The organism is Zoogloea sp. (genome assembly GCF_041914405.1).
In the GTDB taxonomy this organism is placed as follows: Bacteria; Pseudomonadota; Gammaproteobacteria; order Burkholderiales; family Rhodocyclaceae; genus Zoogloea.
Genome location: NZ_JAYSDK010000012.1, coordinates 57,368 through 113,846 on the forward strand (window position 1 = coordinate 57,368; position 56,479 = coordinate 113,846).

The 56,479-nt window shown below is 64.9% G+C and carries 56 protein-coding genes and 1 other RNA gene (2 of these 57 cut by a window edge); 20 read left to right on the top strand and 37 right to left on the bottom strand.

Features of this window, described 5'->3' with window-relative positions; translation table 11 throughout:
• Nucleotides 1–416 carry the 3' portion of an ABC transporter permease gene (locus ACE3RX_RS09440; RefSeq protein ID WP_374482691.1) on the top strand. Its footprint begins 799 nt before the window's first position, so only the last 416 of its 1,215 coding nucleotides appear in the window; its start codon lies beyond the left edge, outside the window; it ends in the stop codon at nt 414–416.
• Between the two features lie 22 nt (nt 417–438).
• Here ACE3RX_RS09440 and argJ read toward each other — a convergent pair whose 3' ends face one another.
• The 3 genes from argJ to secA all read right to left on the bottom strand — a co-directional run bounded on the left by argJ (nt 439) and on the right by secA (nt 6,037).
• Nucleotides 439–1,677, bottom strand: coding sequence for a bifunctional glutamate N-acetyltransferase/amino-acid acetyltransferase ArgJ (argJ, locus tag ACE3RX_RS09445; RefSeq protein ID WP_374482693.1), 1,239 nt, complete (start codon nt 1,675–1,677; stop codon nt 439–441).
• 87 nt (nt 1,678–1,764) lie between these two features.
• Nucleotides 1,765–3,204: an HDOD domain-containing protein gene (locus ACE3RX_RS09450; protein ID WP_374482695.1), complete on the bottom strand. Its 1,440-nt coding sequence runs from the start codon at nt 3,202–3,204 to the stop codon at nt 1,765–1,767.
• 106 nt (nt 3,205–3,310) lie between these two features.
• A complete protein-coding gene (gene secA / locus ACE3RX_RS09455; protein WP_374482697.1) occupies nt 3,311–6,037 on the bottom strand; it encodes a preprotein translocase subunit SecA in 2,727 nt (908 codons plus the stop codon).
• A gap of 144 nt (nt 6,038–6,181) precedes the next feature.
• Here secA and ACE3RX_RS09460 point away from each other — a divergent pair, with 144 nt between their 5' ends.
• Entirely contained in the window at nt 6,182–6,613 is a 432-nt protein-coding gene (locus tag ACE3RX_RS09460) for a DciA family protein (protein WP_374482699.1), read from the top strand.
• Here the strand turns inward: ACE3RX_RS09460 and ACE3RX_RS09465 are convergent.
• The 19 genes from ACE3RX_RS09465 to ACE3RX_RS09555 all read right to left on the bottom strand — a co-directional run bounded on the left by ACE3RX_RS09465 (nt 6,610) and on the right by ACE3RX_RS09555 (nt 25,937).
• A complete protein-coding gene (locus ACE3RX_RS09465; protein ID WP_374482701.1) occupies nt 6,610–6,789 on the bottom strand; it encodes a hypothetical protein in 180 nt (59 codons plus the stop codon). The two genes, ACE3RX_RS09460 and ACE3RX_RS09465, sit on opposite strands and share 4 nt — an antisense overlap.
• An 18-nt stretch (nt 6,790–6,807) precedes the next feature.
• Nucleotides 6,808–7,725, bottom strand: a complete 918-nt coding sequence (lpxC, locus tag ACE3RX_RS09470; RefSeq protein ID WP_374482703.1) for a UDP-3-O-acyl-N-acetylglucosamine deacetylase — start codon at nt 7,723–7,725, stop codon at nt 6,808–6,810.
• Nucleotides 7,726–7,890: 165 nt separating this feature from the next.
• Entirely contained in the window at nt 7,891–9,030 is a 1,140-nt protein-coding gene (ftsZ, locus tag ACE3RX_RS09475) for a cell division protein FtsZ (RefSeq protein ID WP_374482705.1), read from the bottom strand.
• Nucleotides 9,031–9,179: 149 nt separating this feature from the next.
• A complete protein-coding gene (gene ftsA / locus ACE3RX_RS09480) occupies nt 9,180–10,409 on the bottom strand; it encodes a cell division protein FtsA (RefSeq protein WP_374482707.1) in 1,230 nt (409 codons plus the stop codon).
• Nucleotides 10,406–11,281, bottom strand: coding sequence for a cell division protein FtsQ/DivIB (locus ACE3RX_RS09485; protein ID WP_374482709.1), 876 nt, complete (start codon nt 11,279–11,281; stop codon nt 10,406–10,408). Before ACE3RX_RS09485 ends, ftsA begins: the two co-directional genes overlap by 4 nt.
• Nucleotides 11,274–12,188 carry a D-alanine--D-alanine ligase gene (locus tag ACE3RX_RS09490; RefSeq protein ID WP_374482711.1) on the bottom strand — a complete coding sequence of 305 codons (915 nt, stop codon included), beginning with the start codon at nt 12,186–12,188 and terminating at the stop codon, nt 11,274–11,276. The genes ACE3RX_RS09485 and ACE3RX_RS09490 overlap by 8 nt, the downstream gene beginning before the upstream one ends.
• A 16-nt stretch (nt 12,189–12,204) precedes the next feature.
• Nucleotides 12,205–13,599: a UDP-N-acetylmuramate--L-alanine ligase gene (gene murC / locus ACE3RX_RS09495; protein WP_374482713.1), complete on the bottom strand. Its 1,395-nt coding sequence runs from the start codon at nt 13,597–13,599 to the stop codon at nt 12,205–12,207.
• 9 nt (nt 13,600–13,608) lie between these two features.
• Nucleotides 13,609–14,667, bottom strand: coding sequence for an undecaprenyldiphospho-muramoylpentapeptide beta-N-acetylglucosaminyltransferase (gene murG, locus ACE3RX_RS09500; RefSeq protein ID WP_374482714.1), 1,059 nt, complete (start codon nt 14,665–14,667; stop codon nt 13,609–13,611).
• Entirely contained in the window at nt 14,667–15,902 is a 1,236-nt protein-coding gene (ftsW, locus tag ACE3RX_RS09505; protein WP_374482716.1) for a putative lipid II flippase FtsW, read from the bottom strand. The genes murG and ftsW overlap by 1 nt, the downstream gene beginning before the upstream one ends.
• The gene (gene murD / locus ACE3RX_RS09510; protein WP_374482718.1) at nt 15,899–17,290 is read right to left on the bottom strand and encodes a UDP-N-acetylmuramoyl-L-alanine--D-glutamate ligase; all 1,392 of its coding nucleotides are present in this window, start codon (nt 17,288–17,290) and stop codon (nt 15,899–15,901) included. Before murD ends, ftsW begins: the two co-directional genes overlap by 4 nt.
• Nucleotides 17,291–17,296: 6 nt before the next feature.
• Nucleotides 17,297–18,385 (bottom strand): phospho-N-acetylmuramoyl-pentapeptide-transferase, encoded by a 1,089-nt coding sequence (mraY, locus tag ACE3RX_RS09515; RefSeq protein WP_374482720.1) that lies wholly within the window; start codon nt 18,383–18,385, stop codon nt 17,297–17,299.
• A gap of 60 nt (nt 18,386–18,445) precedes the next feature.
• Nucleotides 18,446–19,822, bottom strand: coding sequence for a UDP-N-acetylmuramoyl-tripeptide--D-alanyl-D-alanine ligase (gene murF / locus ACE3RX_RS09520; protein ID WP_374482722.1), 1,377 nt, complete (start codon nt 19,820–19,822; stop codon nt 18,446–18,448).
• The gene (locus ACE3RX_RS09525) at nt 19,819–21,333 is read right to left on the bottom strand and encodes a UDP-N-acetylmuramoyl-L-alanyl-D-glutamate--2,6-diaminopimelate ligase (protein WP_374482724.1); all 1,515 of its coding nucleotides are present in this window, start codon (nt 21,331–21,333) and stop codon (nt 19,819–19,821) included. The genes murF and ACE3RX_RS09525 overlap by 4 nt, the downstream gene beginning before the upstream one ends.
• Entirely contained in the window at nt 21,334–23,091 is a 1,758-nt protein-coding gene (locus ACE3RX_RS09530) for a peptidoglycan D,D-transpeptidase FtsI family protein (RefSeq protein ID WP_374482726.1), read from the bottom strand.
• Entirely contained in the window at nt 23,088–23,354 is a 267-nt protein-coding gene (ftsL, locus tag ACE3RX_RS09535; RefSeq protein WP_374482728.1) for a cell division protein FtsL, read from the bottom strand. The genes ACE3RX_RS09530 and ftsL overlap by 4 nt, the downstream gene beginning before the upstream one ends.
• A 1-nt stretch (nt 23,355) precedes the next feature.
• Nucleotides 23,356–24,285, bottom strand: a complete 930-nt coding sequence (gene rsmH / locus ACE3RX_RS09540) for a 16S rRNA (cytosine(1402)-N(4))-methyltransferase RsmH (RefSeq protein ID WP_374482730.1) — start codon at nt 24,283–24,285, stop codon at nt 23,356–23,358.
• A complete protein-coding gene (gene mraZ / locus ACE3RX_RS09545) occupies nt 24,282–24,728 on the bottom strand; it encodes a division/cell wall cluster transcriptional repressor MraZ (protein ID WP_374482814.1) in 447 nt (148 codons plus the stop codon). Before mraZ ends, rsmH begins: the two co-directional genes overlap by 4 nt.
• Nucleotides 24,729–25,063: 335 nt before the next feature.
• Nucleotides 25,064–25,449, bottom strand: an RNA gene (gene rnpB / locus ACE3RX_RS09550) — RNase P RNA component class A.
• 44 nt (nt 25,450–25,493) lie between these two features.
• Nucleotides 25,494–25,937 carry a hypothetical protein gene (locus ACE3RX_RS09555; RefSeq protein WP_374482732.1) on the bottom strand — a complete coding sequence of 148 codons (444 nt, stop codon included), beginning with the start codon at nt 25,935–25,937 and terminating at the stop codon, nt 25,494–25,496.
• A gap of 209 nt (nt 25,938–26,146) precedes the next feature.
• On the opposite strand from ACE3RX_RS09555, the gene ACE3RX_RS09560 reads away from it, so the two are divergent.
• From ACE3RX_RS09560 to ACE3RX_RS09575, 4 genes are all read left to right on the top strand, one after another.
• On the top strand, nt 26,147–26,716 hold the full coding sequence (locus ACE3RX_RS09560; protein WP_374482734.1) for a hypothetical protein: 570 nt from the start codon (nt 26,147–26,149) through the stop codon (nt 26,714–26,716).
• Nucleotides 26,713–27,186: a YMGG-like glycine zipper-containing protein gene (locus tag ACE3RX_RS09565; protein WP_374482736.1), complete on the top strand. Its 474-nt coding sequence runs from the start codon at nt 26,713–26,715 to the stop codon at nt 27,184–27,186. Before ACE3RX_RS09560 ends, ACE3RX_RS09565 begins: the two co-directional genes overlap by 4 nt.
• 65 nt (nt 27,187–27,251) lie before the next feature.
• On the top strand, nt 27,252–28,415 hold the full coding sequence (locus ACE3RX_RS09570; RefSeq protein WP_374482738.1) for a UbiH/UbiF family hydroxylase: 1,164 nt from the start codon (nt 27,252–27,254) through the stop codon (nt 28,413–28,415).
• A gap of 40 nt (nt 28,416–28,455) precedes the next feature.
• On the top strand, nt 28,456–29,184 hold the full coding sequence (locus tag ACE3RX_RS09575) for a DsbC family protein (protein ID WP_374482740.1): 729 nt from the start codon (nt 28,456–28,458) through the stop codon (nt 29,182–29,184).
• Between the two features lie 25 nt (nt 29,185–29,209).
• Here the strand turns inward: ACE3RX_RS09575 and ACE3RX_RS09580 are convergent, their stop codons facing one another.
• Complete coding sequence (locus ACE3RX_RS09580) at nt 29,210–30,058, bottom strand: EAL domain-containing protein (RefSeq protein ID WP_374482742.1); 849 nt, start codon at nt 30,056–30,058, stop codon at nt 29,210–29,212.
• Between the two features lie 135 nt (nt 30,059–30,193).
• Nucleotides 30,194–31,210, bottom strand: a complete 1,017-nt coding sequence (locus tag ACE3RX_RS09585) for a murein transglycosylase A (protein WP_374482816.1) — start codon at nt 31,208–31,210, stop codon at nt 30,194–30,196.
• Between the two features lie 411 nt (nt 31,211–31,621).
• Here ACE3RX_RS09585 and ACE3RX_RS09590 point away from each other — a divergent pair, with 411 nt between their 5' ends.
• Both ACE3RX_RS09590 and ACE3RX_RS09595 read left to right on the top strand, forming a co-directional pair.
• A complete protein-coding gene (locus ACE3RX_RS09590) occupies nt 31,622–32,485 on the top strand; it encodes an ATP-binding protein (protein ID WP_374482744.1) in 864 nt (287 codons plus the stop codon).
• The gene (locus ACE3RX_RS09595) at nt 32,482–33,420 is read left to right on the top strand and encodes a Nudix family hydrolase (RefSeq protein WP_374482746.1); all 939 of its coding nucleotides are present in this window, start codon (nt 32,482–32,484) and stop codon (nt 33,418–33,420) included. Before ACE3RX_RS09590 ends, ACE3RX_RS09595 begins: the two co-directional genes overlap by 4 nt.
• Here ACE3RX_RS09595 and ACE3RX_RS09600 read toward each other — a convergent pair whose 3' ends face one another.
• From ACE3RX_RS09600 to ACE3RX_RS09650, 11 genes are all read right to left on the bottom strand, one after another.
• Nucleotides 33,421–33,627 carry a DNA gyrase inhibitor YacG gene (locus ACE3RX_RS09600; protein ID WP_374482748.1) on the bottom strand — a complete coding sequence of 69 codons (207 nt, stop codon included), beginning with the start codon at nt 33,625–33,627 and terminating at the stop codon, nt 33,421–33,423. It lies immediately after the preceding gene.
• Nucleotides 33,627–34,382, bottom strand: a complete 756-nt coding sequence (zapD, locus tag ACE3RX_RS09605; protein WP_374482750.1) for a cell division protein ZapD — start codon at nt 34,380–34,382, stop codon at nt 33,627–33,629. The genes ACE3RX_RS09600 and zapD overlap by 1 nt, the downstream gene beginning before the upstream one ends.
• A gap of 54 nt (nt 34,383–34,436) precedes the next feature.
• Nucleotides 34,437–35,060 (bottom strand): dephospho-CoA kinase, encoded by a 624-nt coding sequence (gene coaE / locus ACE3RX_RS09610; protein WP_374482752.1) that lies wholly within the window; start codon nt 35,058–35,060, stop codon nt 34,437–34,439.
• A complete protein-coding gene (locus tag ACE3RX_RS09615) occupies nt 35,057–35,764 on the bottom strand; it encodes an SPOR domain-containing protein (RefSeq protein WP_374482754.1) in 708 nt (235 codons plus the stop codon). The genes coaE and ACE3RX_RS09615 overlap by 4 nt, the downstream gene beginning before the upstream one ends.
• Nucleotides 35,765–35,834: 70 nt before the next feature.
• Nucleotides 35,835–36,554, bottom strand: a complete 720-nt coding sequence (locus tag ACE3RX_RS09620) for a type III pantothenate kinase (RefSeq protein ID WP_374482756.1) — start codon at nt 36,552–36,554, stop codon at nt 35,835–35,837.
• The gene (locus ACE3RX_RS09625; protein WP_374482758.1) at nt 36,554–37,357 is read right to left on the bottom strand and encodes a biotin--[acetyl-CoA-carboxylase] ligase; all 804 of its coding nucleotides are present in this window, start codon (nt 37,355–37,357) and stop codon (nt 36,554–36,556) included. Before ACE3RX_RS09625 ends, ACE3RX_RS09620 begins: the two co-directional genes overlap by 1 nt.
• 163 nt (nt 37,358–37,520) lie before the next feature.
• Nucleotides 37,521–38,927: a nitrogen regulation protein NR(I) gene (ntrC, locus tag ACE3RX_RS09630; RefSeq protein ID WP_374482760.1), complete on the bottom strand. Its 1,407-nt coding sequence runs from the start codon at nt 38,925–38,927 to the stop codon at nt 37,521–37,523.
• 84 nt (nt 38,928–39,011) lie between these two features.
• Nucleotides 39,012–40,085 (bottom strand): nitrogen regulation protein NR(II), encoded by a 1,074-nt coding sequence (gene glnL / locus ACE3RX_RS09635; RefSeq protein WP_374482818.1) that lies wholly within the window; start codon nt 40,083–40,085, stop codon nt 39,012–39,014.
• Between the two features lie 81 nt (nt 40,086–40,166).
• Nucleotides 40,167–40,631, bottom strand: a complete 465-nt coding sequence (locus ACE3RX_RS09640) for a DUF4124 domain-containing protein (protein WP_374482762.1) — start codon at nt 40,629–40,631, stop codon at nt 40,167–40,169.
• A 156-nt stretch (nt 40,632–40,787) separates the two neighbouring features.
• A complete protein-coding gene (gene glnA / locus ACE3RX_RS09645; RefSeq protein WP_374482764.1) occupies nt 40,788–42,197 on the bottom strand; it encodes a type I glutamate--ammonia ligase in 1,410 nt (469 codons plus the stop codon).
• Between the two features lie 197 nt (nt 42,198–42,394).
• Nucleotides 42,395–43,573: a cation diffusion facilitator family transporter gene (locus tag ACE3RX_RS09650; RefSeq protein ID WP_374482766.1), complete on the bottom strand. Its 1,179-nt coding sequence runs from the start codon at nt 43,571–43,573 to the stop codon at nt 42,395–42,397.
• A gap of 63 nt (nt 43,574–43,636) precedes the next feature.
• Here ACE3RX_RS09650 and ACE3RX_RS09655 point away from each other — a divergent pair, with 63 nt between their 5' ends.
• The 12 genes from ACE3RX_RS09655 (at nt 43,637) to ACE3RX_RS09710 (ending at nt 55,135) form a co-directional block, all read left to right on the top strand.
• The gene (locus tag ACE3RX_RS09655; RefSeq protein ID WP_374482768.1) at nt 43,637–44,089 is read left to right on the top strand and encodes a rhodanese-like domain-containing protein; all 453 of its coding nucleotides are present in this window, start codon (nt 43,637–43,639) and stop codon (nt 44,087–44,089) included.
• Between the two features lie 20 nt (nt 44,090–44,109).
• Nucleotides 44,110–45,210 (top strand): quinolinate synthase NadA, encoded by a 1,101-nt coding sequence (gene nadA / locus ACE3RX_RS09660; RefSeq protein WP_374482770.1) that lies wholly within the window; start codon nt 44,110–44,112, stop codon nt 45,208–45,210.
• Nucleotides 45,211–45,322: 112 nt separating this feature from the next.
• On the top strand, nt 45,323–46,075 hold the full coding sequence (locus tag ACE3RX_RS09665; protein WP_374482772.1) for an endonuclease/exonuclease/phosphatase family protein: 753 nt from the start codon (nt 45,323–45,325) through the stop codon (nt 46,073–46,075).
• A gap of 13 nt (nt 46,076–46,088) precedes the next feature.
• Nucleotides 46,089–47,249: a cardiolipin synthase ClsB gene (gene clsB, locus ACE3RX_RS09670; protein ID WP_374482774.1), complete on the top strand. Its 1,161-nt coding sequence runs from the start codon at nt 46,089–46,091 to the stop codon at nt 47,247–47,249.
• Nucleotides 47,250–47,326: 77 nt separating this feature from the next.
• The gene (rfaE2, locus tag ACE3RX_RS09675) at nt 47,327–47,812 is read left to right on the top strand and encodes a D-glycero-beta-D-manno-heptose 1-phosphate adenylyltransferase (RefSeq protein ID WP_374482776.1); all 486 of its coding nucleotides are present in this window, start codon (nt 47,327–47,329) and stop codon (nt 47,810–47,812) included.
• A gap of 116 nt (nt 47,813–47,928) precedes the next feature.
• Nucleotides 47,929–48,861, top strand: coding sequence for a cysteine synthase A (gene cysK / locus ACE3RX_RS09680; RefSeq protein ID WP_374482778.1), 933 nt, complete (start codon nt 47,929–47,931; stop codon nt 48,859–48,861).
• Nucleotides 48,862–48,886: 25 nt separating this feature from the next.
• Nucleotides 48,887–50,041: a MalY/PatB family protein gene (locus tag ACE3RX_RS09685; RefSeq protein WP_374482780.1), complete on the top strand. Its 1,155-nt coding sequence runs from the start codon at nt 48,887–48,889 to the stop codon at nt 50,039–50,041.
• A 78-nt stretch (nt 50,042–50,119) separates the two neighbouring features.
• Complete coding sequence (locus ACE3RX_RS09690; RefSeq protein WP_374482782.1) at nt 50,120–51,931, top strand: NAD(P)H-dependent oxidoreductase subunit E; 1,812 nt, start codon at nt 50,120–50,122, stop codon at nt 51,929–51,931.
• Nucleotides 51,928–52,635, top strand: coding sequence for a 2Fe-2S iron-sulfur cluster-binding protein (locus tag ACE3RX_RS09695; RefSeq protein ID WP_374482784.1), 708 nt, complete (start codon nt 51,928–51,930; stop codon nt 52,633–52,635). Before ACE3RX_RS09690 ends, ACE3RX_RS09695 begins: the two co-directional genes overlap by 4 nt.
• Nucleotides 52,632–53,189, top strand: a complete 558-nt coding sequence (locus ACE3RX_RS09700; RefSeq protein WP_374482786.1) for an NADP oxidoreductase — start codon at nt 52,632–52,634, stop codon at nt 53,187–53,189. The genes ACE3RX_RS09695 and ACE3RX_RS09700 overlap by 4 nt, the downstream gene beginning before the upstream one ends.
• Nucleotides 53,190–53,199: 10 nt before the next feature.
• A complete protein-coding gene (locus ACE3RX_RS09705; RefSeq protein WP_374482788.1) occupies nt 53,200–54,666 on the top strand; it encodes a Ni/Fe hydrogenase subunit alpha in 1,467 nt (488 codons plus the stop codon).
• Entirely contained in the window at nt 54,623–55,135 is a 513-nt protein-coding gene (locus ACE3RX_RS09710) for a hydrogenase maturation protease (RefSeq protein WP_374482790.1), read from the top strand. Before ACE3RX_RS09705 ends, ACE3RX_RS09710 begins: the two co-directional genes overlap by 44 nt.
• 29 nt (nt 55,136–55,164) lie before the next feature.
• On the opposite strand, the gene ACE3RX_RS09715 is transcribed toward ACE3RX_RS09710, so the two are convergent.
• Complete coding sequence (locus ACE3RX_RS09715; RefSeq protein ID WP_374482792.1) at nt 55,165–55,671, bottom strand: hypothetical protein; 507 nt, start codon at nt 55,669–55,671, stop codon at nt 55,165–55,167.
• A 456-nt stretch (nt 55,672–56,127) separates the two neighbouring features.
• Nucleotides 56,128–56,479 carry the 3' portion of a response regulator gene (locus ACE3RX_RS09720; RefSeq protein ID WP_374482794.1) on the bottom strand. 275 nt of this gene lie beyond the right edge of the window, so only the last 352 of its 627 coding nucleotides appear in the window; its start codon lies beyond the right edge, outside the window; the stop codon is at nt 56,128–56,130.

Below are 56,479 nucleotides of genomic sequence, written 5' to 3' on the forward strand. Positions count from 1 at the left end.
AGTTCGGCGTGCTGCAGCTGATCATCCTGCTGATGGTCCTGCTGTCCGTCACCAACAGCGTCAATATGAGCGTCTTCGAACGCCAGGGCGAATTCGGCACCATGCAGGCGCTTGGCAACCGGTCGCGGGACATCGTCAAACTGATTATTGCCGAGGGAGCAATCCTCGGCCTGGCCGGGGCGGTGATCGGCGTAGCGCTCGGGGTGGCAGCCGCCCTTATCATTTCGGCCATCGGCATTCCGATGCCACCACCGCCCAATGCCAATGTCGGCTACACGGCCTACATCCGGATCGTGCCGCTGACCCTGGTCAGTTCTGCCTGCGTGGGATTCTTCGGAACGGTGCTGGCCTCAATCCTGCCGGCTTTCAAGGTAACTCGCCAGCAGGTCGTCGACGCCCTGCGCCAGAACGTCTGACGCAGGGCAAGACAACGGAAGGTCAGGAGCGATAGTCCGCGTTGATCTTCACGTAGTCGTAGGAGAAGTCGCAGCTCCACAGGGTGGCTGCGACATCGCCGCGGGCCAGATCCACCCGGATCGTGATCTCGGCGGCAGCCATCACGCGGGCGCCCGCAGCTTCCTGATAGCTTGCGGCCCGCCCGCCCTTTTCGGCAACCAGGACTTCTTCACCGTTGCTGGCCAGCCATACGCGCAGCGCGGAAACATCCAGGTCACCAATGCCGGCATAACCGATCGCGGCCAGAATCCGTCCCAGGTTGGGATCCGACGCAAAGAAGGCCGTCTTGACCAGCGGCGAATGACCAATCGCATAACCGACCTTGCGGCACTCTTCGCGATCCTTGCCGCCCTCGATCTGCAGGGTGATGAATTTGGTCGCGCCCTCACCATCCCGCACGATCGCCTGGGCCAGCCAGATCGACACTTCCAGCACCGCGGCGCGGAAGGCCGCGTAGTCTGGCGACGTCGTGTCGGCAATGGTGGTATTTCCAGCCTGGCCGGTGGCGATGAGGATGTAGCTGTCGTTGGTGGAGGTATCGCCATCCACCGTGATGCTGTTGAAGGACAGGTCGGCCACTTCCTTCAGCAGCGCATCCAGCACCGGCTGGGCCACGTCTGCGTCAGTAGCCAGGAAGCCCAGCATGGTCGCCATATTGGGCTTGATCATGCCGGCACCCTTGGAAATGCCGGTGAGGGTGATGGTCTTGCCGCCAATCTGGACCTTGCGGGAGGTCGCCTTGGCCACCGTGTCGGTGGTCATGATGCCGTGGGCGGCGTCGTACCAGCCATCGGCTTTGAGGGACGCCTTCGCGGCGGGCAAACCCGCCACGATGCGCTCGACGGGCAGCGGCTCAAGGATCACGCCCGTCGAGAACGGCAGCACCTGACCGGCCTCGACAGCCAGCTCCGTGGCCACGGCCGCACAGGTTTCACGGGCCGCCGCCAGGCCGGGCTCACCGGTACCGGCATTGGCTACGCCGGTATTGATCACCAGCGCACGGATATTGCCGGCCGGCAGATGCGCCTTGCACACCTGGACAGGGGCGGCACAGAAGCGGTTCTGCGTAAACACGCCGGCCACTCGGGCACCGGGGGCCAGTTCAATCAGCGTGAGATCCTTCCGGTTGGCCTTGCGCACCCCCGCCTCGGTCACACCAAGACGAACTCCGGCAACGGTATACAGGGCTGAGGCATCAGGAGGGGAAAGCAGGACAGGCATGGCAGGCTCCGGAAACGAGTGCGGATGAAAAAGGACCCGCAATGATAATCCCTGAGCCCTTACCGGCGCACCCGCGAGCTGTCGCCTTTACCACTTGGACTGCGCATAATCGCTGTCCGGGACACGCATCCCTACCGCCAGACTGGCTTGCAGGGCGAAATGCTGCACGGCCCGCCAGCTCTCGTCATCCAGCGGCTTCCCGCCCCGGTCGGCATACAACACCCCGATCTGCCGATTGGGCATGCCAAAGGGCACGACGAAAGCGTGGTTGCATGCAGTCACCCGGAACAGCCGCCGGATTCCCTTCGGGGCATGCTTAGGCGTGACCCAACAGGCCACACCGCTGTCGATCGCGGTATCGATCACGTCTTCAGGATCACCGTCCATCGGAAACGCGAACTGGGCGCACAGCCCCTCGCCGCCCGCCCCCAGGGCCGCCTTGCCTTGCAGCTGGCTCCGGTCCGGCGTCAGCAATGCGACGACGACGCGCTCGCAACCGACACCCCGATACACCCCTTCCAGCACCAGCTGAAGGATGTCGGCGATGCTTGCCCGGCTCAGGGTCAATGCGGTCAGATCATGCAGGATACGTAGCTGCAGGCCAGCATCGGGCCCGCTCGGGATCACTGCTGCCGGCACTTCCGGCTCCGCCGGCAGATCCCGGTGCGGGATGATCCTGGCAGCCTCCGGGGCGCCAAAGGTCCCCGCCACCCGCGCCGCCTCGTTGGAATTGACGATCACCTCGGCCTGCACGGTCGACACGCTCTGTCCGAGGTAGTCCGCCACATCGCGGATGGCCTGCCGGCCAACCTGGGAATCCCAGCCGCTTTCCGCAGCACGGGCCAGGCGATGGCCGAGGACGACCGCCCGCTCGGGACCGCGGCTGCGCGGATCCCCTTCAAGGGCAGCCGCCACCAGGCTACCGAGGCGCCATTCACGAACCAGTCCGACCGACAGGTGACGCAACGGAAACCCCAGCACGACCTGCTGGGCCTCTTCCTCGCGCATCTGGGACTGGGAAAGACAGCGATCAAGCATTTGGGCCTGCTCGCCACCAAAACACCAGAAGGCCATCTCGCCGACACGTGCCAGCAGCGCTGCAATGAACACTTCCTCGCCGGCGCCGTCACCGCGCTTCGCCGCCACCCAGCGCGCCTGCACGGCCGCATGGAAACTGCGGGCCATCTCGATCTGCACCCGGCTGCGCACGCCCCCCTGCAGCAGGGAGTCAATCAGGGACACCGAAAGGGCCAGTTCCGCCACCGGATCGAAGCCAAGCACCACGATGGCCCGCGAAACCGTATTGACGCCCTGGTGAGCGTGATTGAAATAGGCGCTGTTGGCCAGCCGCAGTACCTTGGACGTCATCGGTGCATCCTTCAGGATGACCTGGGCTAGCGCCGACGCCGACGCCCGCTCATCGTCCATGATGGCGCGCAAGGCCTGCACCGTGTGCCCGAATACAGGCATCTCACACCCGCGAATCCGGGCGATCCATTCCGATAAATCCTGACCGTTCTGACTCATCCCTTCACCTCTCGCCCCATAACGGCCGACATTCGCCCATCTTGAGGCAGACTGCAAAAGAACGGGGCCGGCATGACGCCGGCCCCGTAATGTGCAGGAAGCTATTTCAGTTCAGCTTGCCATGGCAATGCTTGTACTTCTTGCCCGAACCGCAGGGGCAGGGATCGTTGCGGCCGGCCTTCGGCGCGACGTTCACCTGCGGCTGCGCGGTATCCCGGTCCGGGTTGGCCGTCGCCAAGGCTTCTTCGTAATCGGCATGATGGTACTGGACATTTTCCAGCTCAGGCGGTGCCTCGGCCTCCTCCAGCTGCGCCTCGGAACGGATCTGCACGGTCATCAGCAGCTTGGTGACTTCGGTGCGCACCACCTGCAGGAGGTTCTCGAACAGCTCGAAGGCTTCGCGTTTGTATTCCTGCTTCGGGTTCTTCTGCGCATAGCCGCGCAGGTGGATGCCCTGGCGCAGATGGTCGAGGGCCGACAGGTGCTCACGCCAGTGGGTGTCGAGGCTCTGCAGCATCACATTGCGCTCGAAGCCGCGCCAGGCGCCGAGATCCACCAGGGCAACCTTATCCGCATAGGCCTGGGCTCCGGCCTCCAGGACGCGCTGCAGGATGTCTTCGTCAGCCAGATTAGGCTCGGCCTTGACCCATTCGCCAATCGGCAGCTTGAGCTGGTACTCGGATTCCAGCGCCAGTTCGAGCGCGGGGATGTCCCACTGCTCCTCGACGGAGTCGGCCGGCACGTAGATGCGGAACAGGTCGTGCAGCACGCCCTCGCGCATCGCCGTGATGGTTTCGGCGATGTCGGCGCTTTCCAGCAGCTCGTTGCGCTGCTGGTAGATCACCTTGCGCTGGTCGTTGGAGACGTCGTCGTATTCGAGCAGTTGCTTGCGGATATCGAAGTTGCGCTGCTCGACCTTGCGCTGGGCAGTTTCTAGCGAACGGGTCACCATACCCGCCTCGATGGCCTCGCCCTCGGGCATCTTGAGGCGCACCATGATTGCGTTGAGACGCTCGCCGGCAAAGATCTTCATCAACGGATCTTCGAGGGACAGGTAGAAGCGGCTCTCGCCCGGATCACCCTGACGGCCGGAACGACCACGCAGCTGGTTGTCGATACGCCGCGACTCGTGACGCTCGGTACCGATGATCTTCAGGCCGCCAGCCGTCAGCACTTGCTCGTGGCGCACTTTCCACTCTTCGCGCAATTTGCTGATCTGGGCATCCTTATCCGCGGCGGACAGAGACTCGTCCTCGCGGATCAAGGCGATCGGCTTCTCCACGTTGCCACCGAGCACGATGTCGGTACCACGACCGGCCATGTTGGTCGCAATCGTGATGACGCCCGGCCGACCGGCCTCCGCGACGATCTCGGCTTCCCGCGCATGCTGCTTGGCATTGAGCACGTTGTGCGGCAGCTTGGCGCGAGTCAGCAAGTCAGACAGCACTTCGGAGTTTTCAATCGACGTCGTGCCGACCAATACGGGCTGACCGCGGGCCACCGACTCCTTGATGTCGGCGACGATCGCATCGTGCTTTTCCTTCAGGGTGCGGTACACCTTGTCGTTCTGGTCCTTGCGGATCATCGGACGGGAGGTCGGCACGACGACAGTCTCGAGGCCGTAGATCTGATGGAATTCGTAGGCTTCGGTATCGGCCGTACCGGTCATGCCGGACAGCTTCGAATACATACGGAAGTAGTTCTGGAAGGTGATCGAGGCCAGCGTCTGGTTCTCGGCCTGGATGCGCACACCTTCCTTTGCCTCGACGGCCTGATGCAGGCCCTCGGACCAGCGGCGTCCGGACATCAGACGGCCAGTGAATTCGTCGACGATCACCACCTCGCCGTCCTGCACCACGTAATGCTGGTCCTTGTGGTACAGCGCGTGGGCGCGCAGTGCCGCATAGAGGTGGTGGATCAACAGGATGTTGCTCGGGTCGTAGAGGCTGGTTCCCTCGGCCAGCAGGCCCAGGTTGCCAAGGATCTGCTCGGCATGTTCATGCCCCTGCTCGGTGAGCAGCACCGAATGCGCCTTCAGGTCGACGGTGTAGTCACCCGGCGTGGTGATGTTCTCGCCCTCGCCCTCTTGGACGCTGAGGAGCGGCGGCACCGCGTTCATGCGCATGTAGAGCTCGGTGTGATCCTCGGCCTGGCCGGAGATGATCAGCGGCGTCCGTGCCTCATCGATGAGGATGGAGTCCACCTCGTCGACGATGGCGTAGTTAAGGCCGCGCTGCACCCGCTCGGCCACGTCGTACACCATGTTGTCGCGCAGGTAATCGAAACCGAACTCGTTGTTGGTGCCGTAGGTGATGTCCGCGGCGTAGGCTTCCTTCTTCTGGTCGTGGGGCATCTGCGACAGGTTGCAGCCCACGGTAAGACCGAGGAAGCGGTAGATGCGGCCCATCCAGTCGGAGTCGCGGCTGGCCAGGTAATCATTGACGGTGATGACATGCACGCCCTTGCCGGACAGCGCGTTGAGATACACCGGCAGCGTGGCGGTCAGCGTCTTGCCTTCGCCGGTGCGCATTTCGGCGATCTTGCCGTCATGCAACACCATGCCGCCAACCAGCTGCATGTCGAAATGGCGCATCCCATGCACGCGCTTGCCGGCCTCCCGTACCACCGCAAAGGCTTCGGGCAGCAGCGCATCGAGACTCTCCCCGTTGGCTACGCGCTGACGGAATTCATCGGTCTTCCCACGCAGTTCCTCATCGGACAAGGCCTGAATTTTCGGCTCCAGCGCGTTGACGCTGCGCACCGTTTGCGTGTACTGGCGAATCAGGCGGTCGTTACGGCTGCCGAAAATTTTCTTGAGTAGGCCTGCGATCATTTGATTTGGAAGGGAAAACGCGGCAAAACGCCGATTCTAACATGACGTCCGGACGCGACCATGGCGGTCCAGCGGGCGGGCGCCCGCTTGTACGACACGAACGTTCTCCATAGCATGGGGGCGCATTCCTGAAATCCAAGTCCTATGAGCACCAGTTCGATCGACAATTTCCTCGGCAGCGGCTCTGCCCTGTCCCGCATTCAGGCCCACGCGGCGCGCCTGCTGCGCCTGCAGGGGCAAATCAACCGCCTGCTGCCCGACTACATGGCGAGCGCCTGCAAGGTGGCCAACCTGAAAGGGGAAGAGCTGATCCTGCACGTCGATAGCGCGGGGCTTGCGGTCAAGCTGCGCCAGGCCGTGCCGAGCCTGCTGGTCGACCTGGCCCGGGCCGGCGTGTTGCTCCGCGATATCAAGGTGAAGGTTGCGGTACGGGAATACCGCCCTGCACCACCGCCACCGCCGTCCCGCCATATCAGCGACTCGACACGTAGCGGGCTTGATCAACTGGCATCTGGTCTGCCCGCCGATTCGCCGCTGGCCAAGGCACTGAAACGCTTCGTGAAGAGTACCGGCTAGACGAAGGGGACGAGCACCCGTTCGAGGATGAGCAGCGCGAAGAACAGCAGCGCAACGATGATGGCATAGCGGAACAAACGCCAGCCGAGGACCAGATAGCGCCGCTCCCGCGTGAAGATGAAGGCGAACACCGATGCGCCGATCCCGATCGCCACCAATACAGCCACGATCCGCATGATCAGCACGGCAGGGCCTCAGGCGCTGGCGAGGTCGAAGAGCTGGGCCACCGCCGGCGGAGTCTTGGCGTCTTCTTCGAAAGTGACGATTTCCCAGGCGCTGCGGTCTTCCAGCAGCACGCGCAGGATCTGGTTGTTGAGGGCATGCCCCGACTTGTAGGCGCTGTAGGACGCCAGCAGGGAATGGCCGGCCAGGTAAAGGTCGCCGATCGCATCGAGCACCTTGTGCTTTACGAACTCGTCCGCATAGCGCAGACCATCGGCGTTCAGCACCCGGTACTCGTCCATCACGATAGCGTTGTCGAGGCTGCCCCCCAGGCCGAGCCCATTGGCACGCATGAACTCGACGTCCTGCATGAAACCGAAAGTGCGTGCCCGGGAGACTTCACGCACATAGGAATGCTCCGCAAAATCAACGGTCACCGAAGTGCCAGTACTGTCGATGGCGGGATGATTGAACAGGATGGAGAAACTCAGCTTGAAGCCGTCATAAGGCTCCAGGCGCACCCACTTGTCCCCTTCCACGTACTCGACCGGCTTGATGACCCGCAGAAAACGCTTGGGCGCCTTCTGCTCCTCGATGCCGGCGGACTGGATCAGGAACACGAAAGGCCCGGCGCTGCCGTCGAGAATGGGGATCTCGGCCGCGTCCACGTCGATGTGAGCATTATCGATACCAAGACCGGCCAGTGCCGACATCAAATGCTCGACAGTATTGACCTTGGCGCCATCCTTCTGCAGCCCGGAACACATGCGCGTGTCACAGACCGCGTATGGATCGGCTGGCAGGTCCACGACCGGATCGAGATCCACCCGATGGAACACGATGCCGGTGTCCGGCGCCGCCGGACGTAGCGTCAGGGTGACCTTGTTGCCGCTGTGAAGCCCCACACCGGTAGCACTGACGACGGTTTTCAGGGTTCTCTGCTTCAACATGATGGCCGGCCTCGCATTCAACTCGTTGAATTTTAACACACCACTATTGCCGCACTGCAGCAAAAGCTGCTCGGGCGACCCTAGAAACAACAAACGCGCAGCGGACGGAGGCGACCTCCCGCTGCGCGTTTGTCCGGGCCACCGGCGTGACGCCGGCTGGCTGGCTTAGTCCGCCTGCTTGCGCAGGAAGGCCGGGATATCCAGCGTGGACATGCCGTTGGCGCTCATCGCCTCGACGGTCGTACGAGACGTACGGCGGATCACCGCCGGCAGTTCCAAGTTGCCGTAATCCACTTCCATGCCGACGTTGTCGGTACCGGTGCGAATCACCTGCATTTCCGGCTTGCGCGCCACGGCCGCACGCACCACGCCGAGACCGGTGGCCACCACGGTGACGCGAATGCGGTCTTCCATATCCTCGTCGAAGACGGTGCCGTACTTGACGAAGGCTTCCTGGGCCGCAAAGGCCTGCACGGTACGCACCGCATCGCGCACCTCAGCCATCTTCAGGCTGCGGTTGGCGGTGATGTTGATCAGCACGCAACGGGCGCCGGACAGTTCGGTGCCTTCCAGCAGCGGCGACACGGCAGCCTGTTCGGCGGCGATGCGGGCACGGTCGAGGCCGGAGGCCTCGGCGGAACCCATCATCGCACGGCCCATCTCGGCCATCGCGGTACGCACGTCCTGGAAGTCCACGTTCACCAGACCATGCACATTGATGATTTCGGCAATGCCGCCCACGGCGCAGGTCAGCACATTGTCTGCGGAACGGAAGCACTCCTCGAAGCTGGCATCGTCGCCATACACTTCCAGCAGCTTGTCATTGAGCACGACGATCAGGGAGTCCACCTGCTTGGAGAGCTCCTCCACGCCGCTCTCGGCGACGCGGATGCGGTTCTCGAAGTCGAAAGGCTTGGTCACCACGGCCACGGTCAGGATGCCCATTTCCTTGGCGATCTCGGCCACCACCGGCGCAGCACCGGTGCCCGTGCCACCGCCCATGCCTGCAGTGATGAAGCACATGTGCGCACCTTCCAGTGCCGCCGCGATGGCGTCACGGGACTCCTGGGCGGCCGCACGGCCCGCCTCGGGCTTCGCACCAGCCCCCAGGCCGCTCTTGCCGAGCTGAACCTTGGTATGCGCCAGGCAACGGGTCAGGGCCTGGGCATCAGTGTTGGCGGCGATGAAATCGACGCCCTGCACCCCTTCGCGGATCATGTGATCCACTGCGTTACCGCCCGCACCGCCAACACCAATTACCTTGATGTTCGTGCCACCGGCCGCCTTTTCAACAATTTCAAACATTTACCTCGCCTCCAAGAAAACTGCGCTGATCGTGCCAGTGCGCAATCGGCCCCGTATTTAGTGATAACCCTAAATTTTACAGCTAAATAAAGGCCGGCCGCACACAGTTATCCAAATGCAATGATTTCGCCCGCCGGAGTCACCGGCCCTCAAAAATTACGTTCAAACCAGGACTTCATCCGCGAAAATACCTGCCCCACGTTGCGCGTCTGCCGCGCCTGCAGACCCCGCCGTTTCTGCGCGGCCCCCTCCATCACCAAACCCATCGCGTTGGCGTAGCGCGGCTCACAGACCACGTCGGCCAGCGCGCCGTCGTACTTCGGATAGCCGATGCGCACCGGCATGTGGAAGATCTCCTCGCCCAGCTCGACCATGCCCTGCATGACGGCGGCGCCGCCGGCCAGCACGATGCCGGAGGACAACAGTTCCTCGTAGCCCGAGCGGCGCAGTTCGGCCTGAACCAGTTCGTACAGTTCGCACACGCGCGGCTCGATCACATCGGCCAGCGCCTGACGGGACAGCTTGCGCGGCGGACGATCGCCGACGCCCGGCACCTCGATCATTTCAGATGCGTCAGCCAGCGTGTGCATCGCAACGCCGTGGCGGATCTTGATTTCCTCGGCCTCGGCGGTCGGCGTACGCAGCGCCATCGCGATGTCGTTGGTGATCTGGTCGCCGGCGATTGGAATCACCGCGGTATGTCGGATCGCGCCCTGGGTGAACACCGCCAGATCGGTGGTGCCACCGCCAATGTCCACCAGGCATACGCCCAGTTCCTTCTCATCTTCCGACAAGGTGGCGTAACTGGAGGCCAGCGGCTGCAGGACCAGGTCGAGCACTTCAAGGCCGCAGCGGCGCACGCACTTGACGATGTTCTGGGCCGCGGACACCGCACCGGTGACGATATGCACCTTGACCTCCAGGCGCACGCCACTCATCCCGATGGGTTCGCGCACGCCGTCCTGGCCGTCGATGATGAATTCCTGGGTCAGGATGTGCAGGATCTGCTGGTCGGCCGGCAACGGCATCGCGCGGGCAGTTTCGATGACCCGTTCGACGTCGATCGGCGAGACTTCCTTGTCCTTGATCGCCACCATGCCATTGGAGTTGAAGCTGCGGATGTGGCTGCCTGCGATGCCGGTATACACGTCGCGGATCTTGCATTCGGCCATCAGCTCGACCTCCTGGATGACCCGGGAGATCGCATCGACGGTAGCCTCGATGTTCACCACCACGCCCTTCTTCAGGCCCGAGGACGGCTGCGTGCCGAGGCCGATCACATCCATGCGGCCGTCCGGCTTGAGTTCGGCCACCACGCAGGTGATCTTGGACGTGCCGATATCGAGGCCGACGATCAGTTCCTTGTATTCCTTGCTCATCGCTTACCTTTGCTTTCTTGCTTGCCCGCCGCCGCAGCAGGCGGTATCGGCCGGAGGGCAAAACCACTGGGGTAGCGGAGATCCACTACCGCCACATTCATGTTCACTTGCGCCTTGGCGCGGGGGTAATACTTCACGAAGCGGGCCAGGCGCTCGTCGATCGGCGCCTTCGGCTGGTCGTGTCCGAGCTCGATGGTGAGCCCATCGTCCATCTTTAGCTGCCAGGCCTCGCGGGCCGACAGTGAGACGCCGACGAGCTGCTTGCCGAGGGGGCCGAGCTTGTGCGTGAAATCGTCAAACTTGCTCAGCAGCACGCCGGACGAGCCTTCGGGCCCGCTGAAGACCGGCATCCGGGCATTGCTGGCCGCCGAGAACACCTCGCCATAGCGATTGACCAGGCGCATGTCACCAGTCTCGCCAACCCGCCAGTAAGCCGACGCGACGTGCTCCTCAAGGCGCACTTCGATTCCACCCGGCCAGTGCCGGCGCACATCGGCACGCCGCACCCAGGGCAGCTTCTCGAAAGCCCCGCGCACATCGTCCAGGTCGACCGTGAAGAAATTGCCACGCAGCGACGAACGCGCCGCGTACTCGAGCTGGGCTGTGGTGACCTGGGCGAGCGGCGTCATCACCACCACTTCGCGCAGCGGGTACACCGGCAGGCGCGATATCGCCGCCACCGCCGCGTAGCCGAGGCCCGCCGCGCCGAACACCATCAGCGCGTCGGAAATGAGATTGAGGAGCTGCGGACGGTCCCACAGCCCGTTTCCTCCCGCATCCCGGGCCGGACGCGTGGCGCGCCCGCGCTTCGCCGGGGCGGCCTTGCCTCCTGCCGGCGGCGGAACGTTGGAGGTGGTGCGCTGGTCAGCCAAGACGCGCTCCGGCAAGGATTTCCAGGCAAAGGGCCTCGAAGGACAGACCAGACACACGGGCCGACATCGGCACCAGCGAGTGGTTGGTCATGCCCGGCGCGGTGTTGATCTCCAGCAGCGTAAAGCGGCCGTCCTCGCGCAGGATCAGGTCGGCACGGCCCCAGCCGCGGCAGCCCAGCACTTGGGCGCAGCGCACAACCGCCGCCTTGATCTCGGTCTCCAGGGCCTCCGGAAGACCGCTCGGGCAGAAGTACTGGGTATCGTCGGTGAAATACTTGTTCTGGTAGTCGTAGTTGCCACCCGGCGCGACGATGCGCACCAGCGGCAGGGCTTGATCGCCGAGGAAGGGCGCCGTCAGCTCCTGGCCGCTCACGAACTCCTCTGCCAGGACCAGCGAATCGTACTTGGCGGCCAGTTCCCAGGCCGCCTTCAGCTGGCCCGCCTCGGTCACCTTGGTGGCGCCCATGCTGGAGCCTTCATGCACCGGTTTGACGAAAATCGGCAGGCCGAGCTCGGCCACAACCGCATCCCAGTCCGTCTTCTCGTCGAGGATCGCAAAGCGCGGCGTCGGCAGGCCGCTGGCCAGCCACACCAGCTTGGTGCGCCACTTGTCCATGGCGATGGCCGATGCCATCACGCCACTACCGGTATAGGGAATGCCCATCAGCTCAAGGGCGCCCTGCACCGTGCCGTCTTCACCACCACGCCCATGCAGCGCGATGAAGACACGATCAAAACCCTCTTCCTTGAGGATGTGCAGATCCCGCTCGGCCGGATCGAAGGCATGGGCATCCACGCCCGCGCCCTGCAGCGCCGCCAGCACGGCACCACCCGACATCAGGGAAATCTCCCGTTCAGCAGACGTCCCGCCCAGCAGGACCGCCACTTTTCCGAATCGACTGCTCACCTCAGTTGCCACCTTTTTAGACTCCACCGCTTACCAGTTTGCCGGGCACGGCGCCGATGCTGCCGGCCCCCATCGTGATCACCACGTCCCCGTCCTGCGCCGCGGCCAGGATGGCCGCCGGCATGTCTTCGATGTTCTCGACGAACACCGGCTCGATCTTGCCCGCCACGCGCAGCGCCCGCGCCAGCGAGCGGCCGTCGGCCGCCACGATGGGCGCCTCGCCGGCGGCGTACACATCGCCGAGCAGCAAGGCGTCGACCGTGGACAAGACCTTCACGAAATCCTCGAAACAGTCCCGCGTACGCGTGTAGCGGTGCGGCTGGAAGGCCAGCACCAGGCGCTTGTGCGGGAAGGCGCCGCGGGCCGCGGCGATGGTCGCCGCCATTTCCACCGGATGGTGGCCGTAGTCGTCGATGACGGTGATCGCACCGCCACTCGGCAGGGCCACCTCGCCGTAGCGCTGGAAGCGCCGGCCGACGCCCTTGAACTCGGCCAGGGCCTTCACGATGGCCTCGTCGGACACACCAACCTCGGTCGCTACCGCAATCGCCGCCAGCGCATTGAGCACGTTGTGGCGGCCCGGCAGGTTGAGCACCACGTGCAGGGGCTCGAACTCCCCGTGGCGACGCAGTACGTCGAACGTCATCTTGCCGTCCACCGCGTGGATGTTCTCTGCATGCACGTGGGCCGACTCGGAGAAGCCATAGCGGACGATCTGCTTGGAGACCAACGGCACGATGGAGCGCACGTGCTTGTCGTCGTCGCACAGCACCGCCACGCCGTAGAAGGGCAGGTGCTGCAGGAAATCCACGAAGGACTGCTTGAGCCGCGCGAAATCGTGGCCGTAGGTTTCCATGTGGTCGGCGTCGATGTTGGTAACCACCGAGATCACCGGCGTCAGCAGCAGGAAGGACGCGTCGGATTCGTCCGCCTCGGCAACCAGGAAATCGCCCTTACCCAGGCGCGCATTGGCCCCGGCGGCGTTGAGCTTGCCGCCGATCACAAAGGTCGGATCCAGCCCGCCCTCGGCGAGGATGCTCGCCACCAGCGAGGTGGTGGTGGTCTTGCCGTGGGTACCGGCAATCGCGATGCCCTGCTTGAGGCGCATCAGCTCAGCCAGCATCTGGGCCCGCGGCACCACCGGAATGCCGCGGTTGCGGGCGGCGATGACTTCCGGGTTGTCGCCCTTGACGGCGGTGGACGTCACCACTGCGTCAGCCTCGGCCACGTTCTCGGCCGCATGCCCCTGCACCACGCGGGCACCCAGCGCCTGCAGACGGCGGGTCGCCACGTTGTCGCCGAGGTCGGAACCGCTGACCTCGTAGCCGAGGTTGAGCAGCACCTCGGCGATGCCGCTCATGCCAGCGCCACCAATCCCGACGAAATGAATGCTTTTGACTTTGTGTTTCACGTTCTTCCTTTACCCGGCGAGACCAGCGCAGACGTCCGCCACACGGGCCGTCGCTTCCGGCTTGGCACACCCGCGGGCCTTGTCGGCCATCGTCAGCAGGCGCTCGCGATCCATCTCCTGCAGCAGCGCGGCCAGGCGCTGCGGCGTCAATTCGGTTTGCGGCAACAGCACCGCCGCGCCAGCCTCGGCGAGGAAGCGGGCATTGCCGGTCTGGTGGTCATCCACCGCATGGGGGAAAGGCACCAGCACGCTGGCCACACCAACGGCCGCCAGCTCGGCGACGGTCAGCGCGCCGGAACGGCAGATCACCAGATCGGCCTTGGCATAGCGCGCCGCCATGTCGTCGATGAAGGGCAGCAACTCGCCTTCCACACCAGCGGCCTGATAGGCCGCACGCAGCGCATCGATCTGCTTGGCGCCGGCTTGATGCGTGACCAACGGCCGTTGCTCCGGTGCCAGCAGCGCCAGTGCCTTCGGCATCGCCTCATTAAGAGCCGCCGCGCCGAGACTGCCGCCAACCACCAGCACCCGCAGCGGACCGCTTCGGCCGGCAAAGCGCTCGGCTGGCGGCGCGACTGCGGTGATCTCGGCACGCACCGGATTGCCGGCCCATTCACCCTTCTTCAACACGCCGGGGAAACCGGTCACCACCTTGTCGGCGACGCCGGCCAGCACGCGGTTGGCCAGGCCGGCAACGGAATTCTGTTCATGCACCACCACCGGCCGGCCGAGCAGCGCTGCCATCATGCCGCCAGGGAAGGTCACGTAACCGCCCATCCCCAGCACCACATCCGGCTTGACGCGACGGATCTGGCCGAGGGCCTGGGCAAAACCGCGCAGCAAGTTGACCGGCAGCAGAAGCTTGCGCAGCAACCCCTTTCCTCGCAGCGCCGAGAAACGCACCCAGGCCATGTCGTAGCCGCTGGCCGGCACGATGCGCGCCTCCATGCCTTCCGGGTTGCCCATCCACACCACCTTCCAACCGCGCGCGCGCAAGGCGTCGGCAACGGCAAGGCCGGGGTAGATGTGGCCGCCGGTACCGCCGGCCATGACCATCAGCGTCGGCATCAGGCCTTGCCTCCACGCATGATCTGGCGGTTTTCCCAGTCGATCCGCAGCAGGATCGCAATGGCCACGCAGTTGGCGAGAATGCCTGAGCCGCCGAAACTCATCATCGGCAGGGTCAGCCCCTTGGTGGGCAGCAGGCCCATGTTCACGCCCATGTTGATGAACGATTGCACGCCGAACCAAATGGCGATGCCCTGGGCCACCAGTGCCGCGTAGTTGCGCTCCAGCACCACCGCCTGACGGCCGATAGCGAAAGCACGCTGGATCAGGATCGCGAACAGCACGATGACCGTCACTACGCCGACGAAGCCGAGTTCCTCGGCGATCACCGCCAGCAGGAAGTCGGTATGGGCTTCAGGAAGGTAGAACAGCTTCTCGATGCTGCCACCCAGGCCAACGCCGAACCACTCACCGCGGCCGAAGGCGATCAACGCATGGGACAGCTGATAGCCCTTGCCGTAGGCGTCCTGCCACGGGTCCATGAAGCCGAGGATGCGCTGGCGACGGTATTCGGAGAAAGTGATCAGCAGCACGAAGCCCACCGCGGCCACCACCGCCAGCAGCGCGAACAGGCGGACATTGATGCCGCCCAGGAAGAGCACGCCGAAGGCAATCGCGGTAATCACCACGAAGGCGCCAAAGTCCGGCTCTTTCAGCAGCAGGAAGCCGACGAAAAGGATCACCCCGGCCATCGGCAGGAAACCCTGCTTGAAGCTGCCCATCAGCGGCAGCTTGCGTGCGGTGTAGTCCGCCGCATACAAGGCGGCAAACAGTTTCATCAATTCGGACGGCTGCAGGTTGACCACCCCCAGCGGCAACCAGCGCCGGGCACCATTCACGTCCCGCCCCACATGGGGAATCAGCACGATCAACAGCAACACCACCCCAGCAATAAACAGCCACGGCGCCATCTCCTGCCAGGCCCGCATCGGAATCTGGAAGACCACCACGCCGGCAATCACCCCGATCGCCAGAAAGACCGCGTGGCGGATCAGGAAGTAGGCCGGCTGGTGGCCGAACATGCGGCTGCCCTCGGCCGTCGCGATGGACGCCGAGAACACCATCACCAGTCCCATCAGCAGCAGCGCCGCCGAGGACCAGATCAGAGCCGGATCAAGCTCCCGCGGCTGGCTGAGCGGCCGCATCAGGCGATGAACCGCCCGGCCAGCCACCAGCGAACCGTTGTCGCCGGCGTGGCGGGCCCAGAAATCGGACAGGCGGGCGGCAAGCTTCATACGGCACGCACTCCGGGGAGACGTTTCACCGCGTCGATGAAGACCTGGGCGCGGTGGGCATAGTTGCGGAACATATCGAGACTGGCGCAGGCCGGCGACAGCAGCACCACGTCACCGGCTTCAGCCCGGGCATTGGCCTCCAGCACCGCCGCATCCATGTCTGCGGCGTGAAGCAGCGGTACGCCGCAGCCAGCCACCGCCTCTTCGATGGTCCGCGCATCACGGCCGATCAACACCACCGCGCGGGCATAGCGGGCGAAGGCATCCTTCAGCGGCGAGAAATCCTGGCCCTTGCCGTCGCCGCCGACGATCAGCACCACCTTGCGGCGCAGGCCTTCCAGCGCTGCGACTGTCGCGCCGACATTGGTACCCTTGGAGTCGTCGTAATAGGTCACGCCGTCACCCCGCTCGGCGACCAGCTCGACCCGGTGCGGCAGACCGCGAAAGGCTTTCAGCGCCGCGACCAGGCTGTGGCGCGGCAGGCCGGCAGCCTCGCCCAAAGCCAGCGCGGCCAGCGCGTTGGCGACGTTGTGGTTGCCCGCCAGTTGCAGTTCCGAGCGCGCCAGCAGACGTTCAGCGCCACGCATCAGCCACTCGCCATCAGCTGCCTGCACCACGCCGAAATCATCGACGCCGGTCGGCGCATCGACGCCGAAGGTGAACACGCGCCGGCCCGGCAGGGCCATCGCAGCCACCCGGGGGTCTTCCCGATTGAGAACCTGTACGCCGGCGCCCTGGAACACTGCAGCCTTGGTGGCAGCGTAGTCGTCCAGTCCGTCATAGCGATCCAGGTGATCGTCCGTAACGTTGAGAACGGTAGCCGAAACCGCGCCAAGCGCCGGCGCGGTTTCGAGCTGGAAGCTCGACAGCTCGAGCACCCAAACAGCAGGAAGCGCCTGGCCAGCGGCCTGACGCTCCATCAAAACGTCCAGCGCGGCCGGGCTAATGTTGCCCGCCACCACGCCATCCACACCGCAGGCCCGCACCATCTCGCCGGCCAGCGTGGTGGTGGTGGTCTTGCCGTTGGTGCCGGTGATCGCGATGATCTTCGTCTGCTCACGCACGCCGAGGGCCTCGAGGGCCTGGACCAGCAGGTCCATCTCGCCAACGACCGGGATGCCGCGCTGGCGCGCCGTCACCACCAGCGGCTGACGCGGATCGACCCCCGGGCTGATCGCAACGCGGCTCACGCCATCGAGGAGGGCCGGCTCGAACGGACCGGTGGCGAGCTCCGCGGCCGGCACCTCGTCACGTAGGCGATCCACGCCGGGCGGCACCGCCCTGGAATCCGCCACCCGCAGCGCCACGCCCTGCCCGGCCAGCCAGCGGGCCATCGCCAGGCCGGATTCGCCAAGACCGAGAACGAGAGTGAGGTCAGACGTGCTCATGTCGGCTTACCGCAGCTTGAGAGTGGACAGGCCGAACAGCACGAGCATGATCGTGATGATCCAGAAGCGCACGACAACCTGGGTTTCCTTCCAGCCACCGAGCTCGTAGTGGTGGTGCAGCGGCGCCATGCGGAAGATGCGTTTGCCGCCCGAATACTTGAAGTACAGCACCTGCACCATCACCGACAGGGCCTCGGCGACGAACAGGCCGCCCATGATGAACAGCACGATCTCCTGGCGGACGATCACCGCGATGGTGCCCATCGCCGCACCAAGGGCCAGTGCGCCAACGTCGCCCATGAAGACTTCCGCCGGGTAGGCGTTGAACCACAGAAAGCCCAGACCGGCACCGGCGATTGCGCCGCAGATCACCGCCAGCTCACCAGCGCCCGGGATGTAGGGCACGCCGAGGTACTTGGAAAAGCCCATGTGGCCGGCCACGTAGGCGAAGATCGCCAGCGCCGAGCTGACCATCACGGTCGGCATGATCGCCAGGCCGTCGAGGCCGTCGGTGAGGTTCACCGAGTGGCTGGTGCCGTTGATGACGAAGTAGCTCAGGATGATGAAGCCGATCACGCCAAGCGGGTACGCCACGGTCTTGAAGAAGGGCACGATCAGTTCGATCTGGGCCGGCAATGTGGCGGTCAGGCCGAGGAACACGGCGGCGGCCAGCGCGATGGCGGATGTCCAGAAATACTTCCAGCGGCTCGCCAAGCCCTTCGGATCGCGATAGACCACCTTGCGCCAGTCATCCACCCAACCCACAGCCCCAAAGCCGAGCGTCACGAACAGCACCACCCACACGTACTTGTTGCGCAGATCCCCCCACAGTAGCGTGGTGATGGCGATGGCTATGAGGATCAGCGCACCGCCCATGGTGGGCGTGCCAGCCTTGGTCAAATGGGACTTGGGTCCGTCGTCACGGACCGCCTGGCCGATTTTCTTGGCGGCCAGCCAGCGGATCACCGGCGGGCCGAAGACGAGCGACAGCACCAGCGCCGTACCGGCAGCCAGTACCGCGCGCAACGTGATGTAGCCGAACACGTTGAAGAAACGGGCGTCCTTGCCCAGCCACAGGGCAAGTTCAAGCAGCATGCCGAGCCTCCCCGCAAACGAAGGAAACCGGACAGCCCACCCATGTACCGCTAAGAATCATCAAACCTTCTCCGTGATGGCGTTCACGACCCGTTCCATCTTCATGAAACGGGAACCTTTCACGAGCACCACCGTATCTGCATTGAGCTCCTGTTTCAGCGCCGCGACGAGGTCGTCGAGCTTGCTGAAATGGAACCCACCTTCACCGAAATTGCGTGCCGCAATCTCGCTCATCTCACCCAGACCGAACAGAAAATCGACGCCTTCGCTCTTGGCGTAGCCACCGATCTCGTCGTGGTACTGGAAACTCTGCTCGCCGATCTCCCCCATGTCTCCGATCACCAGGATCTTGCGGCCCGGGGTGGCGGCCAGCACTGCGATGCCGGCACGCATCGAGTCGGGGTTGGCGTTGTAGCTGTCGTCAATGACCACCGCGCCATTGACGCCCTTGCACAGGTGCAAGCGTCCGGGCGTCCCGGTGAATCCTCCCAGGCCTTCGGCCACCGCATCGAGGGATATGCCGGCCGCCAGGCACGCCGCGGCAGCGGCCAGCGCGTTGCGCACATTGTGTTCACCGGGCACTTGCAGCCGGAAGCGCACTTCGCCCTGGGGGGCATTGAGCACGACATCGCTGGCAAAACCATGGCAGGTCGTGCGTGCAGTGACGTCGGCGGCGGCCTTCAGGCCGAAGCGGAGCGTCCGGCGCCCTTCATTGAGGCCTTGCCAGAAACCTGCGAAGGCGTCGTCGGCATTGATCACCGCGATACCGTCCGACGCCAGACCGTTGTAGATCGCCCCCTTCTCGCGGGCGACCTCCTTGAGATTACCCATACCCTCCAGATGCGCGCGCTGGGCATTGTTCACCAGCGCCACCGTCGGCCGGGCCAGATGAGTCAGATAGTCAATCTCGCCCGGATGGTTCATACCCATCTCGATAACCGCTGCCCGGTGGTTGCCCGACAGGCGCAGCAGCATCAGCGGAAGACCGATGTCGTTGTTGAGGTTGCCCTTGGTGGCCAGCACGGCGAGGTCCGGATCGAAGCCGTCGCGGCGCACCTGTGCGCGAAGGATAGCCGCGCACATCTCTTTTACCGTGGTCTTGCCGTTGCTACCGGTGACGCCGATCAACGGGAGCTCGAAACGGCTCCGCCAGTTCGCCGCCAGGCGGCCAAGGCCGAGACGCGTGTCGTCGACGATGACCAGCGGCAGCGGCACCGGGTTGGCCGCCGCCCAGGCACGGTCGACCATCGCTGCCACGGCCCGTTGCCCAGCGACGGCAGCAACGAAGGCGTGGCCATCGAAGCGCTCGCCACGCAGGGCAACGAACAGCTGGCCGGGCTGGATCGCGCGGGAGTCGGTGCTGACTGAGGAAAAGGTGACATTGCCCCCTACCGCAGTGCCCGCCGTGGCCAGGGCGGCTTCCTGAATGTCCATCACAGGAGGTCTCCCTGGGCATCGTTCCAGGCCTGCAGCGCGACCCGCGCCTGCTCCACGTCGGAGAAGGGATAGCGCACGCCCTTTATTTCCTGATAGGGCTCATGCCCCTTGCCGGCGACAACGATCACGTCGTCGGCGGCCGATGACAGGATCGCCTTGCGGATCGCCTCGGCACGGTCAGGAACGATCTCGGCCTGCGGCCCGGCGGCCACCGCGATCTGCTGGAGGATCGCCAGGGGATCTTCGCTGCGCGGATTGTCGCTGGTCAGCACGACCCGGTCGGCCAGGCGGGCAGCCAGTTCGCCCATGATCGGCCGCTTGCCGGGGTCGCGATCGCCACCGCAGCCGAACACGCAGGTCATGCGCCCGTTGCGCGCAGTGACGGTGGCGCGCACTGCGCGCAGCACCTGCTCGAGGGCATCCGGGGAGTGGGCGTAATCCACCACCACCAGCGGATCGCAAACGCCGCCCATGGTCTGCATGCGTCCCTGGGGCGGGGTCAGGCCTTCCGCCACCGAGGCCGCGTCATCCAGGGTGAAGCCCGACGCCATCAGCGTGCCGATAACGGCCAACAGGTTGGAGACGTTGAACTGTCCGACCAGATTGGGGTACAGATCGGCGGACTCGTTGCCGCAACGCGCCGTGAAGCGAATGCCGGCGGCCGTGGTGGTCAACTTGTCGGCGATCAGCACGCGATTGACCGGCGCCGCGTCAGCGTTGCTGGCAATGAGGGTGTAGCCGATGACTTCCAGCCCGTGTCCGGCCAGCCGACGCGCCTGCTCCATGCCGAAGCGGTCATCCAGGTTCAGGACCACCGAACGCAGGCCGGGCATGTCGAATAGACGGGCCTTGGCGGTCGCGTAGTTCTCCATGCTGCCGTGGTAGTCGAGATGATCCCGGGTCAGATTGGTGAGCACCGCCACGTCAAAACGCAAGCCGTTGAGACGCCCCTGGTCGAGTCCGATGGAAGACACTTCCATGGCCACCGCCTGGGCGTCGGCGGCGCGGAACTCCGCCAGGGTGCGATGCAGGGTCAGACTGTCCGGCGTGGTGTTGAGGCTGGCCGACAGGGCGCCAGGAAAACCGATGCCGAGAGTGCCGATCACCCCGCACTTGCGGCCGAGGGCGGCAAATGCGCGGGTCAGCCACTGGCTCACCGAAGTCTTGCCATTGGTGCCGGTCACACCGACCAGCCAGAGGGCTTCCGACGGGCGCCCGCAGACTTCGTCTGCAAGATAGCCTGACAGTGTCGCCAAGCCGTCCACCGCCAGATTGGGAACCTGCAGGCCGGCATCCCAACTGTGGCCTTGGCGCTCCCACAGAACGGCGGCGGCACCCGCGTGCACGGCCTCGGTAATGAAACGCCGACCATCCACACGGTGCCCGGGACAGGCCAGGAAGACATCACCGGCACGGACCTGGCGCGAATCGGCGCACAGACGGGTCACTTCCACGCCGGCCTTGGCCAGCTCTTCGAGAACGGCGCGCGCCTTCTGCTGAGGCTGCTGCATTTACATGGACTCCCCGGAAGCGGCGGAAGTGCTGCCCTGGCGGGCAACCTGCAAGGGTTTCAAGGGGGCATCGGCCGGCACGCCGAGGGTCCGCAGGGCGCCGCCCATCACCTGGGCGAAGACCGGGCCTGCCACGCTGCCGCCGTAGTGCTTGCCGGCAGTGGGTTCGTCGATCATCACGGCGACGATCAGACGCGGATCGGAAATGGGGGCAATGCCGACGAAGGAGGCCACGTACTTGAGGGCGTAACGGCCACCAACCAGCTTCATGGCCGTACCCGTCTTCCCGCCGACGCGATATCCGGGCACATTGGCCTCGACCGCGGTTCCCCCAGGCTGAACGACCATTTCAAGCATCTGGCGCACCTCGCGGGCAGTCTGCGGCGAGAACACCCGCGTACCGTGCAAGGGCGGCGCATCGAGACGCAGCAGGGACAAGGGCACCATGTCGCCATCGCGGGCGAACACCTGGTAGGCGTTGGCCATCTGCATCAGGCTCACCGAGATACCATGCCCGTAAGACATCGTCGCCTGCTCGATCGGGCGCCAGCTCTTGGCCGGCCGCAGCCGCCCGCCGACCTCACCCGGGAAACCGAGCTTGAGCGGCGTACCGAAGCCGAGGTTGTCGAACATCTTCCACATCACTTCCGGCTGGAAGGCCAGCGCCATCTTGGCAGCACCGATGTTCGACGACTTCTGGATCACCTGAGCCACCGTCAGGGCGCCATGGGGGTGAGCGTCGGAAATCGTCGCGGTGCCGATGGTCATCCGCCCCGGAGCGCAGTTGATGATCGTGTTGGCCGTAAATTTGCCGTTTTCGAGCGCCAACGCAGCCGTGAAGGGCTTCATCGTGGAGCCCGGCTCATAGGTGTCCGTCAACGCGCGGTTGCGCAACTGCTCACCGGTTAGGTGGACCCGGTTGTTCGGGTTGAAGGTCGGCGCATTGGCCAGCGCCAGGATCTCCCCGGTCTTCGCATCGAGCACAACGACGCCGCCAGCCTTGGCCTTGTTGTCGGTGATGGCTTGCTTCAACGCGGCATGGGCCAGGTACTGGATCTTGTTGTCGATGGCCAGCGCAACTTCCTTGCCGTCCTGCGGCGGACGAATGGACTGCACGTCCTCGACCACGTTGCCCCGCCGGTCCTTGACGACCCGACGGGAGCCGGGCTTACCAGCCAGCGCCGACTCGTAGGCCAGCTCGATGCCTTCCTGCCCCTTGTCGTCCACGCCGGTGAAGCCCAGCACATGGGCCATGACCTCACCGCCGGGATAGAAACGACGGTATTCCCTTTGATCGTGGATGCCTGGCAACTTGAGCGCGGCGAGGCGGTCCGCAAGCTCCGGCGACACCTGGCGCTTCAGGAACACGAACTCCTTGTCCACCGCCAGCTTCTGGTTGACCTCGTTAACGTCCAGCTCCAGCAGGCTGGCCAGCTGCCGCGTCTGGGCCGGACTGAGGCGGGCATCCTCGGGGATCGCCCAGATAGATTTGACCGGCGAGGAGACCGCCAGCACATCGCCCTGGCGGTCTGTGATCTTGCCGCGTGTTGCCGGCACCCCCAGCAGACGGGCATAGCGGGACTCGCCCTTGGCCTGCAGGAACTGATCATTGACCCCCTGCAGGTAGGCCGCCCGGCCGATCAGCGCCAGCGAGCCGCCAAGCAGGCACAGCAGCACGAAGCGCGGTCGCCAGGCCGGCAACTCGGAACGCAGGAGGGGATTATGGTTGAAGGTGACGCCCTTCTTGGCCTTGTTCATGGCCGCTCCTCGATGGCAATGATCTGCCCAGACTGAGGCGGGCGCATCGCGAGCTTCTCGCGAGCGAGTTTTTCGATGCGGGCGTGGGCGGCCCAGGTGCTTTGCTCCAGCTGGAGCTGCCCCCACTCGACTTCCAGCTGGTTGGAACGTTGTTGCTCGCGTTCGACCGCGGCATACAGCTTGCGAGCCTGATGCTGGGAGGCCACCACGCCGAGGCTGCTGGCCACCACCAGCATCAGCAGGAATCCGTTGAGGCGCGCCATGTCAGGACTCCAGCCTTGTTGCAATGCGCATCACGGCACTGCGGGAACGCGGATTGGCAGCCACTTCGTCGTCAGACGGCCACACAGGCTTGCCGACCAGGGCCAACTTGGGCTTCGGCAGATCGGCGGCACGCACCGGCAGACGCGCAGGAAGCTGCGGCGGACGCGACTCGTCACGCATGAAGCGCTTGACGATGCGGTCCTCGAGCGAGTGAAAACTGATCACTACCAGACGGCCGCCCACGGCCAGCCGTGCAACGACCTGCGGAAGGATCAGCGACAGTTCCTCGAGCTCTTGATTGACACAAATCCGTAGAGCTTGGAAGGTACGCGTCGCCGGGTGCTGGCCCGGCTCGCGTGTGCGGACCGCTTTTTCCACGATCGCGGCAAGCTGTCCCGTGGTTGCAACAGCCCCCCCTGTCCGAGCAGTTGCAATCGCCTTTGCAATCTCATAAGCAAACCGTTCTTCACCGTATTCCCTCAGTACGCGGGTGATGTCAGCAATCGGCGCATCCGCCAACCATTCCGCCGCGGTCACGCCGCGGGTCGTATCCATTCGCATGTCGAGCGGCGCGTCGAAGCGAAAGCTCATGCCCCGCTCTGCCTCATCCAGCTGGGGGGATGACACACCCAAGTCCAGCAGGACTCCGTCCACCCGTTCGATTCCGCGCTCGGCGAGCGCCTCCGCAAAATCCGAGAACGGCGCATGCACCAGCTCGAAACGCGGATCCGCCACCGCCTGGCCAGCGGCAATCGCCACCGGATCCCGGTCAAAGGCAATCAGGCGGCCCTGCGGCCCGAGACAGGCCAGGATCGCACGACTGTGCCCACCCCGCCCGAAAGTACCGTCCACGTAGACGCCATCTGGTTTGATAGCCAAGGCAGCCACTGCTTCTTCCAGTAGCACCGTGATATGCGGTGTGTTCGTCACAGCGGCAAGGTTTCCCAACCGGCAGGCATGAGCTGGTCACCCAGCGCGAAGATCGCCTCCTGCTGTTTCTGCCAACCAGCATCCGACCAGAGTTCAAAGTGATCGCCCTGCCCCACCAGATGCACCTGCTTTTCAAATTGAGCGAAGGAGCGCAGCTCCGGCGCGATGAGGACACGCCCAGCCGCGTCCATCTCCTCGTCGCGGGCAAAACCGACGAGCAGGCGCTTGAGCAAGGCGGAGTGCTGATCGAGGCTGGAGCCGGCCAGCACCTTGTCACGGATTGGCACCCACGCCGGCGCCGGATAGATCAGCAGGCAACGATGGGGGTGGGCAGTAAGGACGAGTTGATTCTCGGCGAGCTTCGTCAGCGCGTCCCGATGCCGCGCCGGAATCGCCAGGCGACCCTTCGCATCGAGACTGAGCGCTGCGGCGCCTTGAAACATCATTCCCCCACTTCTCCACTCGGATGAACCGGAAAAACTCACTTTTTCCCACTTTCATCCACTTCGCCCCACTTTAGAGGAAAAGAAATACTCGGTCAACTTGACCACCACGTAAATTTCTTTTGGACACAAGCACTTACAGTTAAGAAGGGCGCAAGACAAATCCGCTTATAAATCAATGCCCATAAGGAGGAATGCAAAAGTGTTGGATCAATTCCAACGCCAGCGGAACCTCAACCGACGAGAAAAAACAAGGTGAAATTGCACACCGCCACCCTGCGGGCAGACCGGAAACGGCCCCGCAGGTGGGGAAAAGTGGAGGAAAAACGTAAGATGGGGGAAGCCCGCCGATAAGCCGGGTTTTGTCGAGCAGCCGGATCTGACGATCCAGCCGCCGGGCAATCATTCCTCTGGTCGACGCGTTACCGCGCCGCTCTAGCAGCCTACCCGGGGACTCCGCGAGCAGCGTCAACGTCCCCCTATTTGGCCTTGCCCCGGATGGGGTTTACCGTGCCGTCACTGTTGCCAGTGCCGCGGTGGGCTCTTACCCCACCGTTTCACCCTTGCCTGATCTCCGAAGAGCCATCGGCGGTCTGCTCTCTGTTGCACTTTCCGTCGCTTTCACCCGAGGGCTATGGCGCCCGGCCGTTAGCCGGCATCCTGCTCTATGGGGCCCGGACTTTCCTCGATGCCAAAGCACCGCGATTGCCTGGCGAACTTCCCGGCGCGGAGTATAGCCGCTCAAGCCTTCCTGTGCCCGGAAAATCAGTCCGGATCGCGCAAATCGGCCGCCTGCTCGACCACCCGACCGACCACGCAGTCGAGACGGGACATGAAGGCTGGGTCATCCATGCTTCCCCAGGCCGTCAGCGCCTCGCCCACCGAAATCCCAACCTCCAACCTGCCGCAGCCACCGCTGCCGTTGCCGACCAGCCCCGGCAAGCGCCCGGCAACCTTGCGCCCGAGACGCCCGCCGCCGGCAAAAACCACCACCACGTCGTCCTTGTTACGGGGATCCACCCCCAGGCTGCGCACCCCCACCGCACGCAGGGCGGCACCATGACGCGCCTCGATCTGCTGGACAATTTCCGAATCCTTCCGAGACCGCATATCGCCGCCATCCGGCCCACGCATCTGGAAATACAACACAGCACCAACCGCCAGAAGGATCAGCACACACAAGCCGATCGCCACTTTTCTCACATCCATGACTTATACCGTACCCGACAACCCAACTTCGTCCATTCCGACAACAGAACCACCCCGTGCCCCGACGGGCGGGCCAGCCTGCCCCCTTGTCAGCAAATATTGCAAAAAGCCACTTGCATTACATTTACTTACGTATGTGATCGCCACTCACACACACCACCGCCACCCCGGTGCTGCAATGAAAATGTTCCGTTCCGGAGTCAGACACAATGACAACACGACTCGTCCACCACGTGCTGTTGGCCTTCGTTGCCACCACCACCCTGCTTTCCACGCTGCCGGCGAACGCCGATGGCCCACGCGGACACGCCCACGGCCCCGGAGGCTTTGCCGGCCCTCGCGGACCGATAGGCAGCCCCGGCTACTGGCACCATGGCCATCACGACGGACGCTGGGGCTGGTGGTGGGTTGCCGGTGCGACCTGGCTATTCTACCCGCAGCCGATCTACCCCTACCCGCCGGTCGTGGTCCAGCAATCACCTGAACCCGTGGTCGTACAACCGGCTCCCCAGCCTGTCGCCCAGAACTGGTACTACTGCGACAGCGCGAAGGCCTACTACCCCTACGTGCAGAGCTGCGCGGAGGGCTGGCGCAGCGTACCTGCGACACCGCCAGCCAGCACTCCAGCCCCCTCCAGCCCCCAAAGCAACTGGTACTACTGCGACAGCGCCAAGGCCTACTATCCCTACGTTCAGAGTTGCCCCGAAGGCTGGCGCGCCACCCCTGCCTCGGCGCCGGCCGCCAATACAGCCCCCACGGTCCCCGGAGGTGCCCAATGAAAGCCGCTTTCGCCCTGCTCCCACTTATCCTGCTGAGCGCATGCGCCAGCCTGCCCAGCGGCCCCCGCGTCGCCGTCATGCCAGCCCCCGGCAAGCCTTTCGACCTGTTCGTCGCCGAGGACCGGCAGTGCCGCGCCTTCGCCGAGCAGTCCATCGGCACCGCCCCGCAGGATCTGGCCGCCCAGAACGTGATCAACAATGCCGCCGTGGGCACCGCTGTCGGCGCGGCGGTCGGCGCGCTGGGCGGCGGCCACAACGGTGCGGCGACGGGGGCCGCAGTCGGCATGGTGGCGGGCACCGCCAGCGGCGCATCCCAGGCGGGCTATGCTGGCGCCGACGCCCAGCGCCGCTACGACATTGCCTACCAGCAATGCATGTACGCCAAGGGTAATCAGCTGCCGGGCTATGGCTACCGGCAAGCCCCATCGAACGCTCCCAGCTACTATTACCCGCCTCCGCCGCCGCGATGACTGGGGCCCGCCGCGGATGACTTCCCCTGCGCCGTCCGGCACAATCCGGCGCAGGAGAACCTTGCATGAAATTCGATGTACTCGTCGTAGGCGCCGGACTCGCCGGCGCCGCCTTTGCTGCCGCATTGCGCGGTAGCAGCCTGAAGATCGGGATTGTCGAAGCCCGCCCGCCCTACCGGCCTTCCGGCTGGGATCCGCGCATCTACGCGATCAGCCCCAGCAATGTGGACTTCCTGACCGGCATCGGCATCTGGCCGCACCTGGACACCAGCCGCATTGCAGCGGTCTATGACATGGAAGTCCATGGCGACGCCGGCGGACGCCTGGACCTCTCCGCCTATGACTGCGGCCTGCGAGAACTGGCCTGGATCGTCGAATCCAGCCTGATGCAGCAGGAACTGTGGGAAACCGTCAAACGCCAGCACAATGTCACCCTGCTGTGTCCGGCGGAGCCATCGGCCCTGGCGATGGACGACGATGCCGCACGATTGACGCTGGCCGATGGGCGACGCCTGGAGACGCGCCTGATCGTCGCCGCCGACGGCCGGGACTCCTGGGTCCGCGAGGCTGCCGGCATCGACGCACGCAATACGCCCTACGGCGAAAAAGGCGTGGTCGCCAACTTCCGCTGCGAAAAACCCCACCAAAACACGGCCTTTCAGTGGTTCCGCAAGGACGGCATCCTCGCCTACCTGCCCCTGCCTGAGCAGCAGATGTCGATGGTGTGGTCCGCGCCGGATGCCCTCGCCGACGAACTGGTCAGCCTGTCGCCCGCGGAATTGTGCGCCCGTGTCGCCGAAGCTGGCGGATACCGCCTCGGCGCCCTCGAACTGATCACGCCCGCAGCTGCTTTCGCACTGCGCCTGATGCGCGTCGAAACCGTCGTGCGGCCTCGCCTGGCGCTCATCGGCGACGCCGCCCACGCGATCCACCCCCTGTCCGGACATGGCATCAACCTCGGTTATCAAGACGCCCGCGTGCTGGCCGAACAACTGGCCACGCTGCCAGCGTGGCGCGACCCAGGCGAGTTATCGATCCTGCGCGCTTATGCCCGCGCCCGCGCCGAGGAGACCGCGCTACTCCAGTACACCACGCACGGCCTCAATCGCCTGTTCAAGCCTGCCGACCCGCTTTTGTCCGGGCTGCGCAACTTCGGTCTGAACCTCACCAACCGCCTGCCGGTCGTACGCAATGCGCTGATGCGCTATGCCATTGCCGGCCGGTTCTGAACCCTGCCGCCCCTGAACCTGTAGTTCCTGGAGATCCCGGATGAAATTCCCCTTCGTACGCTCGCTGCTCGCCTCCCTTTTTCTAGCAGCGGGTGTCGCCCACGCAGCCGACGAAGCCTCGGTCAAGAAAAGCCTGGAGAGCTTCCTCAACGCCCCGGCCGTCGACAGCGTCAAGAAAACCCCCTACGGCAACCTGTACGAAGTGGTGCTCAAATCCGGTGAGCTGCTGTACACCGACGCTGGCGTCAGCTTCATCATCGACGGCAGCCTGATCGACGCCAAGACGCGCAAGAATGTGACCCAGGCCCGCCTGGCCCAGTTGATGAAGATCGACTTCGGCACGCTGCCGCTGGATAACGCCATCAAGCAGGTGCGCGGCAACGGCAAGCGCGTGATCGCCACTTTCGAGGACCCCAACTGCGGCTACTGCAAGCGCCTTGCCAAGGATATGCAAGGCCTCAAGGACGCCACCGTTTACACCTTCCTGTATCCGATCCTGAGCCCGGACTCCACCGAGAAGTCGAAGAACATCTGGTGCGCCAAGGACCGTGCCGCTGCCTGGAATGACTGGATGACCGCCGCCAAGGTGCCGCCGACCGCCGCCGCCAGCTGCGACACCAGCGCCATCGACCGCAACGTGAGTCTGGGCCAGAAACTTAAGGTCAGTGGCACGCCAACCATCTTCACCGCCGACGGCAACCGCCTGCCGGGTGCCGTGCCCTTGGCCCAGCTTGAACAGGCCATGACCCAGGCCGCCAGCGGCAAGTGAGACCAGGCGGGGCCTCGCCCCTGTTTCAGGCAGCGGCGCGCCGGCGGCGCGGCCTGACAATGGGCTGGCAGGCCGTCGACGGCTGGCCGAACAGATAGCCCTGCAGCCAGTCCACGCCGGCATCCCGAGCCACATCCAGTTGCAGTGGATGTTCGATGCACTGGCATGCCACCTGTGCCCCCAGGCGGCGGATCTCCTCGACCAGATCGGTCATGACCTTCCTTGCCAGGCTCAGGTGGCCGGAATGGCCGATCAGGCTGCGATCCAGCTTGACGACGTCCGGCGCCAGCGTTTCGAGGCGCTCCAAGTCGGAGGTATGGCGCCCGAAATTATCGATGGCGATCCGATAGCCGCGCTCCCGGTAGCCGGCGATAGCTCGCAGCAAACCCGGCAGGGCCTCGAAACCATCATCCGACACCTCCAGCACGATGCGGTCCGGCGTCAGGCCGCAACGGGCCAGGATGGACTCGAAGACATGCCCATGGTGCTCACGGATCGTCCGCAGATGCTGGGGATGCACATTCAGGGACAGGAAGCCACCGTGCTGGTTGCGCTCCTGCAGGAAGTTCAGTGCATGCAGGGTACGCGCCAGCCGGTCGAGGTGTACCAGTTCGGCATCATCACGGGCGTCAAGGAACACCGCTTGCGGCGAAAGGCCGACCGCATCCCCTTCCAGCACTTCCAGATGGGCCTCGTGGCCAAGCACGCGATCGCCCTCCCGTGCCATCACCGGCTGGAACAGCGTCCCCAGCAGCATCGAGCCGAAGCGCGCCCGCACCCGCCCCTCTGAGATAACGAAGCTCTGCTCCGGTGCCGACGGGCAGGCCAGCTGGTTACGCTTGTTGAAGTAATGGACGAGTTCGGTGAGGGGCACGATGTTCTCCCGCGAGTGAATCCTGCGGCGCCGGCAGCCGGCTCCAAACCGGAGGACGATACCGACGCCCCCCATGCCAGCCAACCATGAAATAACGCAAAACTTATTCCCGGCTGCGACCACCTCCGCGAGCACTCAACGGGGAATCTGGTCCCGCGGCCACAGCACCCACATTTCGCCCTTCTGGCGCATCCGCCCGGCCTGCACGCCCGCTTCGGCGCCAAAGCCCCAGAAGAAGTCCCCGCGTACACCACCCTTGATCGCGCTGCCGGTATCCTGGGCCAGCATCAGGCGGCGCAAGGGCTGCTGACTGTTGGGGTAGGTCGTCGACAAAAACACTGGCGCCCCCAGCGGCACGCTGCGTGGATCCACCGCCATGCTGCGCCCTTCTGTCAGCGGCTGGCCGATGGCCCCGACCGGCCCGCCGGCAGAACTGGCCACCTCCCGGAAGAAGATGTAGCTCGGATTGGCGTTGAGCAACTCCTGCAGACGTGCCGGGTTGGCCCGCGCCCAGTTCTTGATCCCGTCCATCGAGGCCTGCTCCATCTTCAGCTCACCTCGATCCACCAGCCAGCGCCCTATCGACTGATAAGCGTAGCCATTGGTATCGGCATACGCCAGGCGAACCACACCGCCGTCCGGCAGCTGCACACGCCCAGAACCCTGCACCTGCAGAAAGAACAGCTCGATGGGATCTTCCGCATAGAGGATCGTCTTGCCCGCGAACTTGTCCGGCTGGCGCGCCATGTCGCTGCGGGAGAAATACGGGACAACCTTGTTGCCAACCAGGCGGCCGCGCACCCGCTGCCCCTTCAATTCCGGAAAGAGATCACCCAGCTCGATGGTCAGCAGATCCTCCGGAACCCCCAGCACCGGCCACTGAAAAGCCTTCGAGCGGGTCCGGCTGCCCTTGATCAGCGGCTCGTAGTAACCCGTCACCAAGCCCTCATGGGTGCCGTCGGGATTGACGACTCGCCAAGGATTAAAACGGGCCTCCATGAAGCTCCGCACCGCTGACGCGCTTGGGGTCGTGCCCAGGGATCTTGCCGCATCGCAGGGCACCTGCCACACGGGCTGGCGTGCCAGCGCCCGGCAGGACGCCAGGAAGGCGGGCCAGGCCTCGTCCAGGGCGTCACTGCTCCAGCCGGGCAGATCGGACCAGGACGATGACAGCAGCGGCCGGCTCAATGCCTGTGGCACGACACCACCACTACGGGCGGCCGGGGCCGCAGCGGGAGGCGCAGCTGAAGGCGTCACGGAAGGCGTATGGGCGCATTTGGCGCAACCGGCATCGCTGACCGGCTTGGGAGCGCTTGCACAAGCGGCCAGCAGGGATGAAACCAGAACTACGGACAGACGGGGAAAAGCGCGGAACATGGATGGAGTACACTCACGGCTTGCAGAACAACCATTTCAGTATAACCACCGGTTCGCCGGCCGGGCGCACAGAAGGACACTCCATGTGGTTGATCGGTCTTGAACTCGGCGTTGTCGCCGTGCTGCTCGCCATCGTCGGACTGGCCCTGCGCAGCCCCCGGCACAAGGATTCGGATCCCCCTCCCCATGACTGACCTGAACCAGTTTCTCGCCCGCGCCGAGCGGGTGCTCGAACGTCTCGAAGCCATCCTTCCCGCCGCCCCCACGCCCCCCGACTGGAACGCTGCAATCGCCTTCCGCTGGCGGCGCCGGCGCAATGCCGCCGGGCTGGTAGCGGTGACGCATCCGCACCAGATCCGCCTGGACGACCTGCAGGACATCGACGACAAGAAGGAACGCATCGTCGCCAACACGCGCCAGTTCCTGGCCGGCAAGCGCGCCAACAACGTGCTGCTCACCGGCGCCCGCGGCACCGGCAAATCCTCGCTGGTAAAGGCGGTACTCAACGAATTCGCCGCCGACGGCCTGCGCGTGATCGAGGTGGACAAGGACGATCTGGTGGACTTGCCGGACATCGTCGAGCTACTGGAAGGGCGCCCCGAGCGCTTCATCCTGTTCACCGACGACCTCTCCTTCGAGGACGGCGAGCCGGCCTACAAGGCGCTGAAGAGCATCCTCGACGGCTCCCTCGCTGCAGTGCCGGACAACGTGCTGATCTACGCTACGTCCAACCGCCGCCACCTGATGCCGGAGTACTTTGCAGAGAATGCCGCCACTGTGCATAAGGACGGCGAGGTCCATCCCGCCGAGGCCGTGGAGGAAAAGATCTCCTTGTCCGAACGTTTCGGCCTGTGGATCTCCTTCTACCCTTTCAGCCAGGACGAATACCTGGCAGTCGTGAAGCACTGGCTGGGCGAGTTCGGCGTACCCCCCGAGGCCATTCCGGCCGCCCGCGGCGACGCACTTCAATGGGCGCTGCTGCGCGGTTCGCGCAGCGGGCGCGTGGCCTGGCAATTCGCCCGTGACTACGCGGGGCGCTTCGAAGCATGAAGAAGATCGTCCATGTGGCAGCCGCGGTAATCACCCGGCCCGACGGCAGCTTCCTTGTCGGTCAGCGCGCCGACGACACCTTCTACGCCGGCTACTGGGAATTCCCAGGTGGCAAGGTCGAGCCGGGCGAAACCCCACGCGATGCACTGATTCGCGAACTGCACGAAGAACTCGACATGCAGGTGGACGAAGCCTGGCCGTGGCTGACCCGCGAACACGTCTATGAGCACGCCCATGTCAGCCTGCACTTCTTCGAGGTCCCGACCTGGCACGGAGAAATTCACGACCGCGTGCATGCCGCGCTCTCATGGCAACAGGCCGACGCGATGACCGTCGAACCGATGCTGCCGGCCAACGGCCCAATCCTGAAGGCCCTGCGTCTGCCGCGCACGATGGGCATCACGCAGGCCGCGGAAGTCGGCGTAGCCGCCCAGTTGACGCGCATCGACAAGGCCCTCGCCGGCGGACTGCGCTTGGTCCAGATCCGTGAAGCCGGCCTGGCCGAGAGCGAGCGGGAAGGCTTTGCCCGGGAAGTCGTGGCCCGCTGCAGCGCGGCCGGGGCCATCGCGCTGGTCAATGGCGACCTGGAACTGGCCCACCGCTGCAACGCCCATGGGGTGCATCTGCCCGGCCATCTGCTGGCCAGCACGGAAACGCGGCCGGACTTCGAATGGGTCGGTGCGGCCTGCCACAGCCGGGCGGAGCTCGAACACGCCGCCGCGCTGGGCCTCGACTACGCGATGCTGGGTTCCGTGAAAGCCACTTCCAGCCACCCGGGCCAGGCAGGCCTGGGCTGGGACGTCTTTGCGGAACGGGTGCGCAACCTTCCACTGCCAGTGTTCGCTGTCGGCGGCCTGGATGTGGCCGACCTCAACACCGCCAAGGCGGCGGGCGCCCACGGCATCGCTGCAATCAGAGCGATCTGGAAGGACTGATCAGCGGCCGAAATGCGAGAGGGGATCCGCCTCGTCGTCGAGGGGCGTTTCCCCTTCCACCCGGTAGGCGTCGGACGCCCAGGCGCCCAGATCGATCTTCCGGCAGCGCTCGGAGCAGAACGGACGATGGGGGCTCTGCGGCCCCCACACCACCGGAGCGCCACAGGTCGGGCATTTCACCTCGCGAGGTGCACGCGGCTTTTCCATCAGAGATTGCAGAACGTCAGCTGGAACGGCACGTCCACGTCCACCTGCCCCGGGCGGGTGACGGTTTCGGCGTTCATGAAGCGGATGTTGAGGGCGTACTTGTTGGCGCTGGTTTCCGGTACGCAGTGGGCGCCGCTCTGCAGGCGGATGCGGATCATCTGCACGGTGCGGCCACCCATGGTCTGCTGGAAGGCACCGCGCAGCGCGGTCAGGTCTTCCGGCTGGCCGCTGGCACGGAGCAGGCGCAGCACGATGGCCTGGCCATCGCGGATCGGCAGCAGCGGATGCAACCAGGCGCTCAGGTCATGTCGGCGCTGCTCGGGATCCCGGTTCAGCCAGTGATGATAGGACGGCAGGTCGAACTCGCAGGCTCCACCAGGAATGGCGGCGCGGCTGCGGATGTTCATCAGCCATTCGTTCTCGCGCAGGTACTGCCCGGTCTTTCCTGCCATCGCGAGCAATGACGCCGAGGCCTGCTCGATCTCATACAGGGCACCGGACAGCGCATCTTCTGATATCTGGGGATTGTTGCGGAAGGACAGCAGGATCTGGCGCTGGCGCTCCAGCTCCTGCACCAGATCGACTTTCAGATCGGCCCGGCTGGCAACTTCGAGAATCTCGAACACGGTCAATAACATCACGTGGTGTTCGAGCGAACCATCCGACGCAAGGAAATGTGCGGCCTTGTCGAAAAGGTCTTCCAGCCTCAGGAGCGTCCGGATCCTCTCGTTGAGCGGATATTCGTAAGTGATCACGCGCGCGCCTGAATATCGAGTGGGAAGGTGTCGGTCTGACCGGCGCGAATCATATCACACGCCCTCCCGCTGCGCGGCGAGCGCCAGGTAGCGGCGATGCAGGCTAGCGACCTGCTCCCGCAACTGCGGCAGGTCGCCGCTGTTGTCTACCACATCGTCCGCCGCCGCCAGACGATCGGCCCGCCGGACCTGCACGGCCATGATGGCCCGCACCTGGCAGGCCTCGAGGCCGCTGCGGCTGACAACGCGCTCGACCTGGATCTCCTCCGGACAGTCCACGACACACAGACGCTGCACCCGCCCACGGTAGGTGCCCGACTCGATCAGCAGGGGCACCACCAGCAGCACATAGGGCGCTTGCGCAGCATGGCACTGGCGGTCACTCTCGGCGCGGATCATCGGATGAAGAATCGCCTCAAGTCGCTTGCGGGCGTCCGGATCCTCGAAGGCCAGCGCCCGCATCGCGGGCCGGTTCAACGAGCCATCCTCGGCGATCACCCCGGCGCCGAAGGCTTCGCGTATCGCAGTCATCGCAGCCCCATCCGGCGCAGTAAGCGCATGGGCGATCCGGTCGGTATCTACGACAGCGACCCCCAGCTCCTCAAAAAGCTCAGCTGCCGCGCTCTTGCCGCTACCGATACCGCCGGTCAAACCGACGACGAAAGCTTGTTCGCTCATGGCGTGCACTCGAGACGATTGACGCCACGCAGGCGCTCGGAAAGATCGCTGACCACGGTGGCCAGGCTGTCGCTGGGGCCGCGCACTTCGAGACGGGACACCCCGCCGCCCCGCGCCAGCACCTGGGCGCTTCGCACCCCTTTTTCCTTCAAGGCATCAAGCTGACGGCTGGCCGCCAGCTCGCTCTTGTAGAGGCCCAGGGAAATCGCAAACTGGGTCGGCCCGGCTTCCTGCATGATAAAGAGATCGGTAATACCGAGCTTGCGCAGTTCGGCTGCCTTCTTGTCGGCGGCATCCTTGCTGCCCTGCGACGGAATATGCACCCACCAGGACGAAGGCGCCTCGCCGCGCGCCTCGGTGAGCTTGAAGCCGGACCCCGCCTTGGCGATTCGTGCCGACAGCTCCCGGGTCTGATCACCACTGAGACCACTGAAGATCACGCATGCCTGCGGCGCAACAGCCTCCTGCGCGGGCGCCTCCTCGACCTTGCCCTCCACCGCCGGCGCCTGGGCGGGAACTGGGGCACGTCGCACCGGCGCGCGCGGCTCCTCGCCGACCAGACGGATCCCGTCCGGGTTCAGCTGGTTGCTCAGCCGCTCCGGCTCACCGTGATGGAGCTCTCCGCCCAGCCAGCCCTTCCACAGGGACAGGGCAAGCAGATTGGCAAACAGCAGGATGATGACGAACACACGCAATGGGGCCATGGGCTTAAGACTAACGTATCCGCCGCACGCGGAAAAGGCACCCGCCCCGGGCGGAACGCCGCGCCGCGCTTCAGGCTTCGTCCAGCATGCGGGCCAAACCTTCGAGAACCAGGTTGTCCACCACGCGCAGCGGGCACTCAAGATGCGGCGCCAAGGTCGCCGCCGCACCACCGTTGAGGAGGCAGAGTGCATTCGGCTCGCTGCCGACGAGGCGGAACATGCGCTCAATGGCCCCAAGCTGGGCCTGCAGGCAACCGCTAACGATAGCATCCGCCGTGCGCCGCGGCGCCGCGACGAAACGCCCGTCCGAATATGGAAGCTGAGCCGTGTCACGGGCCAGGGACAGGCGCATCAGATCCAGTCCCGGCAGGATCACGCCGCCCTGAAAAACGCCGACGGCATCGAGCACATCCGCCGTGGTTGCCGTTCCCGAAGTCACCACCAACGCAGCACCGCCATGGAGCGCACGGGCGCCGACCAGGGCGGCCCAGCGATCCGCGCCGAGACGCGCCGGCTCGGTATAGCGGTTAAGCACACCAAACCCCTCCGCCTGAGGCTGGATCCACACCGGCATCAGCTGGCGTGAAGCGAGCATCGCGCCGAGTCGGCCACCGACCGTGGTTCCTGCCACGTTGGCGCCGAGCATGCGATGGACTTGCCCGAGTCCGGCCAGCACATCCGCAAAACCGTCCAGAGCACTCAGCAGGACCGCGCCTTGCCCCCGCCAGCCGGCGCCATCGTGGAGCCCCCACTTGAGGCGGGTATTGCCCACGTCGAGCAACAGATCCATCAAGCGACCCTCAGGGAAACATCGCCTGACAACACACGGCGCAAGCCATCGGCGGTTTGCAACAGCAGGGCTCCGTCCTCGTCCGCCCCCAGGCAGATCCCGGCCAGCTCCTCGGCCTCCCCAAGTATGCGCACCGGCAGATCGGCGAATGCATTGCGCTGCTGCCAGGCACCGCGTAGCGCGCCAAAGCCGGCGGCAGCATAGATGTCGAGAAGGCGGTGCAACTGGAGCAACACCAGCCCGAGCAACTGGCTCGCCCCCGGTGGCTGCGTGAGACAGGCAGCGAGATCGGTTACCCCTGTCGGGTAGTCAACGCAGGCATCCGGCGGCAGGCGCCGGTTGATCCCGATCCCGATCACGGCGGCCGGCGTTCTGCCGCGCCCCGGCAGAAGTTCGACCAGGATGCCCGCCAGCTTGTGGCCGTGGATCAGCACGTCATTGGGCCACTTGAGCTGGACGCCCTCCACCCCCAGTTCCTCCAGCGCTCGCGCAACGGCCAGCCCGGCCACCAGGGACAGCCCCGCCGGCACCGGTGCCCCCGGCTCGAAACGCCATAGGGCCGAGAAGGTCAGGCTCGCACCCGGCCACGATTGCCAGACGCGGCCACGGCGACCTCGCCCCGCGGTTTGCACATCGGCCGCCAGCACGTGCACGCGCCCGTCATCCGGCGGTGGGTCGGCCAGCAGACGGCTGTTGGTGGAGTCGCACTCCGGCAGGATCTGCACGGAAAATCCGGCGGCCTCACCGCCGAGGGCGGCCGCCACCTCGGCCCCGTCGAGGGCCTCGCAAGCAGAATGGTCCACGAATCAAATCCGACTGTTGAAAACGAGCCGGACATTATGGGCCAAGGCGAGAGCGCTGAGAAACGGGCCGGGGCCGGGTACATGACACCGACGCAGCCCTGGCGCTCGGAAAACTGCGGGCGAGCCGCCACCCGCAGATTAAGGACAGAATGCAGACGCCCAATCAGGCGTGGTCCGACTCTTCCAGCCCCAGCTCCTGGATCTTGCGGGTGATTGTGTTGCGGCCAATGCCCAGCAGCTGAGCCGCCTCGATCCGGCGCCCGCCGGTTGCAGCGAGAGCCCGGCGGATCAGGATGCGCTCGAAGTCCCGACTCAGACGATCGAAGACCTCACCCGGATTCTGGGCCAGCGCCCGGTCCGCCTCCGCCATCAGGGCGTCGCCCCAGTTGGCCGGCAGCTCGCGGGTCGGTTGATCCTTCAATTCCGGCGGCAGATCGGCAACCTCGACGGTCTGGCCCGGCGCCATCACGGTCAACCAGTGGCACAGGTTCTCCAGCTGGCGCACGTTGCCGGGAAAGTCCAGACTCTGAAGATACTTCAGCGTCGCATCGGACAGGCGCTTGGCTTCGACGCCCAGCTCTTGCGCGGACAGCGCGATGAAGTGCTTCGCCAGCGGCGGGATGTCCTCGCGCCGCTCTCGCAGCGGCGGCAGGCGCAGCCGGATCACGTTCAGGCGGTGGAACAAGTCCTCGCGGAACAGGCCTTGGCGGACACGGTCCTCCATGTTCTGGTGGGTGGCAGCGATGACCCGCACATTCGCCTTGATCGGCTGGTGGCCTCCAACCCGGTAGAAATTGCCGTCGGACAGCACACGCAGCAGCCGCGTCTGCAATTCAGCCGGCATGTCACCGATTTCGTCGAGGAACAGCGTGCCGCCCTCCGCCTGCTCGAAACGCCCGCGGCGCATGGTCTGGGCGCCGGTGAAGGCCCCGCGCTCGTGGCCAAACAACTCGGACTCGAGTAGATCCCGCGGAATCGCCGCCGTGTTGATCGCGATGAAAGGCGCGTCCCGGCGCGGACTATGGCGGTGCAATGCCCGCGCCACCAGTTCCTTGCCAGTTCCCGACTCACCATTGATAAGCACGGTAGCATGGGACTGGGACAGCCGCCCGATGGCCCGGAACACCTCTTGCATCGCCGGCGCCTGGCCGAGGATTTCCGGAACCGCGCTAAGCACCTCTTCGGTGCCGGCCTGGTGCGCACTTTCATCGATGGCACGACGCACCAACTCGACCGCCTGGTCCACATCGAAGGGTTTGGGCAGGTACTCGAAGGCCCCGCCTTGGAAGGCCGCCACGGCGCTGTCCAGGTCGGAATAGGCGGTCATGATGATGACCGGCATATGGGGGAAGCGGGCCTTGACCTTGCTCAGCAAGGCGAGGCCCGACTCGCCGGGCATGCGGATGTCCGACAACAAAACCCGCGGCGGCTGGGACGTTCCCTCAAGCGCCGACATCACCTCGCTGGCGGTCCCAAAACTCTTGTACGGAATCTCCTCCCGAGCCAGGGCTTTCTCAAGCACCCAGCGGATCGAGCGGTCATCATCAACTATCCATACGGCTGCATTCATATCATTCACACGCACAAGAGTGAAACATGGCAGAGCTCTGCCTGACTATCCACGCACCATTTAGGTGCATTCACTATAACGCTCTCAAGCATCCGCATCCCGAGTGATAGGCAGGAAAACGGTAAAACAGGTCCGCCCCGGACGGGAGTCCACGTCGATTGCGCCCTGATGCTGATCGATGAAACTCTGTGCCAGCGACAAGCCCAGACCACTGCCGTTCTCACGCCCGGAAACCAGCGGATAGAAGATCTTGTCGCGGATCTCTTCCGGCACGCCGGGGCCGTTGTCTATGACTTGCAACTGCAATGCCAGCTTGAAGCGCCGCTTGGCCATCGTGATCTGCCGTGCCGCACGGGTACGCAGCACGATTTCACCCTCACCCTGCATGGCCTGGGCGGCATTACGGGCAATATTGAGAATGGCCTGGATCAGCTGCTCCCGGTCACCGGTGATCCCGGGAAGGCTGGTGTCATAGTCGCGACGCACCTCAACCGACGGGAACTCGGCGAGGATCAGACGCCGCACCCGCTCCAGCACGTCATGGGGATTCAGCTGCGAAGGCTGCATCATCCGGTGGGAGGTAAGCAGCCGATTCATCAGGTCCTGCAGGCGATCCGCTTCCGCAATGATGACCTGGGTATATTCCCGCAACTGGGGATCGTCCAGCTCCCGCTCCAGCAATTGGGCCGAACCTCGAATGCCGCCAAGGGGGTTTTTGATCTCGTGCGCAAGATTGCGGATCAACTCCCGGTTCGCCTGCTGCTGGTGCGCTAGCTGCTCTTCCCGTGCCACTTTCAGGTGCGCATCCATCGGGCGAAACTCCAGAAGGAGGCGCGCACCGGCAGCCTCGACGGGCGTAACCGTGCAATCCAGGTGCAAGGCCACCATTCCGGGGCGACTCACGGTCAGGTTGTGTCCCGTGTAGCTCCAGTTGTCGCGCAGGACGTTGTTCAAGGCGTTGTCGAGTCCTGCAGGCTCACCGAGCAGGCGTCGCAGGGAGAAACCAACGATCTTCCGGCTACTGACGGCAAACAGGTTTTCCGCCCCAGGATTAAGGTAGCGCACCACGAATTCGTCATCGATCAGGACGACTGCCGAAGACAGCAGTTCCAGACCGGCGAAGGCGGGTGGCGTGATGTCGAGCTGATCGTTTTGCATACGCAGGCCCAATGCAAGAAGCAGACCAGGTTCAGCGGGGCCGGCATGCCGCCCAAGGCCCGCCATCACCTCATCGAGCGCTCAGCGCAAATTGGAGATTTCCCGCTTCAGCGCCTCGACATTACGCTCATGCAGCTGAATCCTGTCCCGCAGGGGCTGCAGACGCTCGCTGGCACGGCGCGTGGCGTCCTGTTCGGCGAGTTGCCGGCTGGCCGCCTCGAGCGCACCTTGTTCCGAATTCAGCTCATCCTCCAGGATGCGGCGACGATCCGTGTCCCGCGCTTTCTGCGTTCCCGCATCCACCCGCGGAAAACCCGCCGAGCCGCCAGCAGCCCCGCCGGACGACGCAGCAGCAGCCGCCGGACGCGCAGCCCCGGGCACCGACGACACGGCCTGGTCACGGGCAAGCACGCTGCACCCTTTCGAGGAGGTCTTGCTGTTGGTATAGGTCACATGCCCCGCTTCATCGACGCACTTGTAGATGTCGGCATGCACCAGCGGCGAACACAGCAGTGCAGCCAATACCAGGGTTGTTCGAGGGCTCATCATTGGCACAGGTGAAAACCGGAAGCGGGAGCTAGTTTAGGGGCCGGACAGGACAAATACAAACTCCTGACCCGGAAACGAAAAAGGACGGGAGCAATCCCGTCCTTCTTCAACGCAGCGACCGGTCAGCACGCTGACCGGCCTGATCCGGAAGGATCAGATGGCGTAGTACATCTCGAACTCGACCGGGTGCACTTCGACGCGCAGACGGTTCACTTCTTCGCTCTTGAGGGCGATGAAGGAGTCGATGAAGTCATTGCTGAACACACCACCGCGGGTCAGGAACTCGCGATCCTTGTCCAGTGCTTCCAGGGCCTGTTCGAGGCTGGAGCAGACGGTCGGGATGAGCGCATCTTCTTCCGGCGGCAGGTCGTACAGGTTCTTGTCGGCGGGATCACCCGGGTGGATCTTGTTCTGGATGCCGTCGAGGCCGGCCATCATCAGCGCGGCGAAGCACAGGTAGGGGTTCGCGCCCGGATCCGGGAAACGGGTCTCGATACGACGAGCCTTTTCGCTGTTGACGAACGGGATCCGGATGGAAGCGGAACGGTTCTTGGCGGAGTAAGCCAGCTTGACCGGAGCTTCGTAATGCGGAACCAGACGCTTGTAGGAGTTGGTCAGCGGGTTGGTGATCGCGTTCAGGGCACGGGCGTGCTTGATGATGCCGCCGATGTAGTACAGGGCGGTCTCGGACAGACCGGCGTAGCCGTTGCCAGCGAACAGGTTCTTGCCGTCCTTCCAGATGGACTGGTGCACGTGCATGCCGGAACCGTTGTCACCAACGATGGGCTTCGGCATGAAAGTCGCGGTCTTGCCGTACTGGTGAGCGACGTTCTGGACGATGTACTTGGTGATCTGGGTCTGGTCGGCACGACGCACCAGGGTGTTGAACTTGGTGCCGATTTCGTTCTGACCAGCGGTCGCCACTTCGTGGTGATGCACTTCAACCGGCACGCCGCAGGCCTCAAGAGCCAGACACATGGCGGCACGCATGTCGTTGAAGGAATCAACCGGGGGAACCGGGAAGTAGCCACCCTTCACAGCGGGACGGTAGCCGGTGTTGCCACCTTCGAACTTCTCGTCGGACGACCAGGCGCCTTCTTCGGAGAAGATCTTGTGGTAGGCGCCGGACATGCCGACCTTCCACTCGACGGAGTCGAAGATGAAGAATTCGGGTTCGGGGCCGAAGAAGGCGGTATCACCAATACCGGAGGACTTCAGGTAAGCCTCGGCGCGATTGGCGATGGAGCGCGGATCGCGGTCGTAGCCCTTGCCGTCGGCCGGATCGATCACGTCACAGGTCAGGACCAGGGTGGTCTCGTCGAAGAACGGGTCAATGTAGGCGGTGTTGGGATCCGGCATCAGCAGCATGTCGGAGGCCTGGATACCCTTCCAGCCCGCGATGGAGGAACCGTCAAAGGCATGACCGCTTTCGAACTTGTCTTCATCGAAAGCACTGATGGGCACGCCGACGTGCTGTTCCTTGCCCTTGGTGTCGGTGAAGCGGAAGTCAACAAACTTGACTTCGTTCTCCTGGACGATCTTCATGACGTCTTGCGGGGTCATATAACTCACTCCTAACGGGTTGAAGCTGCTGCGCAGTGGATAAAGGTCAATTATTACGACAATTCAGTCGGCGAAACCAACAAGCAGCAAGCGTGCCAGTACGCGAATGAAAACACTTCATTGTGCCACAAGGCTAATGCGCAGGGCTCTTAAAAAAACTCGCACCATAAAGGTGCATAAATACAAACAAGGCACCATTATGGTGCAATTTTACAAAGTAGAGCGATCCGCCCCCAGTGGGACGATGCACCATTGCAGTAATCCCGCAGCCGCTGCTGCAGGCACGCCAGCCGATCAGCGTCCGCACACCACTCAAAAGGCAGATAGACCTCGGCCTCAACCCGCTCGCCAACATAGTGGAAGACAGCTGGCGCAGCCTGCGGCACATCGCCGAGCAAGGTTTCCAGTTCGTTAACCAGCACCTCGCGGCCGGGCAGCGTGCGCCCCGCTGCAGCGATCTGGTCTTCCTCGGTATCCACATGTACAAGCACGTCGAGCACGTCAGGATGGCGGCTGCGCACCCGGTAACGGGCAAGTTCGGCGATCCGGTGCCCTTCCGATACGCTGATCCGGGCATCCACCCGCACATGGGCGTCCACCAGCACCCGGTGAGCCATGCGGCGGGTGCGCAATTCATGTACGTCGATCACGCCGGGCGTTTCGGTCACCGTCGCACGGATCTTGGCCACCTCGTCTGGCGGCACACCGGTATCGATGAGCTCCCGCAACGCCTCATAACCGAGCATCGCCCCCATACGCAGAATCATGAACCCCACCAGCGCCGCACCGAGAGGCTCGAGAAACCGGTAGCCGAGCAGACTGCCGCCGATGCCCACCGCCACCACCAACGACGAGGCCGCATCCGCCCGCGCATGCCAGGCATTGGCCACCAGCATCGGCGAACGCAGGCGCTGGGCCACCGCCAGCATGTAGCGGAACAGGCCCTCCTTGCCAGCCAGCGTCAGCAAGGCCATCCACAAGGCCATCGGATGCAGCTCTGGCAAGGCGTCCAGGGTTTGCAGGCGGCCGGCGGCGGTCAGCAAGAAGCCGGCACCGACGCCCGCCAGCACCAGGCCCAGCACCAGCGAAGCGGCCGTCTCGTAGCGCCCGTGACCATAGGGGTGAAGTTCATCAGCGGGGCTCGCCCCATGGCGGCTGGCGAACATGACCAGAAAGTCGCCGAGGAGGTCGGACAGCGTATGCATGCCGTCGGCAACCAGGCTCTGGGCATGTGAGATCAGGCCGACGGTGATCTGCAGCACCGTCAACACGACATTGACGGCCACGCTGACCCAGGTTGCTGACTGTGCCTTGCGGGCGCGCTCGGCATCGAGGGTCTCGCCCGCCGCCGCGGTGGAGTGAGCTTCGAAAGACATGACTTGCAGCCCGTAGGGCCGGGGGTATACTCGCAGGCCCGCCATTCTAGCCGGATGTCCGCCATGGGAAAATTAAGCGATACCCTTGCCCTTGCCCAGGAACGCGGCCGCAGCCTGAACGTTCCCTATGCAGGGAGCCTCACCCCCAGGGAAGCCTGGGAAGTGCTGCAGCTCGCTCCAGGCGCCAAGCTCGTGGACGTGCGCACCCGTGCCGAGTGGGACTGGGTCGGACGCGTGCCGGGCTCTGTGGAAATCGAATGGATGCTCTATCCGGGCAATGAACCCAACCCGCACTTTCTCGCCCAGTTCAAGCGCCAGGTCGATCCGGAAGCGCTGGTGATGTTCTTGTGCCGCAGCGGCGCCCGCTCCAATGCGGCTGCAACGCTGGCCGCGGCGTCAGGTTTCACCAACGCCTACAACATCCTGGAAGGCTTCGAAGGCGACAAGGACGCCAGCGGGCACCGCAACGCCGTCGGAGGCTGGCGCCATGCCGGCCTGCCATGGACCCAGGGCTGAACCAACAGGACCCCAAACCGATGCAAGCCGTACCGATCAGTTTCGACCGTTTCAACACCCTCGCCGACGCCGACGCCCACGAGCGCATCCGTGCCGCCCGTGCCCGCCTCGGCGACAAGGCCGTGCTGCTGTGCCACCATTACCAGCGCGCAGACGTGTACCAGTACGCCGACCTGACCGGCGACTCCCTCAAGCTGTCGCGCCTCGCCGCCGAAACCGACGCCGAATACATCGTGTTCTGCGGCGTGCACTTCATGGCCGAAGTGGCGGACATCATGTCCAAGCCTCACCAGCAGGCCATCCTGCCCGACCTCGCCGCCGGCTGTTCGATGGCCGACATGGCCAACCTCGCCAAGGTCGAGCGCTGCTGGCGCGAGCTGTCCGAGGTGCTGGACACCCCCGACACGCTGATCACACCGGTTACCTACATCAACTCGGCGGCCGACCTGAAGGCCTTCTGCGGCGAGCACGGCGGCATCGTGTGCACCTCCACCAACGCCCCCACTATCCTCGACTGGGCCTTCAAGCAGCGCGAGAAGGTGCTGTTCTTCCCCGACCAGCATCTGGGCCGGTGGACCGGCTTCAATAAGGGCATCCCCCTCGACGAGATGGTGGTGTGGGATCCCGACCAGGAATACGGCGGCCTCAGCGTCGAACAGATCAAGAAGGCCAAGATCCTGCTCTGGAAGGGGCACTGCTCGGTGCACCAGATGTTCCAGCCGGCGCACATCATCAAGTTCCGCAACCAGTACCCGGACGGCAAGGTCATCTCCCACCCGGAAAGCGCGCTGGAAGTGTGCCGCCAGTCCGACTTCGTCGGCTCGACCGAATACATCATCAAGGTCGTCAAGGAATCCGCCCCCGGCACCCGCTGGCTGGTCGGCACCGAGCTGAACCTGGTGAACCGCCTTGCCGAAGAAGTGAAGCACGAAGGCAAGATCGTCCAGTTCATGGCGCCCACCGTGTGCATGTGCTCGACGATGCAGCGCATCGACCCGCAGCACCTGGCCTGGACCCTCGAGAACCTCGCCGACGGCAAGGTGGTCAATCGCATCACGGTACCCGAACACGAGGCCGCGCTGGCCAAGGTCGCCCTCGAGCGCATGCTCGCGGTATCCTGAGCGTACCTCTCGTCAGCCCACGACGGCGCCTGCGGGCGCCGTTTTGCATGGAGCGGCGCAAGATGCGGCAAACCGGCGACAGGCGCAGAATGCAGGAAAAAAGGAGACCGCGATGAGCACCACGCTGCGCATCTGCACCTACAACATTCACAAGGGCTTCTCTCAGTTCAACCGTCGCCTGGCCATCCACGAACTGCGCGACCGCCTGCGGCTGCTCGGCGCCGACGTGGTCTTCCTGCAGGAAGTCCAGGGCATGCACCTGCGCCACGCCAGCCGCCACCCGGACTGGCCACAACAGCCTCAACACGAGTTCCTGGCCCGCGACGTATGGCAGCAGACCGCCTACGGCGGTAACGCGGTGTATGACCACGGCCACCACGGCAACGCGATCCTCAGCCGCCACCCCATCCTGTCCCAGGCCAACCAGGACGTATCCGACCACCGCTTCGAGAGCCGCGGCCTGCTCCACTGCGAGATCCGCGTCGAAGGGGTTGCGCAGCCGGTGCATTGCATCTGCGTACATCTGGGCCTCACCGCCGGCAGTCGGCGCCGCCAGATGGCGGCCCTGGTCGAACGCCTGGATAGCCTGGCGCCGGACGGATCACCGCTGATCATCGCCGGTGACTTCAACGACTGGCGCAACCACGCCGACGACTGTCTCACAGGGCCACTCGGCGTGACCGAGGTCTTCACATCGATCCGGGGCCGCCCGGCGCGCAGCTTTCCAAGCACCCTGCCGCTACTGCGCCTGGACCGCATCTACGTGCGCGGCTTCGCCGTCGATCGCGCCGAAGTGCATTACGGCGCCCCTTGGAGCCAGATTTCAGACCACGCACCGCTGACCGCCCAGATTCGGCTCCCTTGAAGCACGCCGCCCCATGAGTATCACCTGGCTGCGCGGCAACGCGCTGACCCTGCTGGAGAACGGGACCGAGTTCTTCCCGGCCCTGCAGGCCGCTATCGACGGTGCTCGCCACGAGATCTTCCTCGAGACCTACATCTTCGCCAACGATGACATCGGCCAGACCATCGCCGCCGCGCTGGCCCGCGCCGCTGCCCGTGGCGTCAGCGTGCGCCTGCTCGTCGATGGCTTCGGCGGCCGCGAGTTCGTCGCCGAACACCTCGCCCCGCTGAGCGCGGCCGGCGTCAACGTCCTGATCTACCGTCGCGAGGTCGGTACCCTGTCCCTGCGGCGCCGCCGGCTGCGCCGCCTGCACCGCAAGCTGGCGGTCATCGACGGGCAGATCGCCTTCGTCGGCGGTATCAACATCACCAGCGACTACGAGGCGCCCAGCCTCGACGCTCCCCGCCACGACTACGCTGTGCGCGTCGAGGGCCCCTTGCTCGGCCCGATCCACGCCGGCGTGCGCCACGTGTGGGAACTGGTGGCCTGGGCCTCCTTCCGCCAGCGCCTGCGCCTGCCGGCCAGCCCACCGGTCATGCCCCAGCCCTGTGGCGACGTGGAAGCCGCCTTCCTGGTCCGCGACAACATCCGCCACCGACGCGACATCGAGGACGCATACCTGCTCGGCATCGCCGGCGCGCGGCGGGAGATCATCCTCGCCAACGCCTACTTCCTGCCGGGGCGCCGGTTCCGGCACGCCCTGCTGGACGCATCCCGACGGGGGGTGATGATCACCCTGCTGGTCCAGGGGCTCGCCGACCATCCGCTGCAGCAACGCGCCACCCGCGCGCTTTACGGCCAGTTGCTGGCCGGCGGCCTGCGCATCGTCGAATATCACCGCAGCTATCTACACGCCAAGGTGGCTGTCATCGACGGACGCTGGGCCACCGTCGGCTCCTCCAACATCGACCCCTTCAGCCTGCTACTGGCCCGCGAAGCCAACGTAGTGGTCCGCAATAGCGGCTTTGCAGAACGCCTGCGTAACTGCTTGACCCGGGCGATACGCGAGGGCGGGCAGGAAATCTCCGCGGCCGACTGGCAACGGGGGCCGCGCCTGCAGCGCCTGCTCAACTGGGCCGCCTACGGACTGGTGCGCCTGATGATCGGTATTGCCGGCTACCGTAACCACCATTGACGGCTGACACGAATCACCAAGCACGGCGCCAGCGGCTAACATACGGGGCTTCCGAGTCTCCTGAACGCCCTGCCACCATGTATTCCCCCCCCGCCTTCGAGGCCAAAATCTGCCCCCCTGAGCAGCTGAGCGAGCGCATCGCCACGCTGCCTCGCCCGCTGGTATTCACCAACGGCTGCTTCGACATCCTGCATCGCGGCCACGTCACCTACCTGGCCCAGGCCCGTGCCCTCGGCGCAGCGATGGTCGTCGCCCTCAACAGCGACGACTCGGTACGCCGCCAGGGCAAGGGCGACGACCGGCCGATCAACACGCTGCAGGACCGCCTCGCGGTGATGGCCTCCCTCGGCTGCGTCGATCTCGTTACCTGGTTCGACGAGGACACCCCGATCGCCCGCATCCTCGAATGCCAGCCCGACGTACTGGTCAAGGGCGGCGACTGGGCCCCGGACCGCATCGTCGGCGCCCCCGAAACCCTTGCTCGCGGCGGCAGCGTGCATTCGATCCCCTTCGAACACCAGCGCTCCACCACCGCCCTGCTCGAAAAGATCCGGCGCCTGTAAGCCAGCCGCCGGCGGGCGATTATTTGCATATGCGCTTTCGATCTATGGAATGCTGGCTGCTAGTTCTAGAATGAATTAGAGAAACAATAACCATTTGCCCAACAAGGAGAAAAGCCATGCGTATCGCCAACAATGTGGCCGAACTGGTCGGCAACACCCCGCTCGTCAAGCTCAACCGGCTGGCCCCGTCCAACGGCGCCACCCTCGCCCTCAAGCTGGAGTTCTTCAACCCGGCCCACAGCGTCAAGGACCGCATCGCCGCGGCAATGCTCGACGCGGCCGAAGCCGCCGGCAAGATCAAGCCCGACACCATCATCCTCGAACCCACCTCCGGCAACACCGGCATCGGCCTGGCAATGGTCTGTGCGGCGCGCGGCTACAAATGTGCGTTCGTGATGCCCGAGACCATGAGCCGCGAGCGCAAGCTGCTGCTCAAGGCCTACGGCGCCGAACTGATCCTGACCCCGGGCCCCGAAGGCATGCCCGGCGCGCTGAAGAAAGCAGCCGAACTGGCCGCCGCCGACTCCCGCTACTTCATCCCGCAGCAGTTCGAGAACCCCGCCAACCCGGCCATTCACCGCAAAACCACGGCCGAGGAGATTTGGGCCGACACCGATGGTCAGGTGGACATTTTCGTGTCCGGCATCGGCACCGGTGGCACCATCACCGGCGTCGGCGAAGTGCTCAAGGAGCGCAAGCCGGGCGTCAAGGTCATCGCCGTCGAACCTGCTGCCAGTCCGGTGCTGTCCGGCGGCCAGCGTGGCCCGCACCCGATCCAGGGGATCGGCGCCGGCTTCGTGCCGGCCATCCTCAACACTGCGGTCTACGACGAAATCGTGCAAGTGCCCAATGACGCGGCCCTCGACACCGCCCGCAAGCTGGCCACCGAGGAAGGCCTGCTGGTTGGCATCTCCTCCGGCGCTGCCGTGTGGGCCGCGCTGCAGGTCGCCGAGCGGCCGGAGAACGCCGGCAAGCTGGTGGTGGTGATCATCCCGTCCTTCGGCGAACGTTACCTGTCCACGGTGCTCTACCAGCATCTGGAAGTCTGACCCTTCACTTCAGCGAGACTCCGGCTTGACGACCTTCGACTTCAGCACCGGCCCCGAGCGGGCCGGCTCCGACAGCATCAAGTGGCGCCGCTACGCCGGCCAAGACGTGATTCCCATGTGGGTTGCGGATATGGACTTCGCAGCCCCGCCGGCAGTGCTGGAAGCCCTCCACGCACGCATTGACCACGGCGTGTTCGGTTATGCCGACCCGTGGCCGAGCGTGGCCGAGGGGGTCATCGACGGCATCGCCCGTGACCACGCCTGGCAGGTCAAGCCGGAGTGGCTGGTGTGGCTGCCGGGCGTCGTCACCGGTTTCAACGTCGCGGTACGGGCGGTGGGCAAACCCGGTGACGGGGTATTCACCGCCACGCCGGTCTATCCGCCCTTCCTGCACGCGCCGGGCAATTTCGAGCAGCGCCTGGTCACCACGCCGCTGGTCCAGCGCGGTACGCGCTGGGAATGGGACTGGAGCCGCACCGAAGCCGCGGTGGCCGACGGCGTGCGCCTGTTCATGCTGTGCAACCCGCACAATCCGGTCGGCCGCGTCTTCGACCGGGACGAACTCGGCCGCATCGCCGTGCTGGCCGAACGTCACGATCTCATGATCTGCTCCGACGAGATCCACTGCGGCCTGGTCCTCGATCCCGCCAAGCCGCACATTCCCATCGCGTCCCTCGACGAGTCCGTGGCCAAACGCACCATCACGCTGATGGCCCCGTCCAAAACCTGGAACATTCCGGCCCTGTACTGCGCCTTCGCGATCATCCCCGACGCTGGCCTGCGTACCCGCTACAAGCGCGCGATGGCCGGCATCGTGCCGCACGTCAATGTGCTCGGGCTAGCTGCTACCGAAGTGGCCTACCGGGATTGCGGCCCCTGGCGGGAAGCCCTGCTCGATACCCTGCGCACCAACGCCGAACGGGTCGTCGAGGTCATCAACAGCCTGCCGGGCTTGGCCACCACCCCAATCGAAGCCACCTACCTGGCGTGGATCGACTGCCGCAAGTTCATCGCCGCCCGTGGCATCACCAATGCGGCAGCCTTCTTCGAGGCAGCCGGCGTCGGCCTTTCAGACGGCAAGGATTTCGGCCTGCCGGGCTTCGTGCGCCTCAATTTCGGCTGCCCGCCGTCCCGTCTGGAGGACGGTCTGGCACGCATCCGCCGCGCGGTGATTTCCTGAATTTCCTGATCTAGCGCAAGAATCCCGGCTTCCCAGCGCGCATACTGGGCGCGTTGCCACCCGCAGCCGGAGGTTCTTGTGAGTACGCTCCCTGCCACCCCGACCGCCGCCATCGACGGCATTCTGCAGCGCCACGGCCACTACCCGACCGAGTTGCTGCAGATCCTGATCGAAGTCCAGGACCTCGAAGGCTGGTTGCCGGCACCGACTCTGACCTACATCGCCCAGGCCCTGCACATCCCACGCAGCCGGGTGGAAGGGGTCGCCGGTTTCTACAGCTTCCTCTACACGCAACCGGTAGGCCGCTACCGGGTGCTGTTCTCCGACAACATCACCGACCGCATGCTCGGCAATACCGAGCTGATGGACGCCCTGTGCCGCAAGCTGTGGATCGAACCCGGCAAGCTCTCGGAAGACGGCCTGGTGAGCATCGCCACGACCTCCTGCACCGGCCTCTGCGACCAGGGGCCGGCCATGCTGGTCAACGGCCGTGCGATCGGCCAGCTGACCCACCGGCGCATCAACGAGATCGCCGAGATGATCCGCCAGCAGCGCCCCCTCGACCTGTGGCCCGCCGAGTATTTCCAGATCAGCGACAACATCCGCCGCAAGGACAGCCTGCTCAACCTCGACATGAAGCCCGGCGCGGCGCTGGCCGCCGTCATCGAACTGGGCCGTGAAGGCTGGCTGCAGGAAGTTCAGAAATCGAACCTGCGCGGCCGTGGCGGCGCCGGCTTCGCCACTGCGGTCAAGTGGGCCAGCGCGCGCGATGCATCCGGCGAACCCAAGGTCATCGTCTGCAACGCAGACGAAGGCGAGCCTGGCACCTTCAAGGACCGGGTGCTGCTCAACAGCTATGCCGACCTGGTTTTCGAAGGCATGACGCTGGCCGCTTGGGCAGTTGGCGCGTCGGAAGGCTTCCTGTACCTGCGCGGCGAATACCGCTACCTGCTGCCGCAGCTGGAAGCCGTGCTGGCCCGCCGCCGCGAGGCCGGCCTGCTTGGCCGTCACATCCTGCATGAGCCCTGTTTCGATTTCGACATCCGCATTCACCTGGGCGCCGGCGCCTACGTGTGCGGCGAGGAAACCGCGCTGATCGAATCCCTCGAAGGCAAACGCGGCACGCCACGGATCCGCCCGCCCTTCCCGGTCACCAAAGGCTATCTGGGCCGCCCGACCGTAGTGAACAACGTCGAAACCCTGGCCAAGACCTGCCTGATCGCCCTTGATGGCGGCGAAACCTTCGCGGCCAGCGGCACCGCCCAGTCGGCCGGCACCAAGATACTGTCGATCTCCGGCGACTGCGCCGCGCCGGGTATCTACGAATATCCCTTCGGCGTGCCCATCGCACGCATCCTCGAAGACTGCGGCGCCAGCGACACCCAGGCCGTGCAGGTGGGCGGCGCGGCCGGCGTGTGCCTGGCCGGCTACGAGTTCCAGCGCCGCATCGCCTACGAAGACGTGCCCACCGCCGGCGCCTTCATGATCTTCGACGGCAGCCGCGACCTCTTCGACGTCGCCCGCGCCTTCGTGCATTTCTTCGCTCACGAGAGCTGCGGCTTCTGCACCCCGTGCCGGGTCGGTACTTCACTCTTAAAGGGCTTCATGGACAAGCTGGCTGACGGCCACGGCGCCAAGGCCGACCTGGCCGACATCGACTGGCTCGACCGCTTGCTCAAGAACGCCAGCCACTGCGGCCTCGGCAGCGCGGCACCGAATCCGGTCATCGACACCTTGCAGAAATTCCGTCCGGCCTACGAGCGGCGCCTGGTGTCACTGGATTTCGAACCGGCCTTCGACCTCGATGCAGCCCTAGCCGAAGCCCGCCAGCTCACCGCCCGCGACGACCCCGGCGCCCACCTGCAGACTCACGAGGAAGAAGAAAAATGACAAAACAGTTTCTCCTCGACGGCCAGCCCGTCCCCTTCGAGGACGGCCAGACCATCCTCGAAGCGGCCCGCAAGGCCGGCCACTACATCCCCAGCCTGTGCTGGCACCAAGACTTTCCACCCCACGGCAGCTGCAAGCTGTGCATCGTCAAGGCGGCCGGCCGCCATGTATCGGCGTGCGCGACGCCGGCCAAGGAAGGCTGGGAGGTGGAGAGCAACACGCCGGAAATGAACGGCGAACGACGCGGCCTGCTGCAGATGCTGTTCGTCGAGGGCAACCACTTCTGCCCGTCGTGCGAGAAGAGCGGCAACTGCGAGCTGCAAGCCCTCGGCTACGAATACGAGATGCTCACGCCGCGCTTCCGCCATTTCTTCCCTGAACGCCCGGTGGATGCCTCCCACCCGGACATGCTGCTCGACTTCAACCGCTGCATCTTCTGCGAACTGTGCGTGCGCGCCAGCCGCGATGTTGACGGCAAGTCGGTGTTCGCACTGACCGGCCGCGGCATCGACAAGCACCTTACGGTCAATGCGGAATCCGGCAGGCTGGCCGACACCGACTTCTCGAAGGACGATCTGGCCGCGCGCATCTGCCCGGTCGGCGTCATCCTTCCCAAGGGCCGCGGCTTCGCGGTGCCGATCGGCGAGCGGACCTTTGATACCGAGACGATCCGCAGCAAGACGCTGAAGGAGGAGGAATCATGAGCCCGGCTCCCGCCCCTGCCCGCAAACTGCGTGTCGCCACCACCTCGCTGGCCGGCTGCTTCGGCTGCCACATGTCCTTCCTGGACATCGACGAGCATCTGTTCGAACTGGTGGAGCTGGTCGAGTTCGACCGCTCACCGCTGACCGACATCAAGGACGTGGGCCCCTGCGACATCGGCCTCATCGAAGGCGGGGTCTGCAACGCAGAAAACGTCCATGTGCTGCGCGAGTTCCGTCGCCACTGCAAGACACTGATCGCCCTTGGCGCCTGCGCAGTCAATGGCGGCCTGCCGGCCCAGCGCAACCACCTGCCGCTGTCGGAATGCCTGCGTGAGGTCTACCAGTTCCGTCCAGGCCTAGAGAACGGGCAGATTCCCAACGACCCGGAGCTGCCGCTGCCGCTGGACAAGGTGCGGCCGATCCACGAAGTGGTCCGCGTCGATTACTTCCTGCCCGGCTGCCCGCCATCCGGCCCGGCGATCTGGAAGTTCCTCACCGACCTGATCGCCGGCCGCACGCCGCGGCTCGCGAACGGATTGCTGCATTACGACTGAGGTTCTCACCATGAGCTTCGAACTGGAAACCGCCACCAACCGGGAAAGCCTGCGCCGCGTCGCCATCGACCCCGTGTCGCGGGTCGAAGGCCACGGCAAGGTCACGCTGCTGCTCGACAACGCCGGCCATGTGAAGGAAGCCCGGCTGCACATCGTCGAATTCCGCGGCTTCGAGAAATTCATTCAGGGCCGCCCTTACTGGGAAGTGCCGGTGATGGTGCAGCGCCTGTGCGGCATCTGCCCGGTAAGCCACCACCTGGCCGCCTCCAAAGCGCTCGACCCGGTGGTTGGCGCCACGCAGATCACGCCCACCGCCGAGAAGATCCGCCGCCTGATGCACTACGGGCAGATCCTGCAATCCCACGCACTGCACTTCTTCCACCTCTCCTCCCCGGACCTGCTGTTCGGCTTCGAGTCACCGGTCCACCAGCGCAACATCGTCGGCGTCGCTGCCGCCTATCCTCACGTAGCGAAGGAAGGCGTGCTGCTGCGCAAGTTCGGTCAGGAGATCATCCGCGTCACCGCCGGCAAGCGGGTGCATGGCACTGGCGCGATCCCCGGCGGGGTGAACAAGTCCCTGAGCGCCGACGACCGCGACCTGCTGCGCAAGGACGCCGACCAGGTCGTCAGCTGGAGCCGCGACGCGGTACGACTCGCTCGCCGTCTGCATGAAGCCAACGGACCGCTGTATGACGAGTTCGGCCTGTTCCGCAGCCATCTGTTCAGCCTGGTACGGGCAGATGGCGCGATGGACCTCTACGATGGCCACCTGCGCCTGCGCGATGCCCGCGGCCAGATCGTCCGGGACAATATGCCCTGCGCCGACTACGAGCAGCACATCGTCGAGGAAGTGAAGTCGTGGAGCTACATGAAGTTCCCCTTCATCCGCGACCTGGGCCCGGCCAAAGGCTGGTACAAGGTCGGCCCGCTGGCCCGCGTACAGAACTGCGATTTCATCCCCAGCCCGCTGGCCGAGGCGGAACGCCAGGACTTCATCGTCCGTGGCGAGGGCGAACCGATACACGCGCCGCTGGCCTACCACTGGGCGCGGATGATCGAGATGCTGCACGCCGCCGAGGTGATCCGCGACCTGCTGGATGACCCGGACCTGCTGTCCGACGACCGCCTCGCCAGCGGCCCGAAGGGGCGCGAAGGGGTCGGCATCATCGAGGCGCCGCGCGGCACGCTGATCCACCATTACCGGGTCGGCGAAGATGATCTGGTCAGCTACTGCAACCTGATCGTATCCACCACCCACAACAACCAGGCCATGAACGAGGCCGTGCGCCAGGTGGCCCGCCGCTACCTGGACGGACGCCAGCTCACAGAAGGGCTGCTGAACCACATCGAGGTTGCGATCCGCGCCTTTGACCCCTGCCTGTCCTGCGCCACCCACGCCCTTGGGAAGATGCCGCTGGCTGTCGAACTGGTGGATGAGGATGGACGCCTGGTGGATAAGGCAGTCAGTGGAGGGTGAGCACGTGCGGCTGGTGGTGTTTGCGGTGGGCAACCCGTCACGGGGCGACGACGCGATCGGCCCGCGGCTGATGGCCGAACTGGAAAACTGGAATTTGCCCGATGTACGGCTGGTCAGCGACTTCCAGCTACAGGTCGAGCATGCCCTCGACCTGGACGACCGGGATCTGGCGCTGTTCATCGATGCCGGCACGGGTACGCCGGCACCCTTCTCGTTTCGGGAGATCCGCCCCGCCCCCGACCGTTCGATCAGCTCCCACGCCCTCTCACCGGAAGCCGTGCTGTACGTCCATGGGGAAATTCGTCGGCCACCGCCACCGGCCTTCGTACTGTGCGTACGCGGTGAGGACTTCCAGCTTGGTGAAGGCCTCAGCCCGACTGCGGAGGCTCACCTGGATGCGGCGCGGAAGCACCTGCGGGACTGCCTGGCAACGATCGACACGGCAGCTTGGCGGCAACGGACCGCCTGACACCGGCTCGCAGCAAAGCCCGGATGGTTTTAGGTTCCAGTGTGCAGCGTAGCCGGCTCGCGCCGGGACGCGTATTCGCGAATCAACACCGCAATCGCTCGGGCCGCCTCGTCGGGTAGCAGAATGCCCCCGCGCAGCTGGGCTGCCAGCACCAATGCGCCCCCCTCCTGGCTGCTTCGGCAATCACGCACCAGCAGCAACTGATCGCAGGGCACCTCGTGCCATGCCGGCGAACGGGTATCGATGGCGATGCTGAGTGCATCCTTCGGGGAGGCCAGCCAGTCGCGGATTTCATCGGCGAACGCAGCACAGGACAACACCCGCTCCGAGTCACCACAGCGGGCGAAACCGCTCGCCCACACCAGTTCCTCCTGAAGGCTGGCGCCATCCGGACTCAGCACCCCGATGGCGATCCGCTCCGCATCGAGGGCGCGCAGCAGCTGCCGCAGCGCACGCAGGCTGGCAAAGCGCGCATCGTTCAGATGACGCACCAGCGCCGCACCGGTAATGGCCGCCTCGGAGACAGGGTCACCCACGACCGACCTCATCTGACAGGTTCATCGATTCCCCTGGCTAAATGTGCCCACCACGGCCTCAACCTAGTCCACCGCAACAGTGCTCGGACTGCCGACGGGCAGCAGCAGGACTGGCCGCATCAAAGGCGCACAATAACGACAAAGGCACAAATACGAAATATATCATTATTGTCAAATTCTACCGCACATTGGAGATTGTCACATAAGATCCTGACATATACACCCCCTTCTTGCGGACAATCGCCAATATCATCACAGCATCACCGAGGACGGCGTCCGGCACCTTGACCCGCTTCAATTCAGGACGAAGAAGGGCGCGCAGTCAGCACCGCAACGGGCGCAACCCTCTCTCCTGCGCACGGGAGTTGGACTGCGGCGATCCAAAAACGATCGGCCCCAGCAGCGCAGGGCTGCCAGGGCCGATCAGATCACTTACGGGTCACGCCAAGCGGGCGCTCAGGCTCCCCGCACTCGCCGCTGCAGCGCCATGATCTTGGCCTGCACGTAACCCTTTAGTTCCCGGAAAGGCACCGGCTTGGAATACAGGATGACGTCGGGAGGCAGTCCACCCTGCTCGGCGATGTCGTCATCGGTCAGACCGCTGACCACAACGATGTCGAGATCCTGCAACTGGGTATCGGCACGGAGGCGGCGGATCATCTCGAAGCCATCGATGCCCGGCATGCGCAAGTCGGTGATCAGCAGGTCGGGCGCCTCGCGGCCGATCTCGAGCAGGCCGTCGATTCCGCTGGAAACCAGGCGTACCTGCAACGGCAGGCCCCATGAGGTGAAGGTGTGCTCGTAGAGC

What these genes read in the sequence shown, in the direction of transcription:
- ACE3RX_RS09450 (WP_374482695.1), bottom strand. Translation starts at nt 3,204, where the DNA reads ATGAGTCAGAACGGTCAGGATTTATCGGAATGGATCGCCCGGATTCGC.
- ACE3RX_RS09655 (WP_374482768.1), top strand. Translation starts at nt 43,637, where the DNA reads ATGGGAAAATTAAGCGATACCCTTGCCCTTGCCCAGGAACGCGGCCGC.
- ACE3RX_RS09460 (WP_374482699.1), top strand. Translation starts at nt 6,182, where the DNA reads ATGAGCACCAGTTCGATCGACAATTTCCTCGGCAGCGGCTCTGCCCTG.
- ACE3RX_RS09640 (WP_374482762.1), bottom strand. Translation starts at nt 40,631, where the DNA reads ATGAGCCCTCGAACAACCCTGGTATTGGCTGCACTGCTGTGTTCGCCG.
- nadA (WP_374482770.1), top strand. Translation starts at nt 44,110, where the DNA reads ATGCAAGCCGTACCGATCAGTTTCGACCGTTTCAACACCCTCGCCGAC.
- ACE3RX_RS09555 (WP_374482732.1), bottom strand. Translation starts at nt 25,937, where the DNA reads ATGGATGTGAGAAAAGTGGCGATCGGCTTGTGTGTGCTGATCCTTCTG.
- ACE3RX_RS09705 (WP_374482788.1), top strand. Translation starts at nt 53,200, where the DNA reads ATGAGCTTCGAACTGGAAACCGCCACCAACCGGGAAAGCCTGCGCCGC.
- ACE3RX_RS09650 (WP_374482766.1), bottom strand. Translation starts at nt 43,573, where the DNA reads ATGTCTTTCGAAGCTCACTCCACCGCGGCGGCGGGCGAGACCCTCGAT.
- ACE3RX_RS09620 (WP_374482756.1), bottom strand. Translation starts at nt 36,554, where the DNA reads ATGGATCTGTTGCTCGACGTGGGCAATACCCGCCTCAAGTGGGGGCTC.
- ACE3RX_RS09560 (WP_374482734.1), top strand. Translation starts at nt 26,147, where the DNA reads ATGACAACACGACTCGTCCACCACGTGCTGTTGGCCTTCGTTGCCACC.
- glnL (WP_374482818.1), bottom strand. Translation starts at nt 40,085, where the DNA reads ATGCAAAACGATCAGCTCGACATCACGCCACCCGCCTTCGCCGGTCTG.
- mraY (WP_374482720.1), bottom strand. Translation starts at nt 18,385, where the DNA reads ATGCTGCTTGAACTTGCCCTGTGGCTGGGCAAGGACGCCCGTTTCTTC.
- glnA (WP_374482764.1), bottom strand. Translation starts at nt 42,197, where the DNA reads ATGACCCCGCAAGACGTCATGAAGATCGTCCAGGAGAACGAAGTCAAG.
- clsB (WP_374482774.1), top strand. Translation starts at nt 46,089, where the DNA reads ATGAGTATCACCTGGCTGCGCGGCAACGCGCTGACCCTGCTGGAGAAC.
- ACE3RX_RS09665 (WP_374482772.1), top strand. Translation starts at nt 45,323, where the DNA reads ATGAGCACCACGCTGCGCATCTGCACCTACAACATTCACAAGGGCTTC.
- murG (WP_374482714.1), bottom strand. Translation starts at nt 14,667, where the DNA reads ATGCCGACGCTGATGGTCATGGCCGGCGGTACCGGCGGCCACATCTAC.
- ftsL (WP_374482728.1), bottom strand. Translation starts at nt 23,354, where the DNA reads ATGGCGCGCCTCAACGGATTCCTGCTGATGCTGGTGGTGGCCAGCAGC.
- ACE3RX_RS09600 (WP_374482748.1), bottom strand. Translation starts at nt 33,627, where the DNA reads ATGGAAAAGCCGCGTGCACCTCGCGAGGTGAAATGCCCGACCTGTGGC.
- ACE3RX_RS09615 (WP_374482754.1), bottom strand. Translation starts at nt 35,764, where the DNA reads ATGGCCCCATTGCGTGTGTTCGTCATCATCCTGCTGTTTGCCAATCTG.
- ftsA (WP_374482707.1), bottom strand. Translation starts at nt 10,409, where the DNA reads ATGAGCAAGGAATACAAGGAACTGATCGTCGGCCTCGATATCGGCACG.
- ACE3RX_RS09570 (WP_374482738.1), top strand. Translation starts at nt 27,252, where the DNA reads ATGAAATTCGATGTACTCGTCGTAGGCGCCGGACTCGCCGGCGCCGCC.
- argJ (WP_374482693.1), bottom strand. Translation starts at nt 1,677, where the DNA reads ATGCCTGTCCTGCTTTCCCCTCCTGATGCCTCAGCCCTGTATACCGTT.
- ntrC (WP_374482760.1), bottom strand. Translation starts at nt 38,927, where the DNA reads ATGAATGCAGCCGTATGGATAGTTGATGATGACCGCTCGATCCGCTGG.
- ACE3RX_RS09530 (WP_374482726.1), bottom strand. Translation starts at nt 23,091, where the DNA reads ATGAACAAGGCCAAGAAGGGCGTCACCTTCAACCATAATCCCCTCCTG.
- ACE3RX_RS09710 (WP_374482790.1), top strand. Translation starts at nt 54,623, where the DNA reads ATGAGGATGGACGCCTGGTGGATAAGGCAGTCAGTGGAGGGTGAGCAC.
- ACE3RX_RS09590 (WP_374482744.1), top strand. Translation starts at nt 31,622, where the DNA reads ATGACTGACCTGAACCAGTTTCTCGCCCGCGCCGAGCGGGTGCTCGAA.
- mraZ (WP_374482814.1), bottom strand. Translation starts at nt 24,728, where the DNA reads ATGTTTCAAGGCGCCGCAGCGCTCAGTCTCGATGCGAAGGGTCGCCTG.
- cysK (WP_374482778.1), top strand. Translation starts at nt 47,929, where the DNA reads ATGCGTATCGCCAACAATGTGGCCGAACTGGTCGGCAACACCCCGCTC.
- ACE3RX_RS09575 (WP_374482740.1), top strand. Translation starts at nt 28,456, where the DNA reads ATGAAATTCCCCTTCGTACGCTCGCTGCTCGCCTCCCTTTTTCTAGCA.
- ACE3RX_RS09695 (WP_374482784.1), top strand. Translation starts at nt 51,928, where the DNA reads ATGACAAAACAGTTTCTCCTCGACGGCCAGCCCGTCCCCTTCGAGGAC.
- ftsW (WP_374482716.1), bottom strand. Translation starts at nt 15,902, where the DNA reads ATGAAGCTTGCCGCCCGCCTGTCCGATTTCTGGGCCCGCCACGCCGGC.
- secA (WP_374482697.1), bottom strand. Translation starts at nt 6,037, where the DNA reads ATGATCGCAGGCCTACTCAAGAAAATTTTCGGCAGCCGTAACGACCGC.
- ACE3RX_RS09595 (WP_374482746.1), top strand. Translation starts at nt 32,482, where the DNA reads ATGAAGAAGATCGTCCATGTGGCAGCCGCGGTAATCACCCGGCCCGAC.
- rfaE2 (WP_374482776.1), top strand. Translation starts at nt 47,327, where the DNA reads ATGTATTCCCCCCCCGCCTTCGAGGCCAAAATCTGCCCCCCTGAGCAG.
- ACE3RX_RS09525 (WP_374482724.1), bottom strand. Translation starts at nt 21,333, where the DNA reads ATGCAGCAGCCTCAGCAGAAGGCGCGCGCCGTTCTCGAAGAGCTGGCC.
- ACE3RX_RS09465 (WP_374482701.1), bottom strand. Translation starts at nt 6,789, where the DNA reads ATGCGGATCGTGGCTGTATTGGTGGCGATCGGGATCGGCGCATCGGTG.
- ftsZ (WP_374482705.1), bottom strand. Translation starts at nt 9,030, where the DNA reads ATGTTTGAAATTGTTGAAAAGGCGGCCGGTGGCACGAACATCAAGGTA.
- murD (WP_374482718.1), bottom strand. Translation starts at nt 17,290, where the DNA reads ATGAGCACGTCTGACCTCACTCTCGTTCTCGGTCTTGGCGAATCCGGC.
- lpxC (WP_374482703.1), bottom strand. Translation starts at nt 7,725, where the DNA reads ATGTTGAAGCAGAGAACCCTGAAAACCGTCGTCAGTGCTACCGGTGTG.
- ACE3RX_RS09565 (WP_374482736.1), top strand. Translation starts at nt 26,713, where the DNA reads ATGAAAGCCGCTTTCGCCCTGCTCCCACTTATCCTGCTGAGCGCATGC.
- ACE3RX_RS09700 (WP_374482786.1), top strand. Translation starts at nt 52,632, where the DNA reads ATGAGCCCGGCTCCCGCCCCTGCCCGCAAACTGCGTGTCGCCACCACC.
- coaE (WP_374482752.1), bottom strand. Translation starts at nt 35,060, where the DNA reads ATGAGCGAACAAGCTTTCGTCGTCGGTTTGACCGGCGGTATCGGTAGC.